This window comes from Blattabacterium sp. (Periplaneta americana) str. BPLAN (genome assembly GCF_000093165.1).
GTDB lineage: Bacteria > Bacteroidota > Bacteroidia > Flavobacteriales > Blattabacteriaceae > Blattabacterium.
Genome location: NC_013418.2, coordinates 1 through 57,671 on the forward strand (window position 1 = coordinate 1; position 57,671 = coordinate 57,671).

At 27.0% G+C, this 57,671-nt stretch carries 40 protein-coding genes, 3 tRNA genes and 1 other RNA gene (1 of these 44 running past the window's edge); 30 read left to right on the plus strand and 14 right to left on the minus strand.

Features of this window, described 5'->3' with window-relative positions; translation table 11 throughout:
* From nusA to aspS, 3 genes are read left to right on the plus strand one after another with little or no spacing between them, the layout of a single operon-like run.
* A complete protein-coding gene (gene nusA, locus BPLAN_RS00010; RefSeq protein ID WP_012821170.1) occupies window positions 1–1,260 on the plus strand; it encodes a transcription termination factor NusA in 1,260 nt (419 codons plus the stop codon).
* A gap of 47 nt (window positions 1,261–1,307) precedes the next feature.
* The gene (gene infB, locus BPLAN_RS00015; protein WP_012821171.1) at window positions 1,308–3,995 is read left to right on the plus strand and encodes a translation initiation factor IF-2; all 2,688 of its coding nucleotides are present in this window, start codon (window positions 1,308–1,310) and stop codon (window positions 3,993–3,995) included.
* Window position 3,996: 1 nt separating this feature from the next.
* Window positions 3,997–5,721, plus strand: coding sequence for an aspartate--tRNA ligase (gene aspS, locus BPLAN_RS00020; RefSeq protein ID WP_012821172.1), 1,725 nt, complete (start codon window positions 3,997–3,999; stop codon window positions 5,719–5,721).
* Between the two features lie 3 nt (window positions 5,722–5,724).
* On the opposite strand, the gene BPLAN_RS00025 is transcribed toward aspS, so the two are convergent.
* Together BPLAN_RS00025 and BPLAN_RS00030 are read right to left on the minus strand one after the other, a co-directional pair.
* A complete protein-coding gene (locus BPLAN_RS00025; protein ID WP_012821173.1) occupies window positions 5,725–6,222 on the minus strand; it encodes an inorganic diphosphatase in 498 nt (165 codons plus the stop codon).
* Entirely contained in the window at window positions 6,219–7,418 is a 1,200-nt protein-coding gene (locus tag BPLAN_RS00030; RefSeq protein ID WP_012821174.1) for a dihydrolipoamide acetyltransferase family protein, read from the minus strand. Before BPLAN_RS00030 ends, BPLAN_RS00025 begins: the two co-directional genes overlap by 4 nt.
* Before the next feature lie 80 nt (window positions 7,419–7,498).
* Between BPLAN_RS00030 and BPLAN_RS00035 the strand changes: the two genes are divergently transcribed.
* Window positions 7,499–9,016, plus strand: coding sequence for a bifunctional ADP-dependent NAD(P)H-hydrate dehydratase/NAD(P)H-hydrate epimerase (locus BPLAN_RS00035; protein WP_012821175.1), 1,518 nt, complete (start codon window positions 7,499–7,501; stop codon window positions 9,014–9,016).
* Window positions 9,017–9,035: 19 nt separating this feature from the next.
* Here BPLAN_RS00035 and BPLAN_RS00040 read toward each other — a convergent pair whose 3' ends face one another.
* Together BPLAN_RS00040 and lptB are read right to left on the minus strand one after the other, a co-directional pair.
* Window positions 9,036–9,665, minus strand: coding sequence for a thiamine diphosphokinase (locus BPLAN_RS00040; protein WP_012821176.1), 630 nt, complete (start codon window positions 9,663–9,665; stop codon window positions 9,036–9,038).
* The gene (gene lptB, locus BPLAN_RS00045; RefSeq protein ID WP_012821177.1) at window positions 9,662–10,399 is read right to left on the minus strand and encodes an LPS export ABC transporter ATP-binding protein; all 738 of its coding nucleotides are present in this window, start codon (window positions 10,397–10,399) and stop codon (window positions 9,662–9,664) included. The genes BPLAN_RS00040 and lptB overlap by 4 nt, the downstream gene beginning before the upstream one ends.
* 113 nt (window positions 10,400–10,512) lie before the next feature.
* On the opposite strand from lptB, the gene BPLAN_RS00050 reads away from it, so the two are divergent.
* Window positions 10,513–11,727, plus strand: coding sequence for a peptidylprolyl isomerase (locus tag BPLAN_RS00050; RefSeq protein ID WP_238523128.1), 1,215 nt, complete (start codon window positions 10,513–10,515; stop codon window positions 11,725–11,727).
* Window positions 11,728–11,733: 6 nt separating this feature from the next.
* On the opposite strand, the gene BPLAN_RS00055 is transcribed toward BPLAN_RS00050, so the two are convergent.
* The 7 genes from BPLAN_RS00055 to folK all read right to left on the minus strand — a co-directional run bounded on the left by BPLAN_RS00055 (window position 11,734) and on the right by folK (window position 20,536).
* A complete protein-coding gene (locus BPLAN_RS00055) occupies window positions 11,734–13,467 on the minus strand; it encodes an ABC transporter ATP-binding protein (protein ID WP_012821179.1) in 1,734 nt (577 codons plus the stop codon).
* On the minus strand, window positions 13,464–14,207 hold the full coding sequence (truA, locus tag BPLAN_RS00060) for a tRNA pseudouridine(38-40) synthase TruA (protein WP_012821180.1): 744 nt from the start codon (window positions 14,205–14,207) through the stop codon (window positions 13,464–13,466). Before truA ends, BPLAN_RS00055 begins: the two co-directional genes overlap by 4 nt.
* Before the next feature lie 35 nt (window positions 14,208–14,242).
* Entirely contained in the window at window positions 14,243–15,436 is a 1,194-nt protein-coding gene (locus BPLAN_RS00065; protein ID WP_012821181.1) for an aspartate aminotransferase family protein, read from the minus strand.
* Between the two features lie 6 nt (window positions 15,437–15,442).
* On the minus strand, window positions 15,443–17,140 hold the full coding sequence (locus BPLAN_RS00070; protein ID WP_012821182.1) for an OstA-like protein: 1,698 nt from the start codon (window positions 17,138–17,140) through the stop codon (window positions 15,443–15,445).
* Between the two features lie 47 nt (window positions 17,141–17,187).
* On the minus strand, window positions 17,188–17,574 hold the full coding sequence (locus tag BPLAN_RS00075) for a Rid family detoxifying hydrolase (RefSeq protein ID WP_012821183.1): 387 nt from the start codon (window positions 17,572–17,574) through the stop codon (window positions 17,188–17,190).
* Between the two features lie 10 nt (window positions 17,575–17,584).
* Window positions 17,585–19,816, minus strand: coding sequence for a putative LPS assembly protein LptD (locus BPLAN_RS00080; protein ID WP_238523114.1), 2,232 nt, complete (start codon window positions 19,814–19,816; stop codon window positions 17,585–17,587).
* Between the two features lie 159 nt (window positions 19,817–19,975).
* A complete protein-coding gene (gene folK, locus BPLAN_RS00085; protein WP_012821185.1) occupies window positions 19,976–20,536 on the minus strand; it encodes a 2-amino-4-hydroxy-6-hydroxymethyldihydropteridine diphosphokinase in 561 nt (186 codons plus the stop codon).
* 58 nt (window positions 20,537–20,594) lie between these two features.
* Here folK and BPLAN_RS00090 point away from each other — a divergent pair, with 58 nt between their 5' ends.
* The 6 genes from BPLAN_RS00090 to lnt all read left to right on the plus strand — a co-directional run bounded on the left by BPLAN_RS00090 (window position 20,595) and on the right by lnt (window position 28,295).
* On the plus strand, window positions 20,595–21,632 hold the full coding sequence (locus tag BPLAN_RS00090; protein WP_012821186.1) for a rod shape-determining protein: 1,038 nt from the start codon (window positions 20,595–20,597) through the stop codon (window positions 21,630–21,632).
* Between the two features lie 18 nt (window positions 21,633–21,650).
* Window positions 21,651–22,478 (plus strand): rod shape-determining protein MreC, encoded by an 828-nt coding sequence (gene mreC / locus BPLAN_RS00095; RefSeq protein WP_012821187.1) that lies wholly within the window; start codon window positions 21,651–21,653, stop codon window positions 22,476–22,478.
* A 505-nt stretch (window positions 22,479–22,983) separates the two neighbouring features.
* Window positions 22,984–24,894 carry a penicillin-binding protein 2 gene (gene mrdA, locus BPLAN_RS00105; protein WP_012821189.1) on the plus strand — a complete coding sequence of 637 codons (1,911 nt, stop codon included), beginning with the start codon at window positions 22,984–22,986 and terminating at the stop codon, window positions 24,892–24,894.
* Complete coding sequence (gene rodA / locus BPLAN_RS00110) at window positions 24,878–26,119, plus strand: rod shape-determining protein RodA (protein WP_012821190.1); 1,242 nt, start codon at window positions 24,878–24,880, stop codon at window positions 26,117–26,119. Before mrdA ends, rodA begins: the two co-directional genes overlap by 17 nt.
* Before the next feature lie 55 nt (window positions 26,120–26,174).
* Window positions 26,175–26,572: a transfer-messenger RNA gene (gene ssrA / locus BPLAN_RS03175) on the plus strand.
* 16 nt (window positions 26,573–26,588) lie between these two features.
* Window positions 26,589–28,295, plus strand: a complete 1,707-nt coding sequence (gene lnt, locus BPLAN_RS00115) for an apolipoprotein N-acyltransferase (protein ID WP_238523116.1) — start codon at window positions 26,589–26,591, stop codon at window positions 28,293–28,295.
* Between the two features lie 29 nt (window positions 28,296–28,324).
* Here lnt and mdh read toward each other — a convergent pair whose 3' ends face one another.
* Entirely contained in the window at window positions 28,325–29,254 is a 930-nt protein-coding gene (gene mdh / locus BPLAN_RS00120; protein WP_012821192.1) for a malate dehydrogenase, read from the minus strand.
* Between the two features lie 67 nt (window positions 29,255–29,321).
* Between mdh and gcvP the strand changes: the two genes are divergently transcribed.
* Window positions 29,322–32,219, plus strand: coding sequence for an aminomethyl-transferring glycine dehydrogenase (gene gcvP, locus BPLAN_RS00125; protein WP_012821193.1), 2,898 nt, complete (start codon window positions 29,322–29,324; stop codon window positions 32,217–32,219).
* Between the two features lies 1 nt (window position 32,220).
* On the opposite strand, the gene tsaD is transcribed toward gcvP, so the two are convergent.
* A complete protein-coding gene (tsaD, locus tag BPLAN_RS00130; RefSeq protein WP_012821194.1) occupies window positions 32,221–33,252 on the minus strand; it encodes a tRNA (adenosine(37)-N6)-threonylcarbamoyltransferase complex transferase subunit TsaD in 1,032 nt (343 codons plus the stop codon).
* Window positions 33,253–33,455: 203 nt separating this feature from the next.
* On the opposite strand from tsaD, the gene BPLAN_RS00140 reads away from it, so the two are divergent.
* From BPLAN_RS00140 to BPLAN_RS00165, 6 genes are all read left to right on the plus strand, one after another.
* Complete coding sequence (locus BPLAN_RS00140; RefSeq protein ID WP_148213667.1) at window positions 33,456–37,529, plus strand: translocation/assembly module TamB domain-containing protein; 4,074 nt, start codon at window positions 33,456–33,458, stop codon at window positions 37,527–37,529.
* A gap of 122 nt (window positions 37,530–37,651) precedes the next feature.
* Complete coding sequence (locus BPLAN_RS00145) at window positions 37,652–38,173, plus strand: Lrp/AsnC family transcriptional regulator (RefSeq protein WP_012821196.1); 522 nt, start codon at window positions 37,652–37,654, stop codon at window positions 38,171–38,173.
* Window positions 38,174–38,294: 121 nt separating this feature from the next.
* Window positions 38,295–40,304, plus strand: coding sequence for an HD family phosphohydrolase (locus BPLAN_RS00150; RefSeq protein WP_012821197.1), 2,010 nt, complete (start codon window positions 38,295–38,297; stop codon window positions 40,302–40,304).
* 72 nt (window positions 40,305–40,376) lie between these two features.
* Window positions 40,377–40,462, plus strand: a tRNA-Ser gene (locus BPLAN_RS00155).
* 9 nt (window positions 40,463–40,471) lie between these two features.
* Window positions 40,472–40,546, plus strand: a tRNA-Pro gene (locus BPLAN_RS00160).
* Window positions 40,547–40,567: 21 nt separating this feature from the next.
* Window positions 40,568–40,641 (plus strand) — tRNA-Arg (locus BPLAN_RS00165).
* Here BPLAN_RS00165 and clpP read toward each other — a convergent pair.
* Entirely contained in the window at window positions 40,639–41,343 is a 705-nt protein-coding gene (clpP, locus tag BPLAN_RS00170; RefSeq protein ID WP_012821198.1) for an ATP-dependent Clp endopeptidase proteolytic subunit ClpP, read from the minus strand. The two genes, BPLAN_RS00165 and clpP, sit on opposite strands and share 3 nt — an antisense overlap.
* A 149-nt stretch (window positions 41,344–41,492) precedes the next feature.
* Here clpP and BPLAN_RS00175 point away from each other — a divergent pair, with 149 nt between their 5' ends.
* From BPLAN_RS00175 to odhB, 12 genes are all read left to right on the plus strand, one after another.
* Complete coding sequence (locus BPLAN_RS00175) at window positions 41,493–42,938, plus strand: lipopolysaccharide biosynthesis protein (protein ID WP_148213668.1); 1,446 nt, start codon at window positions 41,493–41,495, stop codon at window positions 42,936–42,938.
* An 11-nt stretch (window positions 42,939–42,949) separates the two neighbouring features.
* Complete coding sequence (locus BPLAN_RS00180) at window positions 42,950–43,354, plus strand: deoxyuridine 5'-triphosphate nucleotidohydrolase (RefSeq protein WP_012821200.1); 405 nt, start codon at window positions 42,950–42,952, stop codon at window positions 43,352–43,354.
* A gap of 33 nt (window positions 43,355–43,387) precedes the next feature.
* On the plus strand, window positions 43,388–44,401 hold the full coding sequence (locus BPLAN_RS00185; protein ID WP_012821201.1) for a sugar phosphate nucleotidyltransferase: 1,014 nt from the start codon (window positions 43,388–43,390) through the stop codon (window positions 44,399–44,401).
* A gap of 74 nt (window positions 44,402–44,475) precedes the next feature.
* Window positions 44,476–44,664 (plus strand): twin-arginine translocase TatA/TatE family subunit, encoded by a 189-nt coding sequence (locus BPLAN_RS00190; RefSeq protein WP_012821202.1) that lies wholly within the window; start codon window positions 44,476–44,478, stop codon window positions 44,662–44,664.
* A 75-nt stretch (window positions 44,665–44,739) separates the two neighbouring features.
* The gene (locus tag BPLAN_RS00195) at window positions 44,740–45,807 is read left to right on the plus strand and encodes a lytic transglycosylase domain-containing protein (RefSeq protein ID WP_238523118.1); all 1,068 of its coding nucleotides are present in this window, start codon (window positions 44,740–44,742) and stop codon (window positions 45,805–45,807) included.
* Window positions 45,808–45,838: 31 nt separating this feature from the next.
* Entirely contained in the window at window positions 45,839–46,840 is a 1,002-nt protein-coding gene (gene recA / locus BPLAN_RS00200; protein WP_012821204.1) for a recombinase RecA, read from the plus strand.
* 16 nt (window positions 46,841–46,856) lie between these two features.
* Window positions 46,857–47,621: an MBL fold metallo-hydrolase gene (locus BPLAN_RS00205; RefSeq protein ID WP_012821205.1), complete on the plus strand. Its 765-nt coding sequence runs from the start codon at window positions 46,857–46,859 to the stop codon at window positions 47,619–47,621.
* Between the two features lie 47 nt (window positions 47,622–47,668).
* On the plus strand, window positions 47,669–50,827 hold the full coding sequence (ccsA, locus tag BPLAN_RS00210) for a cytochrome c biogenesis protein (protein ID WP_012821206.1): 3,159 nt from the start codon (window positions 47,669–47,671) through the stop codon (window positions 50,825–50,827).
* 10 nt (window positions 50,828–50,837) lie between these two features.
* Window positions 50,838–51,638 carry a 1-acyl-sn-glycerol-3-phosphate acyltransferase gene (locus tag BPLAN_RS00215; protein ID WP_012821207.1) on the plus strand — a complete coding sequence of 267 codons (801 nt, stop codon included), beginning with the start codon at window positions 50,838–50,840 and terminating at the stop codon, window positions 51,636–51,638.
* Between the two features lie 3 nt (window positions 51,639–51,641).
* The gene (gene alaS / locus BPLAN_RS00220) at window positions 51,642–54,305 is read left to right on the plus strand and encodes an alanine--tRNA ligase (RefSeq protein ID WP_012821208.1); all 2,664 of its coding nucleotides are present in this window, start codon (window positions 51,642–51,644) and stop codon (window positions 54,303–54,305) included.
* Window positions 54,306–54,352: 47 nt separating this feature from the next.
* Window positions 54,353–57,130 (plus strand): 2-oxoglutarate dehydrogenase E1 component, encoded by a 2,778-nt coding sequence (locus tag BPLAN_RS00225; protein ID WP_012821209.1) that lies wholly within the window; start codon window positions 54,353–54,355, stop codon window positions 57,128–57,130.
* Window positions 57,131–57,141: 11 nt separating this feature from the next.
* On the plus strand, window positions 57,142–57,671 hold the start of the coding sequence (odhB, locus tag BPLAN_RS00230; protein ID WP_012821210.1) for a 2-oxoglutarate dehydrogenase complex dihydrolipoyllysine-residue succinyltransferase. It continues 697 nt past the right edge of the window; only the first 530 of its 1,227 coding nucleotides appear in the window; it begins with the start codon at window positions 57,142–57,144; its stop codon lies off the right edge, out of view.

Sequence of the window (57,671 nt, forward strand, 5' to 3'; positions counted from 1 at the left end):
ATGGATAATGAAGCTTTAATAGATTCTTTTTCAGTTTTTAAAGATGAAAAAAACATAGATAGAGCAAGTCTAATGGCTATTTTAGAAGAATCCATACGATGTGTATTAAGAAAAAAATACGATTCTTCTAAAAATTATGATATTATTGTAAATCCAGATCAAGGAGATTTAGAAATATGGAGAAATCGCATAGTAGTTCAAGATGGAACGGTGAAAGATGTTAATAAGGAGATAGAATTATCTACAGCACGTAAAATAGAAATAGATTTTGAGATAGGAGAAGAAGTTACAGAAAAAGTGGAACTTAAATCCCTTGGAAGAAGAGCTATTTTATCTTTGAGACAAAACTTGCTTTCCAAAATAAATGAATACGATAATACCAATATCTATAAAAAATTCAAGAATAAAATCGGGGAAATTATTAATGTCGAAGTCTATCACATTTTACCTAAGCAAATTATTATGAGAGATGAAGAACAAAATGAAATGGTTTTGCCTAAACAAGAACAAATTCCAAACGATTTTTTTCGCAAAGGAGATCCTGTTAGAGCATTAGTAAAAAGAGTGGATTGGAAAGACAATAAACCTTTAGCAATTCTTACTAGAAAAGATGATTCTTTTCTAGAAGAACTTTTTAAATTAGAGATTCCAGAAGTATCTGAAGGTTTAATTACAGTAAAAAAAGTAGCACGTATTCCGGGAGAAAAAGCTAAAGTTTCCGTGGATTCCTATGATGATCGTATAGATCCAATTGGTGCTTGCGTAGGGATGAAAGGATCTAGGATTCATCCTATTGTGAGAGAATTAAAAAACGAAAATATAGACGTTATTAATTACACTACTAATATCCAATTATATATAACAAGGGCATTAAGTCCTGCTAAAGTTTCTATGATGGAAGTGAATGAAGAACACAAATATGTAAATGTATATGTAAAATTGGAAGAAATATCTAAAGCAATTGGAAGGGGTGGGCAAAACATTCGATTAGCTAGTCAATTAACTGGATATAAAATACACATATTTAGAGATTTTCCTTATGAAGATGACGTAGAATTAACAGAGTTTTCTGATGAAATAGAACCGGAAGTTCTTGAAAGATTTCACAAAGTTGGTTTAACTACTGCAAAATCTGTTTTAAATTACAGAAATAACGATTTAAGTAAACGTACGAATCTTGAAGAAAAAATTATAAATAAAGTGGTTTCAATTTTAAAAAAAGAATTTGAGGAGGAAATATATAATAATTATAATAATTAAATACATGATACATGATTTTTTTTACCTAAATTTTTATTTTTTTTCTTATGACTGATAAAATCAGATTAAAAACAGTATTAACTAAATTCAATATTTCTTTGCAAAGAGTCGTTAATTTTTTACAAAAAAAAGGAATTGAAATAGAAAATAATCCTAATGCAAAAATAGAAGAAAAAGTCTACAGATTTCTAGTTCGAGAATTTCAGACCTATAAAGAAATACGAGATGCTTCAGAAAAAGCTTTTTTACAAAAAAGAATAGAAAAGGAAAAAATAAAAGAAGAATTATTAAAATCAAAACATTCTCCTCAAATTATTCGTGCAAAATCAGAAAATTTAATTGAATTTAAAAAAATAGGAAAAATAGATATTGATACATTAGAAAATACATATGGAACAAAAGAATATGCTAAAACTAAAGAAAAAAAAAAGGATAAAGAAAGAAAGCCTTTTATAAAATCGATACAAGAAAAAAATATCAAATACTTTGCAGATAAAAAAACAGAAAAATCCATTCAACATAATAAAGATAAACCTGAACACATAGATACTATTTACCAAAAACTAGATGGAGTCATGTTAACAGGAGACAGGATTGATTTATCTCAATTTGAAAAAAAAAGAACAAAACAAGAAAATAACATTAAAAAAAAACGCAAAAGAATTAAGAAAGAAATTATTGTCGAGGATATAAAGAATACTTCTATAAGAAAAAAACAGGATAAAAATAGGAGAAATTTTTTTAAACATTCTTTTTATCTTGAGAATAATAAAGATAAAGTGGAAAAATATAAAACTAAGAAAAGTTTACAAAAATCAGGAATTACAGATGAGAAAATTGAAAAACAAATTAAAGAAACTCTAGAAAAACTTTCCTCAAAAGGAATAAAATCAAAAGCTTCAAAAATTAGAAAAGAAAAACGTCAATCTAAAAAAGAAAAAAGGATTCTACAAAGTGAAATAGAAAATAAAAAACAAGATAAAGTCCTTAAAGTAGCTGAATTTACAACCGTCAATGAATTAGCATCTATGATGAATGTCAATGCAACGGATGTGATTGTCTCCTGTATGTCTTTAGGCATTATGGTAACCATGAATCAACGATTGGATGCAGAGATACTAACACTAGTGGCAGATGAATTTGGATATAATGTAGAATTTGTTGGTTTAGACTTAGAAGAAGCAGTGCAAGATGATGAGGATTTAGAAGAAAATTTAAAACCAAGACCTCCTATTATTACTGTGATGGGACATGTGGATCATGGAAAAACTTCTTTGTTAGATTATATTAGAAATACTAATGTAATTGCTGGAGAAGCTGGTGGAATTACTCAACATATAGCCGCTTATAGTGTAGAATGTTCTAATCATCAAAGCATCACTTTTTTAGATACTCCAGGTCATGAGGCTTTTACAGCAATGCGTGCAAGAGGGGCACAAATCACAGACATTGCTCTCATAGTCATTGCCGCGGATGATCAAGTAAGACCTCAAACAAAAGAAGCTATTAGTCATGCTCAGGCAGCAAATGTTCCTATAATATTTGTGCTTAATAAAATAGATAAGATAAATTCAAGACCTGAAAAAATTCGAGAACAATTGGCTAATTTAAATTTCTTAGTTGAAGAATGGGGAGGAAAATTCCCATCTCAAGAAATATCCGCAAAATTAGGAACAGGAGTGGATCAATTATTAGAAAAAGTTCTTTTGGTAGCTGAACTACTAGATTTAAAAGCTAATCCAAATAAACCTGCTGTAGGGACAGTAATAGAAGCTTCTTTAGATAAAGGAAGAGGTTATGTAACAACTATGCTTTTACAAGGTGGAACCTTAAAATTGGGAGACTATGTATTAGCAGGTAGCCATCATGGAAAAGTAAAAAGTATTTTAGATGAACGGGGAAAATCCATTTCATTAGCAGGACCTTCTAAGCCTATTACTATACTTGGATTAAATGGAGCTCCTACCGCTGGAGATAAATTCAAAGTTTTTAAAGATGAAAAAGAAGCTAAACAGATTGCTTCTAGAAGAGAACAATTACAAAGAGAACAAAATATACGAGCTCAAAAGCATTTGACTTTAGATGAAATAGGTAGACGTATAGCCCTAGGAGATTTTAAAGAACTAAAAATAATTCTTAAGGGAGATGTAGATGGATCCGTTGAAGCTCTAGCTGATGCACTTCAAAAATTATCTATAAATACGATTATGGTAAATATTATATATAAAGGAGTTGGTCAAATAACAGAGTCTGATGTTTTATTAGCTAGCGCTTCTGATGCTATTATTATAGGATTTAATGTTCGTCCTAATCATGGGGCTAAAAATATAGCCAAAAAAGAGGATATAGAAATACGTACTTATTCAATTATATATGATGTGATCAATGATATAAAAGAAGCAATGGATGGAATGCTATCCCCTGAAATAAGAGAAAAGATATTAGGAAATGCAGAAATAAGAGAAATATTTAAAATTCCAAAAACTGGGACGATAGCTGGATGTATGGTAGTAGAAGGAAAATTATTACGTCAAGCAAAAGTAAGATTAATTAGGGAAGGGATTGTCATTCATAATGGAGAGTTTACTTCTTTGAAACGTTTTAAAGAAGATGTGAAAGAAGTTTCTAAAGGATATGAATGTGGATTGGGAATTAAAAATTACCATAATCTTAGACCTGGAGATCTTGTAGAAGCTTATGAGGAATTATCTACTAAAAATCATAAAAAGAGTTGAAATGCACTATTACAGAACACATAATTGTGGAGAGTTGTGTAAAAAGGATATTGGAAAAAAAGTAATTTTATCTGGATGGATTCAAAAAATAAGAAATTTAGGTTCCTTAATTTTTATAGATCTTAGAGATTTTTTTGGAATTATACAACTTGTTTTTTCAAAAAAGTTAATCAATAAAATAGAATTAAGAAAAGAATTCGTCATTAAAATCAGTGGAGAAGTCATAAAAAGAAAATCTATAAATCAAAAGATTCCTACAGGGGAAATAGAAGTTTTAGTTTCTAGATTAGAAATATTAAATCCTTCTATTCCTCTTCCTTTTCTTATAGAAGATCAAACAGATGGAGATGAAGAATGTCGGATGAAATATAGATATCTTGATATTCGAAGAAATCCTATAAAAAATAATTTAATCCTTCGTCATGAGATTTCTCTAGAAACAAGAAATTTCCTTTCTAAAAACGGATTTTTAGAAATAGAAACTCCTGTATTGATAAACCAAACTCCGGAAGGAGCTAGAAGTTTTGTTGTCCCGTCTAGGATACATTCTGGAATGTTTTATGCTTTACCTCAATCTCCTCAATTATTCAAACAATTATTGATGATAGGAGGCATAGATAAATATTTTCAAATAGCAAAATGTTTTCGAGATGAAGATGCTCGTTCAGATCGTCAAATAGAATTTACACAAATAGATTGTGAGATGGCTTTTGTAGATGTTCATGACATTTTGATTTTTTTTGAAAATTTTATCAAACATCTATTTAAAAAAATAAAAAATATTGAATTAGAATCTTTTACATGCATTTCTTATTCTAATTCCATGGATCTGTACGGAACAGATTCTCCTGATTTACGTTTTGGAATGAAATTTGTGAAACTCAATGAGTGGGCACAAAAAAAAGGAATTGAATTTTTAAAAAAAAAGGAATTAACAATAGGAATAAATGTTCCAAAATGTAGTCATTATACATGTAATCAAATTTATTCAATTATAGAAGGAATAAGAGAACCCAAAATAAACCCTGAAGAAATATTTTGGATAAAATTCTTTACGGATAAGACAATACTTTCTTCAAAAAAATTATTAAGTCATGAAAATTTAATGAAACTTATAAAATGTTTTAAAGCAAAACCTGGTGATTTACTGTTCATAATTTTTGGGAAAAAAAGAAAAACAAGAGCGAAACTAAGTAAATTACGTATAGAAATGGCTCATCATTTAAATTTAAAAAATCCTCAAGTATTTAAACCTTTATGGATTATAGATTTGCCGCTTTTGGAATGGGATGAAAAATCCAAACGATATAAATCTTTCCATCATCCTTTTACTAGTCCAATAAAAGAGGATATTCATTTATTGGATAAGAAAAATCCAGGATATATTCGTACCAAATCCTACGAATTGATCATTAATGGAATGGAGATTGGAGGAGGTTCTATACGTGTTCATGATAAAAATATACAAGATTCAATATTTAAACATTTGGGTTTTTCTATAAAAGACATAGAATCAGAATTTGGTTTTTTAACAAAAGCTTTTGAATATGGAACCCCACCTCATGGAGGAATTGCTTTTGGATTAGATAGATTAATAACTATTTTAGAAGGAAAAGAAAATATTAAAGATTTTATTGCATTTCCAAAAAATAATTCTGGAAGAGACACGATGGTAAACACTCCTTATTTTTTAAAAAAGGAAAAATTAAAAGAATTACGTTTATAAAATTTATCCATTCGGATAAAAATTTTTATACCTCAAATAAGATTCTTTATAAACAGAAATAGCTTCCTTTTGATTCTTCCAATCTCCAATTTTTACTTTCTTATTTTCTAGATCTTTATACACGAGAAAAAAATGTTCAATTTCTTTTTTAACATGAAATGATATTTCATCAACATTGTTAATTGTATTATAGTTTGGATCAGAAATAGGAACACCGATAATTTTTTCATCTTCGCCTTTTTCATCAGTCATAAAAAAAATTCCAATGGGTTTTACTGTAATTAAACAACCTGGTATTGTAGGTTCTGTTAAGAAAACTAAGACATCTAATGGATCTCCATCTTTTGAGAGAGTTTTTGGAATAAAACCATAGTCTGTTGGATAGCTCATAGGAGAATATAAGACTCTATCTAAACGAATTAGATTATTTTTTTTATCGAATTCATATTTATTCCTACTTCCTTTAGGAATTTCTATTAATACATCAAAACTTATTTTCATATTATTTTTGTATAACAATTAAATTTTTCTAAATATAAGGCTACTTTTTTAGCAAAACCTCCTCCCAAAACTCCATCGATTACTCTATGATCATAAGAATGAGATAAATAAATTTTATGTCTTATCCCAATAAAATCTCCCTCTGGAGTTTCTATTACAGATAATTTTTTTTGGATTAAACCTATTGCCATAATAGCCACTTGTGGTTGATGTATAATAGGAGTTCCAAATAGATTTCCAAAGCTTCCAATATTACTGATTGTATAAGTTCCTCCTTGAGTTTCTTCAGGTTTTAATTGATTAGATCTAGCTCTTTTGATTAAATCATTAATAATTTTTATTAATCCTCCTAAACTATAGGAATCTGCATCTTTAATCACAGGAACAATCAAATTCCCATTAGGTAATGCGGTAGCTAATCCTATATGAATATTTCTCTTTTTTATAATATTAGTTCCATTAACAGAAATGTTGATCATTGGAAGATCTTTTATAGCTTTAACTACACATTCTACAAAAACGGACATTAAGGTTAATTTTTCTCCTGTATTCTTCTGGAAAGAATCTTTTATTTTATCTCTCCATTTGACAATATTTGTCACATCTGCTTCCACAAATGAAGTCACATGTGCAGATATGTTTTTACTTTCAATCATATGAGAAGCCGTAATCTTACGCATTCTATCCATTTCTACGATTTCCTCATGATTCTGACTGTTATAGGAGGATAAAAATGCATAATTAGGAGATATGATTCTAGTTTTTTTCTTTAAATGAAGATATTTCAGAATGTCCTTTTTGGTTACACGATTTTTATATCCGGTACCTTCTATAGTATCTAATTCAGATGAACTAATTTCTTCTTTATAAGCAATAGTACGTACAAGAGGAGAATAGAAACGTTTACATGGAGATACTGCATAAACATCCTCTTCAGGAAATATTTTGAATGTTTCTTCTGTTTCTAAAATAGCTATAGAACTTCCTACCTTAGCCACTTCATTTGCAGAAAACAATTTTTTTTTCAATATTCCATTTACAGGAGAAGAAATTTCAGAATCTACCTTATCCGTAGCAATCTCCACTAAAATATCTTCTTTTTTTATAGAATCTCCTTCGTTTTTTAACCAACGAATGATAGTAGCCTCAGCTATACTTTCCCCCATGGCTGGAAGGGTCAAATTATACTCGGCCATCTAAATATCCAAATTTATTGTTTTATATTATTTTTGTTAAACAAATAACCAAATCAAAAATAATAAATTCATTTAAAAAAATGAAAATTCTTTCATTAAATCAAATTAAAAAAATAGATCAATATTGTATTGATAACGAATATATTTCTTCTATAGAATTAATGGAAAGAGCAGCAAAAAGTTGTTTTTATTGGATAATGAATCACTTCCATCCACTTCATAAAGTGATAGTTTTGGCAGGAAATGGAAAAAATGGAGGAGATGGTCTGGCTTTGGCTAGGATGTTATATCAACATGGGGTTGATATAACTGTATATATCCTTTATATTTCTAATCATTTATCTCCAGAATTTGTCATAAATAAAAATAAGATATTCAAATATGGAATAGAATTGAAAAAAATTAAGAAAGGAGATCCATTTCCCTTTCTAAATAGAAATAGTATACTTATTGATGCGATTTTTGGAATCGGATTGAACCGTTCTATAAATAAATATTGGAAATCATTTTTTCATTTTATCAATGATAACAAATTTACATCTGTTATATCTATAGATATTCCTTCTGGAATTTTTATGGAAAAAAATAGAGAAGATTTGGAAGTTATTATTAAAGCTGATTATACATTAACTTTCCAAGTTCCAAAATTACCTTTTTTTTTTCCAGACTATGCGGATTATGTTGGAAAATGGGATTTATTGAACATTGGATGGAAAGATGAATATACAAATAATATTCCTGTAAAAAACTTTTATCTAGATAAAAAATGTATCCGGTCCATATATAAAAAAAGAAAAAAATTTTCCCATAAAGGAAATTTTGGTCATGGACTGCTTATTGGAGGGCATTATGGAATGATTGGATCTATGGTTCTTTCTGCAAAAGGGAGTTTTCGAATTGGAATAGGAAAATTAAGTGTATATGTTCCACGTTGTGGATATCAAATCATACAAACCATTATTCCGGAAGCAATAGTGAATACAGATTTAAGAGATAATTTTATAAGTAACATCCCTAACGATATTCCTGTTAATGCTATAGGAATAGGAATGGGAATGGGGAAAAATCCTATAACGGCATATGCTTTAGAATCTTTCTTTTTTAAGAATAAAAAAAAGGAAACTCCTATGGTCATAGATGCCGATGCTATAAATATTCTATCCGATAAATTAAATATATTAAATTTTATTCCTGAAAATACTATTCTTACTCCACATCCCAAGGAATTTCATAGATTATATGGCCCATGGAAAAATGATTATCAAAAATTGGATAATTTAAAAAAATTAGCCAAGAAACATACTTTTTACCTTGTATTAAAAGGAGCACATACAGTCATTGCTACTCCCAATGGAGACCTATATTTTAATAGTACCGGAAATCCAGGAATGTCCACCGCAGGTAGTGGAGATGTTCTTACCGGAATAATTACAGGTTTATTGGCTCAAGGATACTCTCCAAAAGATTCTTGTCTTATGGGAGTCTATTTACATGGATTATCCGGAGATTTAGCTTCTATAGAATTAAATGAAGAATCTCTAATAGCTGGAGATCTCCTAAATTATATAGGAAAATCTTATCAGGAGATAAAAAAGTAATATTTACGTCATTTTTTTTTTATTTTTCTATGAAAATTAATAATTCTCCCTTTTGATAACTTATTTCTATTGGGTTTTCTATAGCTTCATTTCTAATTCCTATCCGTTTCCCCATTTTTAATAATTCCTTACTTATCGGATATTTTAGACCATGAGTAAAAAGTCCTTCTACTTTTGGAAATGGAAAGAGAGATATCTTCTTATTTTTTTTCTGATAAAAAATATTTTTTTTATCAGAAAAAAAATAAGAATGATAATCATCATGAAAAATTAAAGATAACTTTCTTTTATATTTCAAAGCTGTAGATAAATTTCCCAAAAAATGATCTTGTTCTTTTCCACTAGCTCCCCAAACATTCACATTTAAAAAACCTTGATGATGTATGATTTGCAAAGCTTTATCAAAATCAGTATAATTTTGATCATTCGTTTCAAAAAAATCCCTTCCTAAAGGAATATCTTTTTTTAAAAGAGAGTCGAAATCTCCACTAAGATAATCTATCTGTATTCCCATTTTTTTTAAATAGTAAAAAGCTCCATCAACCGCAAATATTTTTTTTTTACAAAATAAATTTTTTTTGCAGAAAATATCAGGCGGTTCTCCATTAAGAAATAATTCTATTTCTGGACCTATAAAACGATGATTCATTTTTCTTTTTTATGGATTTTTACAAAATAATTTCCCAAATAAACTTTTTTTACCATAGGATCTTGCATTAATTTTTTAGGAGATCCATCTTTTAAAATTTTCCCTTCAAACATGAGATAAAGACGATCTGCTATCAGAAAAGTTTCTTGAACATTATGATCAGTAATTAATATTCCAATATTTTTTTTTTTTAAAGAAAGAATAATTTTTTGTAATTCTTCTATAGCTATAGGATCTATTCCAGAAAAAGGTTCATCTAAAAGAATAAATGTAGGATTTATAGCTAAACATCTAGCAATTTCAGTACGTCTACGTTCTCCCCCAGAGAGAAGACCTCCCTGTAATTTTCGGATATGCTGTAACCCTAATTCTTCCAGAAGTTCTTCCGTTCTTATTTTTATTTCTTTATAGGAATTTTTTTGCATTTCTAATATGCATAAAATATTATCTTCTACAGATAGTTTTCTAAAAATAGACGGTTCTTGTGCTAAATATCCAATTCCTTTTCTAGAACGTTTATACATGGGATATCCAGTAATATTTTCTCCATTAAGAAATATTTTACCTTGATCAGGTTGAATCATTCCTACAATCATATAAAAAGAAGTAGTTTTTCCAGCTCCATTTGGACCTATTATCCCCACTATTTCTCCACGATTTAAACGAAGAGAGACATCTTTAACCACATTTTTTTTTTTATACTTTTTGTATAGATTTTTAGTTATTAAAGTCATAATTGATAATTGTTTTTTTTTTTAATCAGTTTGATTATTAAATTGCAAATTTAATTTATGATATGAGGAATATTTTCTTTAAGTTAAAGCAAGAATGTTTTTTTATTTTGTTGATGTTGATAATTTTCTGTATTCCTTTTCCTTCATTCACTTTTGAAAAAATAGGTGGAATGACAGCTGTCATAGGAGATGAGATACTCTTAGATTCCGAAGTAAAACATTATTTAAATTCTAATAAAAAAATTACCCCTTGTAAAGGATTAGAAAATTTGATAATTCATAAGTTAATACTTTATCATGCAAAAAAAGATCCGAGTCTACAAATAGATAATCAAGAAATCCAATCAAAAAAAGAAGAATTTTTAAAGGAATTTAATAGTAATTTTTCCAAAAATTTCTCTTTGGAAGAATTAACTGAAAAAATTAAAAATAATCAGTATATAGAGAAGTTTTATCAAAAAATGAAGGAAGATATTGAGATATCTCCTGAAGAAGTAAAATATTTTTTCAATAAAGAAAAAGAAAAACTTCCTATTATTCCTAAAAAAATTTGTGTTTCTTATATGATTTTATCTCCAAAATTCAGTAAAGAACATCGAGAAAAAATTGTGAATTTTTTGAAAAAAATAAAAAAGGAAATACATTCTGATAAGGATTTTTCCATGAAAGCTATTTTATTATCAGAAGATTATTCTTCTGCATTCAAAGGAGGTCTCATTAATGGAGTTAAGAAAAAAAATATATCAAAAGAATTCGAACGAATAGTTTTTTCTTTAGAGGAAAAACAAATATCTGAACCTTTTGAAACAGATTTAGGTTTTCATTTAGTTAAGTTAGAAAAAAAAAGAGGAGAAGAAATAGATATAAGACACATTTTAATACAACCTAAATATACGGAAGAAGAATTACGAAAAGCTAAATCATTTGCATATGAAATTAAAAATCATCTTATAAATCATAAAATTTCTTTTGAAACTATTTCAAATGAAAGACCTCTATTGCATAATGGAATTGTGAATCATTCTGTATGGAAAAAAATTTGGGTTGAAGAAAATCAAATATCAAAAAATATGAAAAAAACATTACAAAATTTAAAAGATGGAGAAATTTCTGAACCTTATAAAGAAATTGTAAATGGAAAAGAAGTTTTTTTCATAGTCAAATTATTAAAACGTAAACCTTCTCATCCTATTTCTTTTAAAGAAGATTATACTCAATTAAAAAATTTAGTCATGAATATAAAGCAAGAAGAAAAAATAAAAAATTGGATAAAAAACCAGTTAAAAAAAACTTATTTAAGAATAGAATATCCTTGCTCAGGGAAATAATTAAGATTACTTATTGAATAAACCTGCATAATATCCATTTAATTGAATTAATTCTTTATGACTTCCTTTTTCTACAAGATGACCTTTGTTTATCACTAAAATTTTATCAGCATTTTCTAACGTAGAAAGACGATGAGTGATAATAATTGAAGTTTTATTTTTAGTTAAACTATCTGTAGCATGATAGATCAATTTTTCCAATTCTTTATTTAAAGATGCAGTTGCCTCATCTAAGATCAGTATAGAATAAGGATGCATTTGTACTCTTAAAAAGGCAATCAATTGTTTTTCTCCAAGTGATAAGATCCCTCCTCTTTCTTTTACAATGGATTTATATCCGTGAGGTAAAGATGTAATAAAACCATGTATTCCTATTTTTTTTGCCATTTCTTCTATTTTTTCTACACTAATTGAAGGATCCCCTAAGGTAATATTATTGATAATCGAATCATTAAATAAAAAGGTATCCTGTGTAACTACTCTTATGTGAGATCTTAGATTTTTTAGTTCAATATCTTGAATATAATGTCCATCAATTAGGATTTTTCCTTTTTTTATATCGTATAATCTAGAAATTAAATGTGTTATGGTAGATTTTCCAGAACCTGTAGATCCCACTATAGCTATTTTTTCTCCAGGTTTTATTTCAAAAGAAATTCCTTTCAAAACTGTTTCTCCATCAATATAGGAAAAATAAACATTATTAAATACAATATGTCCTTTTAATTTTTTTATTCGTATGCTCCCCTTATTAACAATCATCTCCTCCGAGTTTAATATGGAAAATATACGTTCTATACCAGCTATTCCTCTTTGTATAATGTTAAATCTATCTGCTATTTGTCGCATAGGGCGAAAAAGAAGATAAATAAAAAAAATAAAAGCAATAATTTGTCCAGGTTTTACATTTTCACTTTCCATAGCATGAAAACCTCCATAAAATATTACAATACTTATTGTAACTGCAGATACAAGTTCCACTATTGGAAAAAAAATAGAAAAATAAAAAATAGTTTTAAAATGTGCATTCATCAATCTATGATTGATAGATTTAAATTTTAAAAATTCTTCTTTCTCTTTATGAAAAAGTTGTATAATAGACATCCCTATGATATTTTCTTGTAAAAAACTATTTAAACGTGAAGTTTGAACACGTTCTTCATGAAAAGTTTTTTTCAATGTTTTTTGAAAAAAACGAGTAATAAAGTACATAAAAGGAATTGTTAAAAACACTATGAAGGATAACTCTTTATGCACTGTATACATCATAATAATGATCATCATGATTCTTAAAACATCTCCAGATACAAGTAGTATTCCATCATTAAATATGACAGTAATAGTTTCTATGTCGGAAACAGAATAAGAAACTAATTTTCCAATTGGGGTCTTACTAAAAAAAGAATTCTTGAAATGTAGTAATTTTTCAAACAATTGAATTCTAATTGTTTTGATAACATTTTGGGCTAGTATATTAGATAGATATAATAAAATAAAATGAAATATACTTTCTAAGAAAAGAAGTAAAATAATCCATATTAAAATATTTTTCAATCCAAAAAAATCCTTATAAACTATATGAACGTCTATAGCTTTTTGTATCAATTTAGGACGATAAGCAGATATAAAAGATATTAATATAGAAATCCCTACTGTAACTATTAATATAAGTTTATAATTTAAACTAATTTTTAAAAGTTGTTTTAAGGAAGATTTTTCTCTTTTTAAATTTTTTTTCATAGAAAAATGTCTTCTGGATAAAGAATTTTAGTAAGAAATAAACCACATGCAGGAACGGAAGGACTACTACAAGTATTAGGATTTTTTAATTCTATAATTTCTATAAATTGATTTATGCTAATTTTTCCTCTTCCCACATCAATCAATGTTCCAATTATGGATCTAACCATATTTCTTAAAAAACGATTAGCTTCAATAGTAAAACAAAAATGAATTTTATTTCTAGACCAATCAGCATGATATATATCACATATATTATTTTTTTTATCCTTTCTCTTTTTACAAAAAGAACTAAAATCTTTATATTTCATTAAAATTTGAGAAGCTAGATTCATTCTTTGAATATCTAATGGATAGAAACAATGCCAAGAAAAATCTTGAAAAAATGGATTTTTTTCACTTTTCAAATAATATTTGTAAGTACGTCTTAATGCATTAAATCTGGCATGAATATGTTTTTTAACTGGAAAAATATTGGATACATAAATAGATTTAGGCAAAAAAAGATTTAATCTCTTAACAAAATTATTACTTATCTTTTCTTCAAAATCAAAATGTGCAAACATTTGTTTGGCATGAACTCCTCTGTCTGTTCTCCCCGCTCCCACTATATTTATAGAAGTATTTAATAATTTAGATAAACAATATTCTAATTGTCCTTCTACAGAATTTACTTCACTCTGAATTTGCCATCCATGGTAAGATTTCCCATTATACGATAATTCAATAAAAAATCTCAATTACATTTTTTTAAAAAAAAAACATCTTAATTTTCTTACTTTTTAAGATTGTTCAAAGATTCTATAATAATAGAACATCCTTCTTGAATTTCTTTTTTTGTAATAGTTAACGGAGGGGAAATACGCAAAGAACTACTATGAAATAAAAAACGAAATAGAATTAATCCTTTTTTTAAACAAGATTCTAATACTCTATGAGTATAATTTTCATTTTTCAATTCCAAAGATAAAAGAAGTCCTTTTCCATGAATATTTTTGATTTGATCATGAACTAAATATTTTCTTATCCATTTTTCTTTTAAAAAAATATCTTCCATTATGTTAGACTCAATAAGTTGATTTAGTGTCGTTAAAGAAGCAACAGCCGCTACCGGATTTCCCCCAAAAGTGCTTAAATGACCCAAAGGAACATGATCAGAAAAAAATTTCATGATTTTGTCAGAGGACATAAATCCACTTATAGGCATTCCTCCTCCCATTCCTTTTCCCATTATCAGAATATCTGGAACTATTCCATAATGTTCAAAGGCAAAAAGTTTTCCTGTTCTTCCAAATCCTGTTTGAATTTCATCCAATATCATTAAAACCTTTTTTTCTTCACATTTTTTTTTTACTTCTTTGAGAAAAGAATTTTTAGGCAATCTAACTCCAGAAGAACATTGTATCGTTTCTAAAATAACACAAGCTGTTTTTTCTGTAATGGAAGAAGCTAATTCTTCTATTTTATTAAATGTAAAAAATTTAATTAGGGGAAGTAGAGGTCTGAAAGACCTTTTGTAGTTTTCATTCCCCATAATACTCATAGATCCATGAGTGCTCCCATGATAAGCCCATTTACAAGATATGATTTCTTCTCTTCCAGTATAACCCTTAGCTAATTTCAAGGCCCCTTCTACAGCTTCCGTTCCAGACGTGACTAAATAAGTTGTCTTTAGCGGATATGGAGTATTTTCTGCTAGACTTTTACAAAGTTGTACACAAGGTTCCTGTATGAATTCCCCATATACCATAGTATGTAAATATTTTTCTACTTGTTCTTTTATGGCTTCTTTTATTTTTTTATTTCCATGTCCGAAGGTATTGACAGAAACCCCAGCAACAAAATCTAAATATTTTTTACCATCTTTTCCGTAAATATAATGACCATCTGCATAATCTACCCTAATTTTCATAGGATTAGGAACCACTTGAGTCTGATATTGCATAAAATCATTTTCTAATCCTTTCATAAGAATTTAATTGTATTTTATTATTTTTTTGATTTCTTTTTTTTCCAATAAGCTTTCTCTTCGATATTTTTCCATTTTTTTATGGATTAAATATTTTTCATTTTTAGGTTTTTCTTTTTCTATCCAGGAAAAGTTAGGAAGAAAAAGAGGCTCCTTGTAATTGGTCTTATGCAAAAATAAGAGTTCTGAATTAGCATTATTTATGCAGGAAATTTTTTTTATTTTTTTTCCTTTCTCTAAATCCACGTCGATCATCCCACAAGAAGATTTATTAATTATTTTCTTCATATTTCCTTTATCCTGAAAAAAATAAGGAAAAATAATACTTTTCACATTTCCTTTAATCAAAATTTTTGATAAAATATTTTTTGGATGAAAAAAACCTATCATAATTTCTCCTTGTATTTGATTAAATTCATTTGAATTTATTTTTTTTATGTAGAAGGCATTTTTGAAAATTTTCAAATAATCTAATAAAAAATCTTTTTTAAGATGAATAGATATAAAATTTCCAGAAAATTGTTGGTTATTTATCCAAAAAATGGGATTTCCATAAAAATGAATGGAATTATCTAATTTTTTGTATATCAAGTAGTCACTTCTTCCTTGAAGGTTTTCATTCAGAAAAAAACCTTTAACAGAAAAAACTTGAATTAAGTATGCAGAATCATTTTTGAAGTATATTTTTATAGCATCAGAATAAAGAAAGATAGAATTATCTGCAGATATTTTTATTACAGACACGGGATGGTTTTTTAAAGAAATTAATCCGGAAACAAAATCGAAATATCCATGACCTCCTATTACATAGGATTTTTCTTTATCTTCTAAAAAGACATTTTTGATAAATCCATATTTTTTCTTGTGATCGAAAAAGAAATAATCTCCTGCTACAATTTTCCCATTGTAATGAATACTACAATATTTTTTGGATAAAAAAATTTCTTCTTTAGGTAAAAAAGTTCCTTCTTTTGTATAGATAAAATTATTTGTATTATTCCTTTCTATTATAATAGTAGGACTAGGAAAACTTATTTTATTTTTTTGGAATAGATATTCCATAGCATTGGAATATACTGTATATTTTTTACTAAGGATTAATTTTACTTCAAATTTTAGTTTTGCCTTTTTTTTTACAGGAAAAAAATCTCCTTCCTTACTATAGAGAGCTGAATCTTTATAAAAAACAAAACCGCCTTTTTTATAAGAAATCTTTTTAAGATGCAGATTATATTCTAAAATATTAGTAGATAATTTTAATTCGTTGAAAAATAAAACGACGTTTTTGATAGCCTGAAAAATTTTTTTTCTAAAATTATAATTAATTGCATTTGCTGTTAGTTTTATATTTTCTTGAAATAAAACTACCTTCCCTAAAGCTTTCAGGTTTTTGCTATTTCCATGATATTCTATTTCATGAGAAAATATTTTGTTTTTATCTGATTTTAATTGAACATTTCCATATCCGGAAAATAGATTACTTTTTTTGTAATAGATAGCTCTATCACAAAAAAGTTCATATCCATTATGTTGAAAATGAACACGTCCTATGAGAAAAAAAGCATTTTTATCGTTTTTTTCATTTTTTTGTATAAAATCGGCATGAATTAGTTTGATTTGTATTTTTTTTTTTTCCTTAGAATTCCCTTCATAGAAAAAAAGGAAAATGAATCCCAATAAAAAAAAATAATATTTTGAATTCATCTTTTTTTCATTTCAATTCAAAAATCAGGAAAATAAAATCTCCATTTTTAATTTTTTTTATATGCTATTAAGGATATTTCTATGTTCGCATTTTTTGGCAATCCAGAAACTTGAATAGTTTCTCTAGCAGGGTAATATTCTCTTGGAAAAAATTTTGAATAGGAATAATTTATTTTTGATAAATCTTCCATATTTCTTACAAATAAGGAAGATTTTATAACGTGTTGAAAATCGATTCCAATTTCGGAAAGAATAATTTGTAAGTTTTTCATGACTCTTTCCGTTTCCATTTCTATAGTTTCATCAACTAATTTTCCAGTATCTGGATCAACGGCTATTTGTCCAGAAATAAACAGAAAATTTTCTATTAGTACGCATGTACTGTATGGTCCAAAAGAAGATATTTTTTTTATGGAAAATGTTTTTGGCTTCATATTATTTTTATTAATTGGTTTCCTTATACTGTATAATGTTGCTTAAATTTGGATCTTTTATTCCAATAAAAAAAGACCAAAAAGGAGTTTTCCCTATGGGTGACCAGTTAAAATTCATTTTGAAACTTCTTAAATCTCTGTAAAAGATTATGTTTGCAACAGTTATTCTTTTTTTGAAAAGATCATAATCCGTGTGAATCTCTATCTTCCAATATTTGGTTAAACCTATAGATCCATTTATACTTAAAAAAGTATTATTCAATGAATAAGGTTTATTATTATTGTTTTTATTTTCATAATTTGAATGAAAATCAATTCTTAAATCCAATGGAATTGGATATTTCGCATAATTATCCTTATCAAAAAGAAAGCATTTTTTTTCATCCAATAAATTCATTTGATTTTTTATCAAATGATAACGAAGTGAAAAATCGAATTTGAATTTTTTTTTATCCAAAAAAATTGATTTGCAATTTTCTTTTTCATAAAAATCTATTTTTCCTTCATATTTTATTCCTAAATATTTCGTAAAATCGGTATATCCTGTAAAATAGAAGTTTTCCCATTTCAAGAATTCTTCCTCAAAGACATAAGAGGATTTCATTTGAAATGATTCAAGTATTTTTATTTTTTCATATTCTCTATTCTTCTTGATTTTTAATTCCAAATTATTATCTAACGTTAGATGGATTCTTTTTTTAATAGGGTTTTTATCCTCCTGATGAATAAAAATAGGGAAAAAGGATCCAAAATTGAAAGAGAGCATAGGTTCCATTTTATATCTCAATAAGAAATACCTTTTATTCATTAGAAATATCCTTTCTATAGAAGGAAATAATATATCCATGGATATATTTATTGCTTGAAATAAAGATTTACAAGAAAAAAAATACCAGGTAGAAGATCCTTTGTAATGAATTTTTGGAGAAATTTTCAAATTCAAATAAGGATAATAATGAACAGGAAGAATATAATAGGTGGATAAGTTTATAGTATTATTGATTTCAGTTTGAATATCTGTTTTTTTTTCTATTTTATTTGGATAGATAGAATTAGATGCCAAAACTTTATAGTCCATAACGAATTGACGTAAAAATGGATTTTTATTTAGAAAAAAAGGTTTTTTTCGAATGGCTAGATTAATTTTTGGAACTTTTAAATCCATCTCTCCTTTCTGTAGGTTTTGAATCATATAAGCCTCGATCTTTAAAAAAGATTCTTGAAATTTTTTTCTTAAGCTAATATTAGAAATATTTACTTCCTTATTTATGGATGAATTTGTTTTTGTAGTAAATTTATTATGATAATTCATATCTGCATTAAATTTTGTTTCAGAATTTGATTTAATATCTTGATTATGTTTCCATTTTAATTGATAATCAAAATCTTTTTTGGATACGGATTGATAATCAAAAAAAAGGAATCCTTTATTTCCATATTTTAATTTATATTCCATTTCTGTTTTTAATTTCCATTTGTCAATTCCATACATAGAACCGTTAATTCTACAATTGAAATAATTGGAAATAGGGAAAAAAATTCCTATGTTTTCTATATAAATTTTCTTGTTCTTAATTCCAAATCTAGGAAAAGGAATTCCATAAGAAGAAATACTATCAGGGATATATAAAAATGGAAACACTAGAGGAATTGGAACTCGATATAAATAAAAAAATACAGGTCCGGTAAAAATAGATTTTTTTTTATGAAAATATTTCAAATGATTGGTTTTCAAATAAAAATCTGGATATATCTCCTTTTTTTCTATAAAGAGTGGATCTGCGGTATATATTACTTTTTCCATTAAACTATAATTCTTTTCTTCCTTTATACTATTGGCTATAATCACATGATCTTTTTCTTGGATATAGATTTCCTTAGCATTCCACTTTTTTTCACCTAAGTCTAGATGAAAAAGTCTGTAAATAGAATATTTTTTATCTCCTTTTTGGAGATAAATTGGATGGTTTTTTTTTCCTGTAGCGTGTATATATCCCTTTTTCCAATTGAACTCTATACTATCTGCTTCAATTTTCGTATCAAGATATTCTATCAAAGCATTTCCATTTAAATAAGATTTTCCTTTTTCTACATTATGTTCTTGAATATTAGAACGATATTTGACTATATTTAAAGGATTTTCCTTATCAAGTTTCTCTATCTCTATCTTTGATTCAGAAAAGGATATAGAATTCTTATTTTCTTTTCTTGCATAACTAAAAATAGGGAATAAAAAAAACAAAAATATTATGGTCCTAGGCAACTGAATTAAATTTCTATAACTATCTATGAAAAAGGTTTTACTTAACATTAACATTTTAGAAAAAAATTCTAATCAGAAAAATATCAATATCTTAGTAAAAAAAACCTTTGTTTCTTGGTTTTCCCCTGTTTTTTTCAATTATATTCTTCTTGTTTTAAATTTATCTGCACACAAACCTAATATCTCTAATAGAGTAATATGAAATACGGGATGATATTTTCTAGGTGATATTTCACACATAGGTTCTAGAGCGAATCTACGAAAATGGAATAAAGGATGTGGAATAGTTAAAATAGAACTGTGCATTATAAGATGATCGTAAAACAAAATATCTATATCTATTTCTCTATCCTTGTACTTTCTTTTTTCAGAAGAATCATTTTTATCCGTAATAGATTTAGATTTTCTTCCGAATTTCAATTCAATATGAGAGATTTTTTCCAAAATCTCCATGGGAGAATACAAAGTTTTTATATGTAAAGCCCTATTATAAAAAGTGGATGTATTTTTGTTCATATTCCAAGCTTCACTTTCAAAATAAGAGGATTTTTTAATTACTTTTCCTATTTCTTTAGAAATTAAGACTAAAGATTCTTCTAAATAATTTTTTTTATTATTCTTATTGCTTCCTTGTAATAAGAAAATATCATGTTCTTTCAAAAAAAAAATTTTTTTTAGTAATATACTGAAAAACTGCATTTTTAATGAAGTTATTTTTTTATTTAAATTAAGCGAATATTTTCATAAAAAAATATCAATGGGTTTAGTTGACTTTATGAAGAATCTATTTACTCAAGAAATAGCCATAGATTTAGGTACTGCGAATACTCTTATCATGCATAACAATAAGGTGATTGTAGATTTACCTTCTATAATTGCCATAGATGTAAGAACTAAAAAAGTGTTAGCCGTAGGAGAAGAAGCCAAACAAATGCAAGGAAAAACGCATGATAATATTAAGATTTATAAACCATTAAAAGATGGGGTGATTGCAGATTACCAAGTTGCAGAGTTAATGATAAGAGAGTTCATCCAAAAAGTTCCAGGTATAAATAAAAAATTGTTTACCCCATCCCTAACTATGGTTATTTGCATTCCATCCGGAATTACGGAAGTAGAAAAAAGAGCCGTAAAAGATTCAGCACAACATCTTAATGCGAAAGAAGTATATTTAATTGAAGAACCTATGGCAGCAGCTATTGGTTCTGGAATTTCGGTAACTAAAGCTGAAGGAAATATGATTATTGATATTGGTGGAGGAACTACAGAATGTGGAGTGATAGCTTTAGGTGGAATTGTTTGTCAAAAATCTATTAAAATAGCTGGAGATGTTTTTACTAATGATATAGCTTATTTTCTTCGTACTAAATATAATTTATACATAGGAGAAAGAACTGCAGAAAAAATAAAAATAGATATAGGTTCAGCTATAGAAGCTATTGAAAACCCTCCGGAAGATATTCATATACAAGGAAGAGATCTTCCTACAGGAAAACCTAAAGAAATGAATATTTCTTATAAAGAAACTATTCCTGCATTGGATAAATCTATTTTACGCATTGAAGATGCAGTTATGGAAACACTTTCTAGAACCCCTCCAGAACTTGCTGCAGATATTTACAAAACAGGTATATATATGGCAGGAGGCGGTTCTCTTTTAAGAGGTTTAGATAAAAGAATTTCTAAAAAAACGGGTCTTTCTGTTTCTTTAGTAGAAGATCCCTTGAGAGCTGTAGTGAAAGGGACGGGCGTCGCTTTAAAAAATATTGATAAATTTACATTTTTAATGAAATAGAATAGGGGGGTTTATATTATGCGTGAACTTTTGAATTTTTTTTTAAAATGGCGTTTTTTTATTTTTTTCATTTTTTTAGAATCCTCAGCTCTTTTTCTTTCTTTTTCAAAAAAGAATTTTCCAATCTATACAGAATCTTCTAGCTTTCTTCTTGGAAAAATTTATGAAACTATTTATCGATTACGTGGTTATTTTTTATTAGATATTGAGAATAAAAGACTTATAAACGAAAATATAAAATTGCGTCATGCGTCTATTTCTTCAAAAATAAAAAAAATAATTAAAGATTTTAAAGAAGAAAATGTAGAATATTTACAACAGTATATTTATACTCCTGTAAAAATTATCAATAATAGTATTCATGAACAGGAAAATTATATAACTATTAATAAAGGAAGTTTAGATGGAATAAAAATAGATATGGGGATAATTTTATCTGATGGAATTGCAGGAATTATTATAAAAACTTCTCCACATTTTAGTATTGCTATTTCTCTTTTAAATCCAAAAATTAAAGTAAATGCTAGGTTAAGAAAAAACAAATATTTTGGAACTGTTAGTTGGGATGGATTGGACCATGAACATGTTGTTTTATATGATATTCCTAGACATTCCATTTTTTCTAAGGGAGATATTGTGGAAACAGATGGAAAATCAGCTACTTTTCCTGAGGGAATCCCTATAGGAAAAGTTTCTTCTTATAGATTTGATGAAGAACATGCCAATTATGTTATAACAGTTAAACTTTTTTCCAATTTTTCAACCATAGAAAATGCTTATGTGGTAAAAAATTTATTTAAGAAAGAATGGAATAATATTCAACTTTATAAAGTTGAACATAAATAATGAATTCTATCAAAAGTTTCCTTGTACACGTTTTTTACATTTTTATTCTTTGCTTAATTCAAATATCTATATTAAATCCTATATTTTTTGGATGGTCCACTTATATATATATACTTTTTATATTTATTTATTCCTATCATGGAAATAGATTTCTATTTTTATTTTTATCTTTTATAATAGGATGGATTATAGATCATTGTATGAATACAGGAGGGAATCATGCTTTTTCTACGACTCTTTCTGCTTTTTTTAGATTAAGATTTTTACAATTTTTTGACGGAAAAAATTACATTAATAAAAGTGATTTTTCTATTTATGAATTGCCATTTATTAGAAAAATTCTTTACATATTCTCATTAGTTCTAATGCATCATTTTTCTTTATTTATATTAGAAATATTTAAAGTCGCTCATTTTAATAAAATTATCTTATTGAGAACTATATTTAGCAGTATTTTTACAACTATTTTATGTATTATATATTTTTTCTTTAGAAAGATTAAACATTGAAAAAATTATACATATTTTATATTCTCCTAAGTTCTATAGGTTTAATTTTTATAATCAGATTATTTTATATACAGATATATACTGAAAAGTATATTTTAAATGCATTTAATACTTCTATAAAACAAGAAATTATTATTCCTGAAAGAGGATCTATTTTTGATAGAAATAACAATTTATTAGTGTTCAATAAGTCTATTTATGAATTGATAGTGATTCCTATGCTTATAGATGAACATTTTAATATCATAGAATTTTGTAATCTTCTAGGAATAGAAAAAGATATTTTTTACAAGAATTTAGAAAAAGCAAAAGCTTATTCCAAGTATTTACCATCTGTTTTTCTTCCTTTTATTTCAAAAGAAAAATTTGCTACTATACAAGAAAAACTTTACAAGTATAAGGGGTTTGATTGGACAAAACGTTCTCTTAGAGATTACAAAGTAGAAAGTTCCGCAAATATTTTAGGATATATAGGAGAAGTGACCCAAAAAGATATCAAGAAGGAATCCAATTATTATCAAATGGGCGATTTTATAGGTTGGGCTGGAGTAGAAAAATCTTATGAAAAGATTTTAAGAGGAAAAAAAGGAGTTAAATATTGGATTAGAGATAGGAATGGATGCATTATAGGAAGTTATAACAACAAAAAAAATAATGTAAAAGCCATTAGTGGAAATGATATTTCTTTAACGATTGATTGGAAATTGCAAAATTATGCAGAAAAACTTATGTATCAAAAAAAAGGAGGAATAGTCGCTATTAATCCTAAAAATGGAGAAATTTTATCCTTAGTTTCTAGTCCTATTAATAATCCTAATTTGTTTGTAGGAATTCATCGTTCTGAAGAATTTAGAAAATTAATTAAAAATACAATAGATTACCCCTTATTAGATAGAACGACACAAGCTCGTTATCCTCCAGCTTCTCCGTTTAAATTATTGACGGAATTGGCTGGTCTTCAAATGGGGGTAGTAGATCAAAACACTACTTTTGTATGCTATAAGGGATTTAGATACGGGAAAAAAAGAATTCATTGTCATTCTGGAATTCATGGATTACCTATAGGAGTAGAAACGGCTGTAGCTGTATCTTGTAATAATTATTTCGCACAAGTTTATAAACGTGTGATTGAAAAATATCCAAAAAATTTAACAAAAGGGGTAAATGAATGGAATGAGATTATTAAAAGTTTTGGATTTGGAAATTATTTATATAATGATTTAGCTACGGGAGAAAAAGGAGTGATTCCATCTGGCGATTATTACAATAAAAAATATGGATCTTCCAAATGGAATGCTCTTACAATTATTTCAAATAGTATTGGTCAAGGAGAAATAAATGTTACTCCTATTCAATTAGCTAATATGGTTTGTGCTATAGCAAACAAAGGTTTTTTTTATACTCCACATATTGTAAAGTCTATTAATCATCAACCTATTTCCAATCCTAATTATACTATGGCTAAACATACTAAAGTAAAAAGTAAGTATTTTAATTTGATTATTAGTGGAATGGAAAAAGTTTTTATAATTGGAACCGGAAAAAGTTTTAGATCTTCGGATATTAGAATGGCTGGAAAAACTGGAACTGCACAAAATTTTCTTAAAGTTAATCAAAAGATGGTTTCTCTACCTGATCATTCTATTTTCATTTTATTTGCTCCTGTAGAAGACCCTAAAATAGCTATTTCAGTGATTATAGAAAATGGAGGATTTGGATCTCGTTGGGCAGGACCTATAGCTAGTCTTCTTGCAGAGAAATATATTAGAAATAAAGTACAAAGGAAAAGTCTTGAGAAAAGAATAATGACTTCAGGACTACAAAAGGTATACGATTTTATAGCAAAAATGAAAGGGATATATTCCACTACTAATAATACAAAAAATTCTATTGATAAAAAGAAATAAAACATTACTAAGAAATATAGATTGGTATATCGTTCTTCTTTATGTTTTCATGACCTTTTTTGGATGTATGAACCTTTATTCTGTTTCTTCTGAAAAAGCAGAAAAACAGTTAATATGGATTCTCTTAAGTCTTATTTTCATATTTATAGTTTTTTTATTTAAACCTATACATTATAAATATTTTTCTCCTTATTTTTTCTTATTTACGTTAATTCTTTTAATTGGAGTCTTCTTTTTAGGAAAAAATGTGAATGGATCAAAATCATGGTATGTTTTTGGCTCTATTAGTTTTCAACCTTCTGAATTATCCAAGATCTCGACATCTTTGATGATAGCTCATCTTATGAGTCAAGAAGATTTTCAAAAAAATAAAAAAATATTATTATATATATTTATAATATTAATATTACCTACTGTTTTAATTCTTCTTCAACCAGATCCAGGTTCATCTATAGTTTTTTCCTCTTTTATTCTTACTTTGTATAGAGAGGGATTGTCTATTTTTTTTATACTTTATGCATTGATTTTAATTTTTTTGTTCATTCTTTCACTAAATATATCACCTTGGATCCTAACCTCTTTATTATTTTTAATTTTATTATCAGTTTTTCTTATAAAAAAAAAGAGATCCATAAATGATTTATTTTTTTTCCTTTTGTTTATTATCAGTTTTTCTATTTTTGTTTTTATTTCTCCACTTTTTTATCAAAAATTTTTGAAAAAACATCACAAGGATAGAATTAATATCCTATTTCAAAATGAATTTGATAGAAAATACAGAGAAAACGTAGGATATAATCTACTTTATTCCAAAACAGCAATTGGTTCTGGAAAATTTTTTGGAAAAGGATATCAAAAAGGGACCATTACAAAAGGGAAATTTTTACCTGAACAACACACAGATTATATTTTTTGCACGGTAGGAGAAGAATGGGGGTTTATAGGAAGTGTTACCTTAATTATAGTTTATTTATTATTTATTAGTCGTATATACTTTTTATCTGAAAGACAAAAAGATCCTTTTGGAAGAATTTTTGGATATTCAGTAGGAAATATTCTTTTCATACACGTCTTTATCAATTTAGGGATGGTCATGGGTTTATTTCCAACAATAGGAATTGTTTTACCTTTTTTCAGTTACGGTGGATCTTCTCTTTGGTCTTTCACAGTTTTATTATTTATTTTTATTCGATTAGACGTTTCAAATCAAACGAGTTTATTATAAATAGTATTTAATCATGATTAATAAAATTTGTTTATCTTAGTAGCATGAATTATTAGGGGCTGATTTTGGAATAGACAGCAAGAGTCCTGATAAAGGGAAGCATATCGTGTTACGTAAGGCGTTACACGTAAATACCGCGTTACAAATATAAATGGCGAAAAACAATACGCTTTTGCTGCTTAATGAAATCATATCATTATAGCTTAATCTGTAAGAAACAGAAGCAAAATATCTCTCAGAAATCCTCCTTATAGTTTCTGATATAGAGATACTCAAAATATAAGGATAAGAAAGCGGATGATTCTCAAGTTTTCCAATTAAATTTTGAATCTAGGATTAGATGAGGAATCCAAAGAACGATTCTAATCTAAAAAAAATAGACTTTGGATAAATATGTAGAACCCCTTTTTCGTACTTGTTTGGACGCGGGTTCGAATCCCGCCAGCTCCACTTTTCATCTGATCAATTTTTGAATTGTATTGTGAGTTCTGTTTCTTTCACAAACAACAAAAAAATACAATTTTTTTTCTGTAGTATTCTTTCAGGATTTTTATTAGGATTAGGATGGCCTACATATGGGAATCCTTTGTGTTTATTCATCGCTTTTGTTCCTCTATTATATATAGAAGAATCCTTTAGTCGTTCTTCTTTCAAAAAAATTTTTTTATGGTCCTTTCTTACTTTTTTCATATGGAACGCTCTTTCTACATGGTGGTTATCTTATGCAAAAAAACCTAATGGAGATTTTGCTATAATAGAGGCCTATTTGATTCCTGTTATGCTTAATGCTTTTTTTATGTCTATTGTATTTGCAATTTATTCGTATGTAAAAAAAAATGTGGAAGATCCAAATATAGGATATCTCTTCTTAGTTTGCATATGGATATCGTTTGAAAAAATGCACTTAGAATGGGAGTTTTCTTGGCCTTGGTTGAATCTAGGAAATGGTTTTTCTAATTATCCAGAATGGATTCAATGGTATGAATATACTGGAATTTTAGGAGGAACTCTATGGATATGGAGTGTCAATATAGGACTCATTAAATCGATTACTGAATATCAAAAAAATGATAATAAACTCACTTTATATAAAAATATTTTTATTAATGTAGGACAAATATTCTTCCTTATTTTTATTTCAAATTATTTATATTTAAAATGTGAGGAATGGAAGGGAAAAGATGAGACTGCAGATGTTTTTATTTTACAACCAAATATTGATCCATATCACCAAAAATATAAAATTTCAACGGAAAAATTGATCAGAAAATTGAAAAAATTGATAGATAAAAAAATTATTTCTGGGAAGAAAAATTTTATTATAGCCCCTGAAACGGTATTGCCTGGATATGGTCGTAAAATTTCTATGGATCATCTAGCTAAAGATAGCTTAATTTCTACATTTAGAAATCATCTAAAAAAAAAATATCCAAAAACTGTATTTATTACAGGTATAGAATTATATGCTTTATACTATGAAAATAGGAGCAAAACATCCACTCCAATCTTTATGGAAAAGGAAAAACGGATCCAATGGTTGGATATTTTCAATTCTGTAATACAAATAGGGACATCTGATGACAATATTGAGATTCATCACAAATCTAAACTGGTTCCAGCTGTAGAAACTTTTCCTTACAAAAAAATTCTTTTTCCCATATTAGGAAATATCTTGCTTAATTTTGGGGGAACTGTCATGGAACATGGAAAACAGAAGGAGCCTATTGTGTTTATACATCCTGATTTAGGAATCAAGGTAGCTCCTATTATTTGCTATGAATCTATATTTGGAGAATATGTTTCTGAATTTTTCAAAAAAAATGCAGAATTTATGATCATCATTACTAATGATGGTTGGTGGGGTTTTTCACAAGGTTATAAGCAACACCTGTATTATGCACGTCTTAGAGCCATTGAAAATAGAAAATATATTGCTAGGTCTGCCAATACAGGAGTCTCTTGTATTATTGATGAAAAAGGACAAATCCTTTCTTCCATTCCTTATGGAATGGATGGGGTTTTATCCTCAAAAATTCGTCTGAATAGAAAAAAAACTTTTTATATAAAATATGGAGATTATTTTGCTAAAATAAGTATTATAACTTCTATAATAATTTTTATATATACAATAATATATCGTATGTATATAAGAAAATTGATTTTGAAATCTGGATAAAGACTGCATAAACTTCTTATCAGAATATTCTAATGAAAATTTTCCAATTTTTTTATCATATTTTTTACATGATTAGCGGATTTTTTTAAAAGATTTTTTTCTTCTTGGTTCAGTTTTAATTCTATAATTTTTTCTATTCCTGATTTCCCCAACATAACTGGAACTCCTAAATAAACATCTTTCAAATCATACTCTCCTTTTAAAAAAACAGAACATGATAAAATTCGTTTAGAATCCTTTATAATAGCCTCTACCATTTGCGCTACGGAAGCACTAGGTGCCATCCATGCTGAAGTTCCCAACAGATTTATAATTTGTTCTCCACCTTTTTTAGTTTTTTCAATAATTATTTGATTTTTTTCTTTTGATATAAACTCCATAATAGGAATTCCTGATATAGATGTATATCTGTATAAAGGAACCATCGTGTCTCCATGTCCACCTAATAATAAAGTTTGTATATCATGAGGAGAACAATTTAATTCTTCAGACAAAAAATAGCGATATCTAGCTGAATCTAAAATTCCAGCCATTCCAATCACACGAGAAGAATCCACTTTAGCTGTAAGATAGGTTACATAGGACATGACATCCAATGGATTAGAAACAATGATAAATTTTGCTTTCGGAGAGAAATGAATAGATTCTTTAGTTACAGAATGAATAATTTTTGCATTGGTATTTACTAAATCATCACGACTCATTCCAGGTTTTCTAGGGATTCCACAAGTAATAATAATTACTTCAGAATTTTTAGACTTTGAATAATCATTGGTTTTACCAATGATATGAGTGTTTGAACCAATAATAGGAAACATTTGAGATATATCTAAGCTCTTTCCTTCGGCAAATTTATCTCTTATATCTAATAAAACGATTTCATTCACGATATCTTTTTCAGCTAAAAGACTAGCACATGAAGCTCCAACATTTCCCGCTCCAATAATAGTAACTTTCATTTTTTAAACGATTAAATATTTATCTAACTTTGTAATGCTATAAATATAAACACAATTTCTATTTTTTATGAATGAGGATTTCATTAGGAGAAAATTTTATTTCAGACATATAGGTCCGTCTTTGGAAGAAATTCACAAAATGTTGAAAATATTAAAATGTAGCTCAATCAAAGAGTTAATCAATAAAACAATTCCAAAAGAAATACGTTTAAAAAAAAATTTAATTCTTCCGAATTCTATTTCGGAATATAAATATTTGAATCATATTTTTAGAATTAGCAAAAGAAATAAAGTTTTTCGTTCTTATATAGGATTTGGATATAAAAATACTATTACGCCAGCCGTAATTCAAAGAAATATTTTAGAAAATCCAAATTGGTATACTCCTTATACTCCCTATCAATCGGAAATATCTCAAGGGCGTTTAGAAGCCTTAATCAATTTTCAAACTATGATTTCAGATCTTACTTCCATGAAAATTAGTAACGCTTCTATGTTAGATGAAGGAACAGCAACAGCTGATGCGATGTTTATGATTTATAAAGAAAGTCTAAGAAGAAAACGGATAAAAAATGATCCTTATTTTTTCGTTTCAGATGAAATTTTCCCACAAACATTCTCCATCCTAAAGACTAGATGCTTTGGTTTAGGAATCAAATTGATTCAAGATTCTCATGGTAAATTAAAAAAATATCAAAAAAAAGATATATTCGGATTACTCCTTCCATATCCTTCCTCTTTAGGAGAAATTTATGACTATACTGAAACAGTAAAATATGCAAAGGAAAAAGATGTATCGGTGATAGTCTCTGCAGATCTTTTATCTCTAACCTTATTAACGCCTCCTGGAGAATGGAATGCGGATGTAGTAGTAGGATCAACTCAATCTTTTGGTATTCCTATGGGATATGGGGGACCTCATGCTGCTTTTTTTTCGACTCGTGAAAAGTACAAACGTTTTCTTCCAGGAAGAATTATTGGAGAATCTGTGGATAGAAAAAATAAAAAAGCATTTCGTATGGCTTTGCAAACAAGAGAACAACATATAAAAAGAGAAAGAGCCACTTCCAATATTTGTACATCACAAGTATTGCCTGCTATCATGGCTTCTATGTATGCTTTATATCATGGTCCAAAAGGGTTAAAAATAATAGCAGAAAATATTCATAAATGGACAAAAAAGTTAGAAAATGGATTGATCCACACGGTTAATGGAATAGAGCAAATTAACTCCTTTTATTTTGATACTCTCAGAATAAAAATAAAAAAACCAGAAATTTTTTCTTTAGAAAAACTCAAAAAAGTAGCTGAACGCAGAAGAACTAATTTCCGATATGTAGATTTTCATCATATAACAATCACTTTAGACGAAACATCCTGTGAAGAGGATATCCATCATATTCTTTCTATATTTCATGAAGTTAATAATCACAAAATGGAAAGAAATACCTATAAATTATTTTTCAAAAAAAATCAAGAAGAAAAATATAAAATTCCTAATTCTTTAAGAAGAAGATCTAATTTTTTAACCCATTCAATTTTTCATAAGTTTCATTCAGAAAATGAACTTATGCGTTATATAAAAAGATTAGAAAGAAAAGATCTTTCTTTGACTCATTCTATGATTCCATTAGGATCATGTACCATGAAATTAAATGCATCTGCAGAATTATTTTCTCTTAGCCAGTACGAGTGGAGAAATATTCATCCTTTTGTTCCTAAGGATCAAACAAAAGGATACCAGTTTATTATAAAAAATTTAGAAAAATACCTAAAAGAAATAACTGGATTTTCTGGAATATCTTTACAACCTAATTCAGGGGCTCAAGGAGAATATGCTGGACTTATGGTTATCAAAGCTTATCATCATTCTTTACAAGAATATAAAAGAAATGTAGCCCTAATTCCTTCTTCATCACATGGAACCAATCCTGCATCCGCGATGATGGCTGGAATGAAAGTTATCTTAATTTCTACTAAAAAAGATGGATCCATCGATAAAAAGGATTTGTTCAAAAAAGTAAAAGAAAACAAAGATTTTTTATCCGTATTAATGATTACATATCCATCAACTCATGGAGTTTACGAATCTCATGTTAAAGAAATTATAGAAATAATTCACGAAAATGGAGGACAAGTTTATATGGATGGAGCCAACATGAATGCACAAATCGGATTAATGAAACCAGCAAAAATAGGTGTAGATGTATGTCATCTAAATCTGCATAAAACTTTTGCCATTCCTCATGGAGGAGGTGGTCCAGGAATGGGACCTATTTGTGTCGCTTCACATTTGCAACCTTTTCTTCCGGATCATCCCTTTCTTCAAAATGAAAAAAATAAAAAAACATTGACCGTTTCTTCTTCTCCATATGGATCTCCTCTAATTTTAACAATTTCTTATGCTTATATTCGTCTTTTAGGTCCAGATGGACTTAGAAAATGCACGGAAATATCTATATTGAATGCTAATTACATAAAAGAAAAATTAAAAAATGATTATAAAATATTATACGTTGGAAAAAATGATACAGTAGCACACGAACTGATTATAGATTGTAGAATTTTCAAATCAATTGGGATAGAAGTTATAGATATAGCCAAAAGAATGATGGATTATGGCTTTCATGCTCCTACTATATCTTTTCCTGTAGAAGGATGTATGATGATAGAACCTACGGAAAGTGAATCTAAAGAAGAATTAGATCGTTTTATTGAAACACTTATAAACATACGTAAAGAAATTAAGGAAATTGAAGGAGGTCAATTTTCTGAAAAAGAAAATGTCTTAAAAAATGCTCCACATAGTTTAGATTTATTAACAGACAACAAATGGATTTATCCTTATACTAGAGAAAAAGCCGCTTATCCATTGAATTGGGTAAAGGAAAGAAAGTTTTGGCCCTCTATTAGTAGAATCGATGATGGATACGGAGATAGAAATCTAATTTGTACATGTACTTAGTCTAGAATGTTTTTAATTTAGAATATGGAGTGACATTCATGGAATCGAATATGTTTTTTTCGTATTTAAGTAGTCCAGTAATGGCTATCATAGCTCCATTATCTGTAGCATATTCCTTTTTTGGAAGAAAAATTTCCCGTTTTTTGTCTTTTTTTGCAAAAAGAATAAAATGTCGTCTAATTTCATTATTAGCAGAAACTCCTCCTGCTAAAGCTACTCTAAAAATTCCTGTTTTTAAGGTTGCTTTAAACACTTTTTCCAAAAGGATTTCTGCTATAATATTTTGTACGGAAGCACACAAATCGGACAAATTTTTTTTTACAAAAAAGGAATCTTTTTGTAATTTATTGTTTATAAACTGGAATACCTGGCTTTTCAAACCACTAAAACTAAAATTTAATCCTTTTACTGATGGTTTAGAAAACCTAAATTTTTTAGAAAATCCATTTATAGAAAAATGATCTAATAAAGGACCTCCAGGATAAGAAAATCCTAAAATTCTAGCTATTTTATCAAAAGCGTCTCCTACGGAATCATCTAAGGTAGATCCTAATATTTCCATTTGAAAAAAATCATTAACTTTTACTATTAAAGTGTGTCCTCCACTGATCATCAAACATAAAAAAGGAAATTCCGGATAAGTATTATTCATATTGGCTTTTTGTATAAAATGCGAAAGTATATGTGCTTGTACGTGATTTACAGTTAATAAAGGAATTTTCAATCCCATTGATAGAGATTTTGCAAAAGAAGCACCTACTAATAAAGGACCTATTAGTCCTGGACCTAGCGTAAAAGATACAGCATCAATTTGATTTTTATTTATCCTTGCATAGGAGATAGCTTTATTTACGGCTATAATGAGAGACCTCTCATGCAATCTTGAAGCTATTTCTGGGACTACTCCTCCATATTGTTTATGAATTTTTTGACGAATTATAACATTGGATAATACACATCTATTCTTTATAAGAGAAACGGCCGTATCATCACACGAGGACTCTATTCCAATGACAATAAGTTTTTTTTTCATAAAAAAAATAACAATATCTTTAGAAATGAATCATGGATTTTTAAGAAAATTCTTTTTTAGAAAAAAAAATATCTATATCCTTTGTATAGCTATTTTCTTATTGGGAGTAATTAGCACGACTTTTCATTATCGAAAAGAGATACAAGAAAAAATAACGGCATTTTTTGTGAAAAAAATGAATACCAATCTTTGTCAAAGAATTCGTGTCAAAAAATGTGGCTATGAATCTTTTTAAAAAAGAATTTCATCTTTACGATGTTAGAATCATGGATCATCATAATTTTTATTTGATTCATTTATCCAAATGTAAAATCTCTGTAAAAAATTTCTTTCAATACTTTTTTATAAGTTCTAAATGTCTAAATATAGGAAATTTAATACTTGAAAATCCTAAAATTTTTGTCAAAAAGTATTTAAATGAAAAAGAAAACAGTTTCTTTACTCTTTTCAAAGAATTTATCCTAAAAAGAGATTTAAATAAAAAAAACTCTATCCAAACCATTAATTGTTCTAATTTTAAAATAAAAAATGCTCATTTAGTATATGAAGATTTAAACTCTAAAGAAAGTTACAAAAATAATTTTTCTACTTCCATAAAAAACATAAAAATAGATGGAGATAAAAAAATAAAAGCCACTATTTTTTCTCTAAAATTAAATGGATATATAAAAAGAAAAAATTATCGCATAGAAAATTTTTTTTGTCATTTTACTTATTTTCCTTCGAAGTTAAAAATCCACAATCTTTTTCTAAAAACATCTAATAGCCATTTGAAGGGAAAAGTAATATTTTTTTATGATGCTACTAAAAATGTGGATAAAAAGAATATGAGCATAAAAGGAGAAATCTTTGAAGGATCCAAATTAGGTTCTGATTTAATCAGTATATTTTTTTCAAACTTTTCTAAAAAAAAGAGTTTTCCACTCATGTTTTCCGTTCAAGGATTTATAAATGGAAAATTGAATGAAAAAATTTCTTTTTCAAAAATTTGTATAAAAAACATTCCTTTCAATAAAATATTTGCAGAAGAAATTAATATTTATTATAATCTAAAAAAAGAATGGAGAGAGATTCAATTTTTAAAAACTGTTTTTCAAACTTCAGTTCATGAAATAAAAAAAATATTTCCATCTTCTTATCATTCGAAATTAAATCTTTTGAATTCTTTTAACCATATTTTTTCCTACAGAGGAGATTTTATTTTCAAAAAAAAATGGATGAAAATAAATGGGAACATCCATTACAAAACTTTTAAAACTCACATCTATGCTTGTATTAGTCGTACTAATAATCTAGATATTCAATATCTAGGAAGAATTTCAACAAAAAGAAAAGAAAGTATTGATTCTTTAATCCCATTAAGAATCCCCTTGATTAGTCTTCCATCAGGTTTATGGATTTTCAATTTCAAAGGAATCTATAAGAATTCTTCTTTGAAAAAAAATGTTCAAAATAGTTTGAATCACTTTTTTATTACCCTTTCTTTTCCTTATTCAGGAATAGAAATAAATTGTAATGGAAAAATACACAATAATTTTCAAAAATTATTTCTAAGTATTAATACAAAAAATGAAAATAAATTTTTCAAAAAAATGAAAATCCTATTAATTAAAAATAAATCCAAAAAAAGTTTTTTCATAGATATATCCGATATAATTACCGGTTATATTCATGGAAATTTTATATGGAAAGATTTCTTGAAATCTATAAAAAAGGAGATTTCTTTTTTAAGAAAGAATCTTCATTTAAAAAATAATCCTATAATAAAAGAACAATATGCTTTTTTTCATTTTTCAATTAAAAAAGGCTTTTGGAAATTGATGAATTTTCAAAAAAAAATAAAAATATTATCAGACATTCAATTATCAGGACTATACAAAAATGATGTAGTAAAAATGAGTTTTTTCACAAAAAAAATCCAATTCAAGGAAATATTAATTGATCGTTTTCATCTTAAAATAAATTCCTTTATAAAGAATAAAATCCAATTATACATAAACAAAATATCCTTTAATAATTTTTTATCTAAAAAAATAGATCTTTCCATTTTTGACAAAAAAAACTTTTTAATAATCAATTTCAATTTTTTTTTCAAATTCAAAAAAAAAGAATTTCAAAAACAAACACTAAATTTTCTTTTTAAAAAAATTAATTTTAATAGGAATTCTTTGATTTTTTTTATACTTCCTTCCAAATTGAATATCAATGGATATGACTGGTTTATTATCAATCAAATGAATAGAAATATAGGTAAAATAAAAATAGACTTAGAAAATAAAAAATATATCATTGATAATATAATATTATCATCAGATAATGATAATGAAAAAATTTTCATAAAATCTTTTTTTCATAAAAAAAATGATATAAAATTTCAAATATTTTTGAAAAATATTCAATTAAAAAAGATACTTCCAAAAAAATACTTAATGATAAATGGTTGTGCAAATGGCGTTTTTGTTTTTAAAGTGCGTCTAAACAAAATTGAACCCAATAATATAAATATCAATATTAAAAATATTTCAATTGAAAAAAAGGTTCTTGGGAATTTTTATATTCGTTCTAAAAATAATTCTGAAATTCATGGGATATTGAAGAATAAAGACTCTTCTGAAATTTTTTCATTATATGGAAATATTAATAACGAATTACAAAAAAAATATAAACTCAATTGGAACGTAAGTATTAAAAATTTCAACATAAGTGATTTTCCTTTTTTCTGGAAAGAAATGGATAGTGAAGCTAGAGGTTTTATTTCCGGAAAAATACAAATTTTTGGAAAATTAGATGATCCGCATTATTTTGGAAAGTTAGAACTTAAAAAATTTGGAATAAAAATAAATTCTATAAATACAGATTATGAAATGACCAGTCCAGCTTATATAAATCTTGTTTATAAATCCTGCATTTTAAACACATTTTCTTTTAGAGACATAAAATACAATACAAAAGGATGCATAAATGGAGTTTTTTTACATAAAAATTTTTTGAAATGGAATGGATATTTATCTATAGATACCCAAAAATTACTTGTTTTAAATACAAAGAAGAAACCCCGTACATCTTTTTTTGGAAAGATTTTTTCTAAAGGAAAAATTCAAATAATAAAAAAAAATGATGATGTAAACATTTGCATGGAAAAAGGAAATATTTTAAGTTCTTCTCATTTATATATTAATCCAAATGGGTCTTCAAAATATCAAAAAAAAGATTTTGTTGAATTGATGGATCCTAATATTCATTCAAATAAGGAAATAAAAAAAATTGAAAATAAAGAGGACTCCCTATCTTTAAACATAAAAACAGATATAGATGAAAAAACAAAAGTATCCATATTATTAGACGATAATTTAGAAAATTTTCTGGAATTAAGAGGAAAAGGTTTTCTTCTTTTAGAAAAAAAGCCAAAAAAAGAAGTCCAAATAAGTGGAAAATATTTCGTGACGGATGGACTCTATCATTTTTCCAATCAAGAAAAAATTCCAATTATGAAATTGGAAAAAAGATTTAGAATAAAGCCAGGAGGTTTAATTACTTGGACTAATAATTTTAGTTATTCCAATATTAATTTAATAGCCTATTATACTAAATATGTATCTAACATAATGGAATATATGGACTTGTCCAAGTATTATTCAAACCATGAAAATCTAATATTGACAGAATTAAGAATGAATCTTCATGGAAAAATACAGAAACCTAATATAAGTCTGGATATTCTTTTTCCGAAAAGCCATGAAGAAATCAAAAAAAAATTATCAAATAAATTAAATTCTAATGAAGAAAAAACTATTCAATTTTTATCTATTTTAACCATAGGAAGATTTTTTTTAAAAAATTCTATAAAAAAAGACTTTTTACATTCTTATGTTTACAATATAATTTTAAAACAGTTAGGAAACATTTTATCAGAAATTAATCAATCATTCAACATTAATTTCGAATTTTTCAAGGATAAGAAAAATAGATCTAATAGTTTCCTTTCTTCAATATATTATGAAATTAATGATCATTTTTTTATAAAAAGTAATTTGGGTTTTATTTTAAAAAAAATGAAACAAGAAAAAATAAGTTACCTAGGTATAGGAGATATTCAATTGGATTTAGATATCCACCGTACTAAAAATAGCAATTTAAAACTTATTCTTTTCTCTCGTCCAGAGAACTTTATTCTTTCCAAAAAAAGTGCTATTTCTCAAATTTATGGAAGCGAAATTATTTATACCATCTCTTCGGAAGATTTATTGAAAATTATCAGAAAAATATTTTCTAGATAGGAAAATCTTTTCTATAAAAGAACAAAAAAATATCTTGAAAAAGAAGGAAATACATCTTAAAAAGAAAGTTTTGTATCTTGGTATTTTTAATACCTTTATCCAAAAAGAAAAAATATATAACAATGATTCTAAGATATAATACAGACGAAATAGACAATACCATTGTCAGAAAACTGAATATAAATGCTAGGACCCCGTATACTGAAATCAGTAAACAAATAAGCGAAGAAATTAAACCCTTATCCGTTGGAACTGTTCATGTAAGAGTTAAAAAATTGGAAGAAGCTGGAATCATAAAAGGAAGCACTTTGATAATAGGCTATGAATCATTAGGGTTTCATCTAATTGCTTTTGTGGGAATATTATCCGATTCTCGCGAATCAAAATTAGTCAAAGAAGAACTAAAAAAAATTCCTAATATTGTACAATTATATATCACTTCCGGTAAATATAATCTTTTTTGTAGAATTATAGCTAGGGATCCTTCAGATGCTAGAGATGTTATTTCTAAAATTGGAGAAATAAAAGGAGTACTTAGAACAGAATCTACTATTTGTTTAGAAGAAAGCATTAATGATGAAAATAGATTACTTTCTAACATCTTACAAAAACAGAAACCCTCTTATAAGAAAAAAAAAACATAATCGTATTCTACGAATAATTAATTTGAAAATATAGAAAACTTTCTTTGTCATGTTTTAGTATTATTATGATATTTTTTCATCCTTCCAAAAAATTGCATAGCTTCAATTTTTTATTAAGGAAATGGCTAAATTCTTAAGATTTTATACACATAAAAATATCGCGGATAAGATTTTTGTTACTCTTATTGCAATCTTATCATTAACATTTTTTTTTCCAAAAAAAGAGATTTTTAAATATGAATTTTCTAAAGGAAAAATTTGGAATCACGAAGACTTATTTTCTCCATTTCATTTTATCGTTCCAAAAAATATACGAGATATTTCTTTGGAAATAAGAAAATTAGAAGAAAATAAAAATCATTATTTTGATAAAAAACCACATGTAATTAGAAACATAAAAAAAAAATTAAAGAAAATTTCCTTCATAAGAAAAAATAAATTCTTATATAAAAAATCTCGTGAGATTATAAATACCGTATACCGATATGGATATTTAGATTCCAAACTTTTTTCTAAGAATAATCTTTTTATTTTTTACAAAAAAAACAAATATGGGATTCCCGTATCGTCTAATAATATTTACACTTCTCAAAAAGTAAATAATCTTCTTGACAAGAAAATAAAAAATAACTATCGTTTAAAAAGAACATTAAAAAAAATGATAGTTCCAAATCTTTATTATAAAAAAGACTATACGGAAAAGGTTTTTCATGAAAAAATTAAATCCATTATTAGAATAAAACGAACTATTGCAAAAGGAGAAAAAATTATTAGAAAAAATGAGGTCATCGATGGAGAAAAGTTTCAAATTTTATCCTTGTTTAGAAAGGAATATGAGATTAAAGTATGGAATAAAAAAAAGGACTATGGTTTAATTTTAGGATATTTTTTAATAATCAGTACGATATTTTCGATACTGCTTTTATATCTTTTTTATTTTCAAAATAAAATATTTCAAAATAACAGAGAAATAAATTTTTTGATAATTAATATATTATTAATATCGTCAATAACAATTATAACCTTAAAATATCATTCTAAAATATTATATCTAATTCCTTTTTGTATTCTTCCCATAAGCATTCGTGCCTTTTTTAATCTAAATTTGAGTCTTATTATCCATTTGACAACAATTTTACTATTATCCTTAATTACGCCAAATAGTTTCGAATTTATTTTTCTTCAAGTTATTACAGGTTTTTTAGTCCTGTTAACAAAAAAAAATATTTATAAAATGGCTAACCTATTTATTGCGGTAGGAAAAATAACTATTACTTATATAATAACTTTTTGTTCTTTAACTTTGATACGGAAAGGATCTTTAGAAAGTATTTCCTTGTATCCTTTTTCCTTATTTTTTCTTAGTGGAGTGTTGACTTTATTTGTTCATCCATTGATATTTCTTTTCGAAAAATTATTCAATCTGACTTCAGATATTTCCTTATTAGAACTTTCCGATACTAATACCCCTATTTTAAGATTGCTTTCTCAAAAAGCTCCAGGAACTCTTCAACATGTTTTAACAGTAGCGAATATAGCAGAAGAAGCAGCGGTTTCTATTGGAGCTAATTCTTTATTAACAAGAATAGGAGCCATTTATCATGATATAGGAAAAATAAAAAATTCTATTTTTTTTACCGAAAATCAACATAACCTCCTACTAAATCCTCATGAAAAACTAAGTCCAAAAGAAAGCGCAAAAATTATTTTGGAACATGTTACAATTGGAATAGAATTAGCAAAAAAATATCATTTACCTGATACCATTACGGATTTTATACGCACACATCACGGAAATAGTATTATTCATTATTTTTATGAAAAGCAAAAAGAAAAATGTCCAAATATGATGGTAGATGAAAAAAAATTTCAATATTCTGGACCTAAACCATTTTCTAAAGAAACAGCTATTGTGATGATATGTGATTCTATAGAAGCTGCCTCTAAAAGCATAAAAAATCCATCTAGCAAAGATCTAGAAAATTTAGTAGAAAATATTATTAATAAACAGAAAAAAGAAAATCAATTTTCTAATGCAGACATAACTTTGAAAGAAATAGAAAAAATAAAACAAGTTCTTAAAAAGAAATTGATAAATATTTATCATACTAGAATAGAATATCCTAATTAAATAATCAATAAATCTATCTGGATAGATTTGTTTATTAAATGGATCTATTTTAGATTTGTAGAAAGACTTCTTGGAGAGTTGCCGGAGTGGTTAACGGAACAGTTTGCTAAACTGTCGGTATGATAAATACTGCGTGGGTTCGAATCCCACATTCTCCGCAAAAAAAACGGGGTATAGCGTAGTTTGGTTATCGCGCCTGGTTTGGGACCAGGAGATCGTAGGTTCAAATCCTGCTACCCCGACTTATGGTTGTCTTGTCTGTAGATCACGTAGCTCAAATGGATAGAGCAACTGCCTTCTAAGCAGTCGGTCACAGGTTCGAATCCTGTCGTGATCACTTTTTCGGTTTTTCAAATGTTTTTTTAGATACTTTTTCTTTTAACACTTCATCTATCATCCCGTATTCTTTAGCCTCTTCAGAAGTCATCCAGTAATCTCTATCAGAATCTTTTTCTATTTTTTCTATAGGTGATCCCGAATGAATGGCAATAATTTCATAAAGTTCTCTTTTTAATTTTAAAATTTCACGAACTGTAATTTCAATATCTGAAGCTTGTCCATGTGTTCCACCCATAGGCTGATGAATCATCACTCTAGAATGTTTTAATCCAGATCTTTTATTTTTTACTCCAGCACAAAGCAAAACAGCGGCCATGGAAGCCGCCATTCCTGTACATATAGTTGCTACATCTGGTTCCACAATTTGCATTGTATCATATATTCCCAATCCAGCATGAACATCTCCTCCTGGAGAATTAATATAAATTTGTATATCCTTCAAAGAATCTACAGATTGTAAAAACAACAATTGTGCTTGTACAATATTGGCTACTTGATCCTCTATAGGAGTTCCTAAGAAAATAACACGATCCATCATTAAACGAGAAAAAACATCCATTTGAGCTACATTTAATTTACGTTCTTCAACAATATAAGGAGTCATCAATTTAATATATTGATCAATAGTTAAACTGTTGATTCTTTGATGTTTTATTGCGTATTTTTTAAATTCTTCTGAATGTTTTTTATGATAGTCCATATCTTTTATATAGTATTCCATCAAATTTACTCATAATTACTTACTATATATTCATCTCCTGGATAAAAAAATTCATAAATAAAAAAAATAAAAAATTGGACAAAAAAAAGCAGAAATTAGAAACCGAATTTTGATAAAAAAAATTGAATTTGTACAAGAAATTAGTTATTCAAACTATAATCTATTTTATAGGATCCATTCTTCCCAAGATTATTAATTATGCTTTTTTAAAATTTTTTACGAAATCTTTAAGAAGAGAAGAATTTTCTCTATATACGGATATGTATGCTCTATCCTTCCTAGTCATAGGATTTCTTTCTTTTGGATTAGAAAATACCTATTTCAGATTTCTATCTAAAAAAGACCACAACAAGGAAGTCGTTTTTTCAACAGGCTTTTTTGTCCAATTTTTGATAACTTCTTTTTTTTTAATCCTTTCAGTTAATTCGATAAAATATTTAGTTTCTATTGCTGGATATAAAAATCATCCAGAATATTTTTTCATGTTTTTTTTAATTATATTTTTTGACACTATTTGTATTCTTCCTATGGCTTGGCTTCGTGCTAATGAAATGGCTTTAAAATACACTACAATAAATGTTATAAATATATTATTACAATCCTCTATGATAATATATATGTTTTCTTTTTATACCCAAAAAAATCATTTTTTTTCTTCCATTTTTGAGTTAGTTAATTCTTTTACAGATAAAACAGGATACATTTTTTTTGCAAATATGATTTCATCTTTAAGTAATTTTCTTTTAATTACGCCTATCCTTTTTAAAAAAGTCACCATAAAAAAGTTTAATAAAATTCTTGCAAAAGAGATGTTATATTATGGAATTCCAATTATGCTTGGAACTATAGCTTTTTCTATTAATGAAAACCTTGATAAAATTCTGATTAAAAGATGGCTTTCTGATGAAATAAATGGGGCCTATTCTGCTTGTTACAAAATAGCGTCTTTTATGAGTTTATATATTCGTGCATTTCGATTAGGGATAGAACCTTTTTTTTTTAAAAAATCTGAAGATGCTGATGCAAAATATTTTTACGAAAAAATCACCTATTTTTTTATCATCTTTGGTTTAATATTTTACGTATTAATATGTGGAAATCTTTCTATTCTTATAGAATTCTTAATTGATAAAAAATATCATCTCGCCATCTCTATTATTCCAATAGTCATGATGGGAAACCTATTTCTAGGAATATATACAAATTTATCCATTTTCTACAAAATTATAGATAAACCTATTATTGGAACTTATATCTCTTTAGTAGGAGTGTTGATCACCATTTTATTTAATATAGTGTTCATCCTAATTCCTCATAGCAGTTTTATGATTCCTGCTTGGGGAACACTTGCTTCTTATGGAAGTATGGTTTTAGTTCTATATTTTTGGGGAAAAAAAAATTTTCTTAAATTTTGCATAAAAACTTGGAATATTGTCCTTCACTTATTATTTGCCCTTTTTTTAGTGGTATATATGGTTAATCATGAAAATAGGATAGAGATTAGCATTTTTTTACAATTTTTGTATGTAATTATTATCTTCTTATTCGAAAAAAATAATTTAAAAAATAAATAGAAAAATAAATTTTGCATAAAAAAAATAATCAATACTCATACGTATTAGAAACGAATATTGAGAAATCCATATACATAAATTTCTTGGGAAGAAAATTAATCCCAACGGGCCTTTATGTTGATTTTTATAAACTTAAAAGAAAAAATTTTTTTATTAAAAGAAAATTAATAAGGACTGTAACTATTTTTTTTATTCATTTTTCGGAAAAAAAAAAAATCTCCGTAAAAGACGAATCTATCTATAAAGAAATACAAATAGTTATAATAAATCTTTCTTTAAAACCAATTCTCATTAAACCTTATCAAAAAATAGCTATAATGGAAATTTATCAAGAAAATGAAATAAAATGGAAAAAATGCTCCATTCTCAATCAAAGTATAAGAGGAGAAAATAGTTTTGGAAGTACCGGAATCTAAAATAGATCTTGATCTAACTTATTTCATTTGATTATGAAAATCATAATTCCTATGGCCGGAGAAGGAACCCGTCTCCGTCCACATACTTTAAATACTCCTAAACCGTTGATTCCTATTGTAGGAAAACCAATCTTGAAAAGACTAATAGAAAGTTTTTCTAGATTTATTGAAATTTTTTCGATAAAAGAAATAGTTTTCATTATAGGAGATCTAGGAAAAAAAATAGAAAAACAATTAATAAGAATTTCTAATGATATAGGACTCCCTGGTGTTATATATTATCAGGAAAAACCACTAGGAACTGCAGATGCCTTACTTAAAGCAAAAAAGTCTTTAAATGGACCTATAATTATTGCTTTTTCTGATACTTTATTTCACCATGAAAAATTTCGAATAGATGCGAAAATAGATAATATCATCTGGACAAAAAGAGTTAAAAATCCTCACTTATTTGGGATTGTAAAATGTGACCCCTCAGGTTTAATTACTCATTTTATGGAAAAACCAAAAAATAATGTATCTAATTTAGCTATTATCGGCATATATTATTTTAAAAACAGTTCTCTTTTAGAACAAGAATTACAATATCTATTAGATCATAATATTAAAAATGAAAAAGAATATCAATTAACTTCAGCCCTAGAAAATATGAGAAAGAAAGGGATTCCATTTTCTAGTAAAGAAGTTCAGGAATGGATGGATTTTGGAAATCAAAAAAAAATTATTTCTTCCAATTCTAAAATATTATCTTTTGAATCCAAAAAAGAAGAATTAATTCACAAAAAAGCAATTATAAAAAACAGTGTAATAATCAAACCTTGTTTTATAGGAGAGAATACTACTATTGAAAATAGTATCATTGGTCCTTATGTATCAATAGGAAAATTTACGAAGATAAAAAATAGTAATATTGAAAAATCAATTATTCAAGATCATACAAAAATTATATATGCGAATATTTCTAATTCTATGATTGGAAATCACACTTCTTATATAGGAAAAACAAAAAAAGTTAATTTAGGAGATTATTCTATTTTAAACTTTTAGTTCAAAAATTTTAGGTGAAGTTTCTGTATAAATCGGATTAAAAATAATTTTTTTATATTTGGAATAAAATTTCCATGTCCATGGGTTTTTTTATTATTTTTTCTATACTACTTGGAACATTTGGAACCACAGAAATTGTGGTCATTGTTATTCTTGCACTTTTACTTTTCGGTGGTAAAAAAATACCAGAATTAATGAAAGGATTAGGTACAGGATTGAAAGAGTTCAGAAAGGCTTCTGAAAACGAAAATTTAGAAGAATAGAACATTCTTTCATTTTCTGTTTGTTTATTTATTAGCACTTTTTACCAACTAATAATGACAACAATAAGAAATATTATGTTTTTTCTACTCATCTTAAAAAGTCTGATTATACAATCAGTCTCAAAACCATTAGTGGAACAAAAAAGTGTAATGAATTATAAAAATGCTCCTATTAAGAAATTCGATTTAAATCACATTTATATAGACAATCTATGGAAAAAAATTTTTGGTGGAAAAAAAAAATCTTTATCTGGAAAAAAAATTTCACCTAAAAAAAATATCATTATTACCAACATAGAAGCAGAGGAACTAAGATCAAGAATTAACAATCTTAATCAGAAATCTCAAATAAAAATACTCAAATATAACACCATTATACATGCTTCTGTAGAGAGTTATCTTCGAATGGGAAAATATATAGGAAAAATTCTTTCATTATCTGACTATTATTTCCCTATGTTCGAAGAAAAACTTGAAATCTATCATCTTCCTAAAGAGTTAAAATATATTGCCATTATAGAATCCAATCTAAACTCCACTATTACATCTAAAGCTGGAGCTCAAGGGATTTGGCAATTTATGTCCGAAACAGGAAAAATCTATCATTTAGATATCAATCACATTTATGATGAAAGAAATGATCCTGTTAAATCTACAGAAGCAGCTTGTAGATATTTTAAACACTTGTATAATAAAATGGGAAACTGGGAATTAGTTTTAGCTGCCTATAATGCTGGACCAGGGACGATAGAAAAAATAATACAACGTCATAAAGAAAAAAAAGACTTTTGGAGTTTATGGGAATTTCTCCCAAAAGAGACAAAAAATTATATTCCAAAATTCATTGCTATTAATTATGTGATGAATTATTACAAAGAACATAACATTCCTTCTTATCCACATTTTCATCTTAAATATAAAGAGACAGGATTAGTCTCTATAAAAGAAAAAGTCTCTTTAAGATCCTTATCTTCTGCATTAAATCTTTCCTATCAAGATTTGAAATTTCTCAATCCACAATATCTTGTAGATATTATTCCTATTGGAGAAAAATTTTTTCTAAGATTACCAAGAATCAAAATTTCTCTTTTTAAAGAGAGAGAAAGAGAAGGTTTTTTTTCAAAAAAAAAAATTAATTTTTGATATATGTAGAATCCCGTTTATTTAAAAAATTATGAACGAAAAAAAAGAAAGATTTGAACAAAAAAAAAAGGCATTGAGACTTGTCTTAGACAAAATGGATAAGATCTATGGAAAAGGAACAGTAATGCGTATGGGGGATTCTCATAAAGAAAACTTAGAAATTATTTCTTCTGGATCTATTGGATTGGATATCGCCTTAGGTATAAAAGGATTTCCAAAAGGTCGTATTATAGAAATATTTGGACCAGAATCTTCCGGAAAAACGACTTTAGCTTTACATGCTATTACACAATCTCAGAAAATTGGAGGATTTGCAGGATTTATTGATGCAGAACATGCTTTTGATTGTGTTTATGCCCAAAAAATAGGAGTAAATATTAAAGAATTAATCATTTCTCAACCAGATAATGGAGAACAAGCACTTGAAATAGTGGATAATTTAATAAGATCTGGTGTGATTGATATGATCGTAGTGGATTCGGTAGCTGCTTTAACACCTAAGAGTGAAATTGAAGGAGAAATGGGAGATTCAAAAATTGGATTGCAAGCAAGATTAATGTCTCAAGCTTTAAGAAAGTTGACTTCTAGTATAGGAAAATCTAAGAGTATTCTTATATTTATTAATCAATTACGAGAAAAAATTGGAGTATATGGAAATCCAGAAGTCACTACCGGTGGGAATGCTTTAAAATTTTATTCTTCTATACGATTGGATATTCGAAAAGGAAATCAAATTAAAAATGGAGAAAAAATTTTAGGAAATAGAACAAAAGTAAAAGTAGTAAAAAACAAACTTTCTCCTCCTTTTAAAACTGCAGAATTCGATCTTCTGTACGGGGAAGGAATCTCTAAAATAGGAGAGATTCTAGATCTAGGGGTCGATTTAGGTATTATTAAAAAAAATGGATCTTGGTTCAGTTATGGAGATCTTCAATTAGGTCAAGGGCGGGATTCCGTTAAAGAATTCTTAAAAGGTAAAAAAAATATTCTCAATGAGATGCAAAAAAATATAATAAATCAGTATCTTCAATAGAATCTTCTAAAAAAATATGAAAATTACTTTTTTAGGCACTGGGACTTCACAAGGGGTTCCTATTATTGGTTCTACCCATCCAGTATGTCTTTCTAAAAATCCAAAAGATAAAAGACTTAGAAGTTCTATTCTTATCGAAAAAGGAAAAAAAGTTTTTCTGATAGACTGTAGTCCAGACTTTCGTTATCAAATGTTAAGAAGTAATCATCAAAAATTGGACGCTATTTTGATTACACATGAGCATCAAGATCACATAGGTGGGTTAGATGAGATAAGATCTATTAATAGGGAAAAACCTATTCCGGTTTATGGATTGCGTCGTGTTTTAGAAAGTTTGAAGAAACGATTTTATTATATTTTTTCGGAAAATAAAAAATCAAATACTTCAAAAATTTCTATTCACGAATTGGATAATTATACGGATTTTTTTGTTGTAGAATATTTTAAAGTTTTTCCTTTATCTATATGGCATGGGCTTCTTCCTATTTTAGGTTTTCGCATAGAAAATTTTGCATATATTACAGACGCTAGCCGTATTCCTTTTCATACTATACAACAATTAAAAGGATTAGATATTTTGGTTTTGAATGTATTAAGGAAAGTTCCGAAACATTCATCTCATTTCACTTTGTCAGATTCATTGAAAATGATTCAAGAAATTAATCCTAAAAAAACTTACCTCACTCATATTAGTCATTTACTAGGGTTTCATGAGGAAGTACAAACCCAATTACCTAAAAATGTTTATTTAGCTTATGATGGGTTAATTATTACTAAATAGTTGCTGTTCGGAAATTTTTTTTATGTTTCTATGAAAAAAATCATAATATGCAAACGTTAAAAAATATTCTTTTTTCCACAAGAATCACTTCTATTTTGTTTCTATTATTAGCTTTCTCTATGGCTATAGCAACTTTCGTAGAAAAAAAATATTCTACAGATATAGCAAAGATATTCGTTTATGAATCTGTCTGGTTTGAAAGTCTTCTGTTGTTATTTGTAATAAATTTAATGGGAAATATATGGAAATATAAACTATGGAAAAAGAATAAATTTCCTTTATTTATTTTTCATTTATCATTCATATTTATTTTTATTGGAGGGATTATTTCTAGATACTATAGTTTTGAAGGAATGATGTCTATAAGAGAAGGAGAGATGAAGGGAAAAATTCTTTCTAGAAAGAATTATATCAAATTGCAAGTGCATAGAGGAAATCATACCAGGTTTTATCAAGAACCTTATATTCTTTCTTCTTTTCATCATGGATATAAAAGAAAATTTTTTTTTCAGGGGAATATTTTAAAAATAAAAATTGTAAACTATATTCCTTGTGCAAAAGTCATTCTTTCGAAAAAAATTCCAGAAGAAAAAATTCTAAAAATTGTTTCAACAAATGAAAAAGAAAGAACGGAAAATTTTCTTAAAAATGGAGAAACAATAAAAATCAATGGAATAGTATTTTCTCTTAATAGAGAAATTCCTTTTGGAATTCAAATCTTAGAAAAAAAGAATCAACTTTATGTAAAATCTTCTTTTTTTGGAAAAAGTATGAATATGAAGAATAAAAAGATTTCCTTTTTATTAAAAAATATTTATACTCCTTTAAGGATAAAACATTTATATCAAATAGAAAATAGTAATAGGACAAAAAATGGAAAACTACATTGGGTAATTCCTGAAGGAATTATAAAAGGGAAATTAGAATATGCAAAATCATGTGATAATGAAAATTCTAATTTATTGGATGCTATTACGGCCAAAATATCGTTTCAAAATAAATCTAAGTTAGTAACTTTTTTAGGAGGAAAAAATATCACGGATATGAGTGATCCTATCCGGTTCAATAATCACAAAATTTCTATAGGATATGGATCTATTTTATTCAATCTTCCTTTTTTTTTACGATTAAATAAGTTTCAGGTAGAAAATTACCCAGGTTCTGAATTTCCATCTTTTTTTATTAGCCATGTAACATTAATGGACAAGGAAAAAAAGAAAAATTTTTTTATTTATATGAACCATGTTTTGAATTACAAAGGATACAGATTTTTTCAATCTGGGTATGACCCAGACGGAAAAGGAACGCACTTTTCTGTAAATAAAGACTATTTAGGTACTAAACTCTCATATACAGGTTATTTTTTCATGAGTATAGGAATGTTTCTTACTTTATTTTGGAAAGGAACTAGATTTAGTAATCTTAAAAAAAAGTTGAAAGTATTATCTAAAATTTCTACTATATTTTTACTGTGGATTAGTAGTAATTTCATTTTTGCTCATGAAGAATTCAAAAAAATCCCTTTAGAAAGCATATCTGATAACATACACATTCCTAAAAAACATGGCGAAAACTTTGGACGTTTACTTGTACAAGATAACAGGGGAAGAATAAAACCAATTCATACTCTTGCATTAGAACTCCTAAGGAAAATACATAAAAAAAGTTCTATAGAAAACTTAGATGCGAATCAATGGTTCATATCTATACATCAAGATAATATTTTTTGGACAAAAATCCCTTTTATTAAAGTGGATGAAAAAGGCGGACCTAAGTTTTTGACTAAAGTAAAAGCCAATAAAGATAATTATGTGTCTATGATGGATCTATATGTGATAGATTCCAATATCTCTACCTCAAAATTAAAGTTTCTTTTACAAGAAGATTATGAAAAAGCTTTTTCTAAAGATCCTATTCAAAGAAATGAATATGACAAAGCGGTTATTAATCTTAGTGAACGGATAGGTATCATTCATGGGATTTTTCAGGGAAGATATATTCGTATTTTTCCTATTCCAAATGATATGAATCATACATGGTCTAGTTGGGTAAGATTGGATTCCAACAATTTAAATCCTATTGGATTCTCTATGTTCAACAATTATCTTAGATCTTTATTTCATGCACAGAACGAAAAAAATTGGAACCTAGCAGATAATGAGATAAAAAAAATACGATTCTATCAGATTAGGCATGCTAAACCTATTTTGCCTTCAGAAAAAAAAATCTCCATAGAAATTCTTTATAATCGATTGAATATATTTTATTTTTTATCTTTTTTTTATGCATCAGTTGGAACAATTATTCTTACAATTTCTTTTATAAGAATTTTTTGTCAAAGACAATACCTATATTGGATTTCCAGAATTTTCATTTCTCTTTTATCTATTCTATTTTTTTTTGAATTTTTAGGTTTGATTTCTAGATGGTACATTTCTGGACATGCTCCATGGAGCAATGGATATGAATCGTCTATTTTCATTAGTTGGTGTTTAGTGGGGATAGGTTTTTTATTTTCTAGAAATCAATTTGTATCAGGAGTGACAGCATTAATTGCGTCTATTTTGTTAATGGTAGCACGTGGAGATACGATGGATCCAGAAATAACCAATCTTGTTCCTGTTTTAAAATCCCACTGGTTGATTATTCATGTAGCTATAATAACAGCAAGCTATGGTTTTTTCTTTACAGGATCCTTTCTAGGGTTTTTAGTTTTAATTTTATATGTTCTAAAAGGAGTCCATCCTAGGATCACGTATAAGAAAAAAATTCAAATTCATATTGATAAATTAACTATTATTAATGAAATGAGTTTGACCATAGGACTTTTTTTGTTAACTATAGGAACTTTTTTAGGAGCTGTTTGGGCTAACAATAGCTGGGGACGTTATTGGAGTTGGGATCCAAAAGAAACTTGGTCTCTCATTAGTATTATGGTTTACGCATTTGTATTACATATGCGTTTAGTTCCAGGTATTATAGGCGGATTTTCTTTCAATCTTTCCAGTATTTTAGCAATAAGTTCCATTATCATGACTTATTTTGGAGTAAATTATTATCTATCCGGATTACATTCTTACGCTAGAGGAGAACCAGTTTCTATTCCTTTTTGGATTTACTCTAGTTTACTAATTTTAGCAATCATTACAATTCTTTCGTATTATTCAAACAAGTTTAATAATACAAAAAAAATAGAAAATTTATGAAGATCCTTTCATGTTAAAAAAAAAAAGAAAACATTTGAAAAAAAAGAGAAGCACTCTATTCAGAGATGCGTTTGGAAATTTACATTTCATAAAACGTTTTTTAATTTTCACTTTTGGTTGTATTTCTTATAACCGTTATAATGGATTTAATCAATTACAATTAAAGGGAACAGAATACATTAAAAATCTTCCTGATAAAAGAGTTCTTTTTGTTTCTAATCATCAAACCTATTTTGCAGATGTTTTCGCCATGTTTCATGTATTTTGCAGTGTTAAAAATGGATTTATAAATACAATCAAAAATCCTATTTATCTTTTAGATCCAAAAGTTAATCTATACTACGTAGCGGCTAAAGAAACAATGAATAAGGGTTTTCTTACAAAATTGTTTACTTATTCAGGATGCATCACTGTAAAGAGAACATGGAGAGAGGGAAATAAAAAAATAAATAGGTCAGTAGATATATCTGAAATAACTCGTATGGGAACTGCTTTAGATGACGGATGGTTAATTACTTTTCCTCAAGGAACTACTAAAGCCTTTGCACCTGGACGTAGAGGAATTGTTCATGTTATAAGAAAATTTACCCCTATAGTGGTTCCTATTGTTTTAGATGGATTTCAGAAAGCTTATGATAAAAAAGGAATTAGAATCAAAAAAAAGGGAGTATTACAAAAAATGATTTTTAAAGCTCCCATAAAATGGGATTTGAAAAATGAGACTACTGATATGATTATGGAAAAAATTATGGATGCTATAGAACAATCTCCAAAATATAGAAATAAAACCCAATCAATTACAATCAGTTAAATCATGAAATACGAATATATAAGAGACACTTTTCTGGATTTTTTTCAAAATAAGAAACATAAAATTATTCCCTCTTTTCCTATTTATTTAAAAGACGATCCTACACTTTTCTTTATTAATGCAGGGATGAATCCTTTCAAGGAATATTTTTTAGGACATAAAAAACCGGAATATACACGAATTGTAAACGTTCAAAAATGTCTTAGAGTTTCTGGAAAACACAATGATTTAGAAAATGTTGGGCATGATAACTATCATCATACTATGTTTGAAATGTTAGGAAATTGGTCTTTTGGAGATTATTCTAGAAAAGAAACCATAGAATGGGCTTGGGAACTTTTGACAAAAGTATATAATATTCCAGAGAAGAATCTTTATATATCCATTTTTATTGGAGATGAAAAAGAAGGTCTATCTATGGATAAAGAAACTTTCCAACATTGGAAAACTTTTATAAATAAAGAAAATCTTGTTTTTTTTGGAAAAGAAGAAAATTTTTGGGAAATGGGATCTATAGGTCCTTGCGGTCCTTGTTCTGAAATTCATATAGATCTTCGAAATAAAGAAGAAAAAGAAAAAATTCCTGGTAAGTATCTGATTAACAAAAAAAACCCTAAGGTTATAGAAATTTGGAACCTCGTTTTTATAGAATTTTATAGAAGGTCAGATGGAATATTAGAAAAACTTTCTACAAAACATGTAGATACTGGAATGGGATTGGAAAGACTCTGTATGGTTTTGCAAGGAAAATTTTCTAGTTATGATACGGATATATTTTTTCCAATAATTAGAGACATAAAAGAATCTTTAGGAGGAATTTATAAAGAAGAATTTAACCAAGATATATCTATACGTATTGTCGCAGATCATTTAAGAGCTCTTGTTTTTTCTATTTTCGATGGACAATTACCATCGAACAATGGAGCTGGTTATGTAATAAGAAGATTATTAAGAAGAGCGGTTATCTATGTTACTCGTTTTTTATATCAAAAAGAACCTTTTATTTATAAATTTGTGGATTCTTTGGTTAGGAGAATGAAAAATTCTTTTCCTGAATTGGAAAAGAAAAAAGATTATATACAAAATGTCATAAAAGAAGAAGAATCTTCTTTTTTTCAAGTCCTTGAAAAAGGTTATGAAAGAATTCAACATATAATCCTAAAAGCTAAAGAAAGAAATCAAAAAGTTCTTGATGGGAAGAGTTTATTTCAATTATATGATACTTATGGATTTCCATTAAAATTGTCTAAAATTTTTGCAGAAGAAAATAACTTATATATCGATGAAAAATCATTTGAAAAAAGATTATTAAAACAAAAAGAAAAATCTCACAAGAAAAAGAATATCATCATAAAAAATGACTGGATAAAAATTCATAGCAATCAGTTTTTTAGTGAAAAAAATAATTTTATAGGATATGATTTTTTAGAATGTCATATTCTTATTATTCAATATAGAAAAATAGAAGATAAAATTAAGGAAAATCATTATTACGAATTAGTTTTTTCAAAAACACCTTTTTATCCTGAAGGAGGGGGACAATTAGGAGATACTGGTTTTATAAAAAATGATCTTGAAAAAATTTTCATTGAAAAAACTAAAAAAGAAAATTCTATTATTATACATATTGTTCGAAAGCTTCCTGTAAATATTTATTCTCGTTTTCAGGCTATTGTCAATAAAAATAGAAGAAAAAAAATTGAAAAAAATCATACCTCTACTCATTTATTACATTTTTCTCTGAAAAAAATTTTAGGAGAACATATTCAACAAAAAGGATCTTATGTAGGAGAGGATTACCTTCGTTTTGATTTTTCACATCCTAAAAAAATAACTATTGAAGAATTGTTCCAAATAGAAGAAATGGTTCAAAAATTAATTTTTTCAAATCTTCCTCTAGAAGAAAGACGATCTATTCCTTTGCAAGAAGCAATAAAAAAAGGATATAATGGGATATTTTACGAAAAGTATGAAAAAGAAGTACGTGGGATTACTTTTGGTGATTCTTCTGAATTATGCATTGGAACACATGCAAAGAATACTGGATGTATTCAAGTTTTTTCTATTGTTTCTGAGTTATCTGTATCGTATGGAATACGAAGAATAAAAGCTTTCACTTCCGAAAAAGCCATTCAATATTTAAAGTCTATTCATTTTCAAGAGAAATCTTTGAGAAAAATTCTGAATAATACAGAATCTACAATAAAAAGCATCTTTAGTTTACAAGAACAAAATAAAAAACTAAAAAAAAAACTGGAAAAATTACAATTTCAACAAATAAAAATTTTCAAAAAAGAATATTTGCTGAAAGCAATTCAATTACCTTCTATTACATATATATGTGATATTTCTTTTGAAGAAAAGGATTTTGATCTTAATCTTTTTAAGAAAATTATTTTAGATTTACGAAACGTAATATCTAATTTATTTATGGTGGTTGGATTTATAAAAGATAAAAAACCAATAATTTTTATATCTATTTCCGATCATATCATCAAAAATAAAAATATTCATGCTAACCAAATTATACGTAAAATGTCGGATTACATTCATGGAAAATCTTGGGGGAAATCTTTTTTTGCCACGGCTATAGGAAGTAATCAAAATGGATTAAGTTTAGTTTTAAAGACAACCAAAGAATATCTAAAATATTTTAGATATCTTTGATAGATTGTGTTAAATTGTTTATTAAATTAGCGAAAAATTTTGTATGTATGAGTGATAGATATTCATTTTTAAATGCCATCCATTTTAAAGAGATAGAATCTCTCTATAAAAAATATAAAGAAAATCCTAATTCAATAGAACCCAGCTGGTGTGCTTTTTTTTATGGATTTGATTTTAACGAAGAAAATTATCAGTATCTTCAAGAAAAAAAAAACACTTCCACTGCTATTCAGATAGAAAAAAACAAAAAGAATTTCCTCCCACAGCCATCCGTACATACAGAATTTTTAGTTTATAATTTGATTCAAAATTATAGGAAAAGAGGTCATTTCTTTACCAAAACAAATCCAATACGAGAAAGAAGAAAACGTTATCCTTCTTTAGATTTAAAAAATTTTGGATTATCTGAAAAAGAGCTTGATCTTCATTTCGAAGTTGGAAAAATAATTGGAATAGGAAAAAATTCCTTAAGGAATATCATTAATCATCTCAAAAATATTTATTGCAATTCAATAGGGATAGAATACATGTACATTTCGGATCCGAAAAAAATTGAATGGATTGAAAAATGGTTTCAAAAAGAAAAATTTGAATTTCCTGCAGAAAAGAAAAAATTTTTTCTGAAAAAATTAAATGAAGCAGTTGCATTTGAAAATTTTGTTCATACTAAATTTGTGGGTCAAAAAAGATTTTCTATTGAAGGAAATGAATCTATATTACCCGCATTGGAAGAAATGATGGAATATACTTCCAAAAGATATTTCACCGAAGATTTTGTGATAGGAATGCCCCACAGAGGACGTTTAAACCTTCTTTCTAACTTTTTTCAAAAAAACTATTCTCACATATTCAGCGAATTTCAGGGAAAAGAATATAAAGAAAAAAGCTTTTCTGGTGATGTTAAGTATCATTTAGGTTTTACAAAAATTAGAAAAAATCGTCAAGGACGATATATAAAAATGAGTCTAGTCCCAAATCCATCTCATTTAGAATCTGTAGATGCTATTGTAGAAGGAATTACTCGTTCAAAAATAGACATTAACTATAATCAGAATAGTAATTCAGAAAAAATAATCCCCATTCTTATTCATGGAGATGCCGCTTTATCAGGTCAAGGAATTGTTTATGAAGTCATCCAATTATCTAGATTAAAAGGTTATAAAACTGGAGGAACTATTCATATTGTAATTAACAATCAAATTGGGTTCACTACTGATTATACAGAAGGTCGTTCTAGCATTTATTGTACAGATATAGCCAAAATAGTACTATCTCCCGTTTTACATGTAAATGCGGATGATATAGAATCTGTTATTCATGCCGTTCATTTTGCAGTAGATTTCAGGATGCATTATCACGAAGATGTTTTTATAGATTTATTAGGATATAGAAAATATGGACATAACGAAGGGGATGAACCTCGTTTTACTCAACCAACTTTATATAAAGCTATTTCCAAACATCCTAATTCATATAATTTGTATAAAGAAAAATTAGAAAAAGAAGGATTGATTAGTACGGGAGAAATACAAAAGATGGAAAAAGAATATGAAGAAATTCTTAATGAAGGATATAATGAAGCAAAAAATATTAAATGGAATGTTTTAAACTCTTTTTTAGAAGAAGAATGGAAAAATTTTCCTATTGTATCTAATACAGATGAAATATTTAAAAAAGTAAATACTCAATTTCCAATTGAAAAACTTATAAAAATTTCTGAGAAGATTTTTACTCTTCCTAAGAATAAAAAATTTTTTAGAAAAACGGAACATCTTTTCAAACAAAGATTAGAAATGGTAAAAAAAAATTTGGTAGATTGGAGTATTTCTGAGTTAATAGCCTATGGAACAATTTTATATGAAGGATTTCATATTCGTTTATCAGGAGAAGATGTAGGAAGAGGAACTTTTTCTCAACGTCATGCTATTATAAAAACAGAAGAAGAAGAAGAAATTATTCTGTTGAATCGTATTCGTATGGGGCAAGGAAAAATGCAAGTGTATAATTCTCCGCTTTCTGAATATGGAGTTTTAGGATTTGATTATGGATACGCTATGTATTCTCCCTATACTTTAACTTTATGGGAAGCTCAATTTGGTGATTTTGGAAATGGAGGACAAATCATTATAGATCAGTATATTTCCTCTGGAGAAAATAAGTGGAAAATTAGAAATGGAATAGTGATGTTACTTCCTCATGGATATGAAGGACAAGGTCCAGAACATTCCTCTGCACGTGTAGAACGTTATCTACAACTTTGTGCTAATAATAATTTATTTGTTGTTAATTGTACCACTCCTGCTAATTTTTATCATCTTTTGAGACGACAAATGAAGTTAAATTTTAGAAAACCACTTATAGTTTTTACACCTAAAAGTTTGCTTCGTCATCCGAAATGTCTATCAAAAATGGAAGAACTTTCTGAAGGAGAATTTCAAGAAATTTTGGATGATCCTTCGGATATGGGAGATATTGAAAAAATCACCAAATTGATTTTATGCTCTGGAAAAATATATTATGATCTCCTAAAGAAAAAAGAATTCCTCAGAGATGAAAAAACTGCTATAATTCGTATAGAACAAATATACCCTTTAAAAAAGGATAAAATTCAAGAGTTATTTAATAAGTATAAAAACAAAAAAAGCATTTTTTGGGTTCAAGAAGAACCAGAAAATATGGGATTCTGGAGTTTTATTTTCAGAAAAATAGGAAAAGATTTTCCTTTTAAATTAATTGCTCCATCTGAAAGTTCTAGTCCATCTACAGGATCTTATCCCGATTTTTTGAAAATTCAAAATAACCTATTGGAAAAGGCTTTTTTATAATTAAAAAAAATATGATAATCAAAGTAAAGGTCCCTTCTCCAGGAGAATCTATTACAGAGGTAGAGATCGCCTCATGGTTTGTCAAAGATGGAGATTACGTATTTAAAAATCAAGTAATAGCTGAAATAGATTCAGATAAGGCTACTTTAGAAATTTCTGCGGAAGAAAATGGGGCGATTTCCTTAATGGTAGAAAAAGGAAAAAGAATACAAGTTGGGGATGTTCTATGTATTATAGACACTTCTAAAAAAAAACCCAATGAAAATTATAAAAATTTAGATTTTCATGAAGAAAAAATCCAAAAAAAACAGGATATAATAAAAAAAATTCCTTCTCCAGCATCAAAAAAAATATTGTCAGAAAAAAATATTTCCACAGAATTTATTCACGGAACTGGAAAACAGGGAAGAATTACAAAAAAAGATTGTATTCTTGCTGAATCTTCTACTACTACTGATAGTTCTTTATCTCCTCTCATAGAAAAAGGTTTCCCTACTTACAGGTCTCGTGAAAAAAAAATCACTCCTCTTTCTTCTTTAAG

Bases quoted from the DNA above. Each gene is read 5' to 3' on its own strand.
- nusA (WP_012821170.1), top strand. From the start codon at position 1: ATGGATAATGAAGCTTTAATAGATTCTTTTTCAGTTTTTAAAGATGAA.
- infB (WP_012821171.1), top strand. From the start codon at position 1,308: ATGACTGATAAAATCAGATTAAAAACAGTATTAACTAAATTCAATATT.
- aspS (WP_012821172.1), top strand. From the start codon at position 3,997: ATGCACTATTACAGAACACATAATTGTGGAGAGTTGTGTAAAAAGGAT.
- BPLAN_RS00025 (WP_012821173.1), bottom strand. From the start codon at position 6,222: ATGAAAATAAGTTTTGATGTATTAATAGAAATTCCTAAAGGAAGTAGG.
- BPLAN_RS00030 (WP_012821174.1), bottom strand. From the start codon at position 7,418: ATGGCCGAGTATAATTTGACCCTTCCAGCCATGGGGGAAAGTATAGCT.
- BPLAN_RS00035 (WP_012821175.1), top strand. From the start codon at position 7,499: ATGAAAATTCTTTCATTAAATCAAATTAAAAAAATAGATCAATATTGT.
- BPLAN_RS00040 (WP_012821176.1), bottom strand. From the start codon at position 9,665: ATGAATCATCGTTTTATAGGTCCAGAAATAGAATTATTTCTTAATGGA.
- lptB (WP_012821177.1), bottom strand. From the start codon at position 10,399: ATGACTTTAATAACTAAAAATCTATACAAAAAGTATAAAAAAAAAAAT.
- BPLAN_RS00050 (WP_238523128.1), top strand. From the start codon at position 10,513: ATGTTGATAATTTTCTGTATTCCTTTTCCTTCATTCACTTTTGAAAAA.
- BPLAN_RS00055 (WP_012821179.1), bottom strand. From the start codon at position 13,467: ATGAAAAAAAATTTAAAAAGAGAAAAATCTTCCTTAAAACAACTTTTA.
- BPLAN_RS00065 (WP_012821181.1), bottom strand. From the start codon at position 15,436: ATGAAAGGATTAGAAAATGATTTTATGCAATATCAGACTCAAGTGGTT.
- BPLAN_RS00070 (WP_012821182.1), bottom strand. From the start codon at position 17,140: ATGAATTCAAAATATTATTTTTTTTTATTGGGATTCATTTTCCTTTTT.
- BPLAN_RS00075 (WP_012821183.1), bottom strand. From the start codon at position 17,574: ATGAAGCCAAAAACATTTTCCATAAAAAAAATATCTTCTTTTGGACCA.
- folK (WP_012821185.1), bottom strand. From the start codon at position 20,536: ATGCAGTTTTTCAGTATATTACTAAAAAAAATTTTTTTTTTGAAAGAA.
- BPLAN_RS00090 (WP_012821186.1), top strand. From the start codon at position 20,595: ATGGGTTTAGTTGACTTTATGAAGAATCTATTTACTCAAGAAATAGCC.
- mreC (WP_012821187.1), top strand. From the start codon at position 21,651: ATGCGTGAACTTTTGAATTTTTTTTTAAAATGGCGTTTTTTTATTTTT.
- mdh (WP_012821192.1), bottom strand. From the start codon at position 29,254: ATGAAAGTTACTATTATTGGAGCGGGAAATGTTGGAGCTTCATGTGCT.
- gcvP (WP_012821193.1), top strand. From the start codon at position 29,322: ATGAATGAGGATTTCATTAGGAGAAAATTTTATTTCAGACATATAGGT.
- tsaD (WP_012821194.1), bottom strand. From the start codon at position 33,252: ATGAAAAAAAAACTTATTGTCATTGGAATAGAGTCCTCGTGTGATGAT.
- BPLAN_RS00145 (WP_012821196.1), top strand. From the start codon at position 37,652: ATGATTCTAAGATATAATACAGACGAAATAGACAATACCATTGTCAGA.
- BPLAN_RS00150 (WP_012821197.1), top strand. From the start codon at position 38,295: ATGGCTAAATTCTTAAGATTTTATACACATAAAAATATCGCGGATAAG.
- clpP (WP_012821198.1), bottom strand. From the start codon at position 41,343: ATGGACTATCATAAAAAACATTCAGAAGAATTTAAAAAATACGCAATA.
- BPLAN_RS00185 (WP_012821201.1), top strand. From the start codon at position 43,388: ATGAAAATCATAATTCCTATGGCCGGAGAAGGAACCCGTCTCCGTCCA.
- BPLAN_RS00190 (WP_012821202.1), top strand. From the start codon at position 44,476: ATGTCCATGGGTTTTTTTATTATTTTTTCTATACTACTTGGAACATTT.
- BPLAN_RS00195 (WP_238523118.1), top strand. From the start codon at position 44,740: ATGTTTTTTCTACTCATCTTAAAAAGTCTGATTATACAATCAGTCTCA.
- recA (WP_012821204.1), top strand. From the start codon at position 45,839: ATGAACGAAAAAAAAGAAAGATTTGAACAAAAAAAAAAGGCATTGAGA.
- BPLAN_RS00205 (WP_012821205.1), top strand. From the start codon at position 46,857: ATGAAAATTACTTTTTTAGGCACTGGGACTTCACAAGGGGTTCCTATT.
- ccsA (WP_012821206.1), top strand. From the start codon at position 47,669: ATGCAAACGTTAAAAAATATTCTTTTTTCCACAAGAATCACTTCTATT.
- BPLAN_RS00215 (WP_012821207.1), top strand. From the start codon at position 50,838: ATGTTAAAAAAAAAAAGAAAACATTTGAAAAAAAAGAGAAGCACTCTA.
- alaS (WP_012821208.1), top strand. From the start codon at position 51,642: ATGAAATACGAATATATAAGAGACACTTTTCTGGATTTTTTTCAAAAT.
- BPLAN_RS00225 (WP_012821209.1), top strand. From the start codon at position 54,353: ATGAGTGATAGATATTCATTTTTAAATGCCATCCATTTTAAAGAGATA.